Below are 55,909 nucleotides of genomic sequence, written 5' to 3'. Positions count from 1 at the left end.
GTATCGATTGTTTGACGGTGGTGGTTTACTTCTATGTGTCTATCCAACAGGTAAAAAAGTTTGGCGATTGGACTATAAAGACATCAATGGTAAGCGTAAGAGTTACACCATTGGTGATTTGAATGAAGTGTCATTAACTGAAGCTCGAAAGATTAGAGAAGAGTTAAAAGATAAATTAGACCACGGTAAAACAATTCAGCTCAGTGCGCAAAATACATTTGAAAGTGTGTTTAGAGATTGGTGGGTAAGATGGTCTCAAACAGTTTCAAAAAGGCATGCTGATCGTGCGCTTGTTTGTATGGAAAATGATGTTTTTCCCGTCATTGGTGCAATGCCAATCAATAAAATTGAGCCTCAGCATATTGTCCTTTCTCTTCAAGAAATTGAAAAGCGTAATGCATTAGAGCAATTGCACAAAACTAAATCCACAATCAAAATGGCATTTGATTTTGCAGTGGCTCGTGGATTATGTAAGTACAACCCTGCTGCTATGGTATCCGCAAAGGCCTTTAAACCACATGAAGCAAAAAACTATAGATCACTAGATAAGCAAAATATTTATCAGTTGTTTGAAATGTTTGAAAATGAGCGCTTCAATTTATCTGTCAGATTATGTACGGAATTTATTTTAAGGAATATGACCCGTGCATCTGAAAGTGCCAAAGCAGAATGGAAAGAATATGATGAAGAACGCCAGCTTTTAATTATTCCTGCTGAACGAATGAAGATGGGCAGGGAACATATTATTCCATTATCAACTCAATCCATTGAGATTCTCAACAAAATACGCGAATTGAGCGGTGGCACTCAATACATTTTCCCTAGCCAAAACTTTGCATCTCATTTAAGCCAGGACTATCCTTTAATGGCATTAAAGCGCCAGAAAATTGATACAACCATTCATGGTTTACGACATTTGTCATCAACCATTTTGAATGAAACAGGATTATTTAGACCTGATGTAATTGAATCATGTTTGGCTCATGTAGATAATAATAAGACACGAGCAACGTACAATAAAGCAAAATATATCAAAGAAAAACGAGCAGTTTTAACGTGGTGGAGTGATTTTTTAGATCAATGTTCTACTAAAAAAGGAAATATTGAGGCGTTAAAGCGATTACACTTACAAAGTTTGTCTTAATTAGTCATCTATCTGATAAACGATGTTTTCAGTCTTGAAAATAAGTCTCCATATCATCATATGGAGACATGATTAATGTATTTTATTTAATAACTTCTAAGTTAGGTGGATTAGAAGAAATATGATTGTTTTTGATATAACTAGAATTGTTATTAATAATTTTTAGTTTATTTTTTTCTAATAAAAAATCTATATCAAATAGAAATGCTAAGAGATCGTTTACATTTCCAGTGCCGTCAATTTCTTTAACTATCTCATTTAATGAGATGTTATCTTCTTTCAAAAGTGTACTAATTTTAGACAAAGCTAATGACTTATCCATTTCTACACTCATAGGTTCCATAGATCTATAACCTTTTTTTGAAATTTCAGGTGAAATAATCCTTCCATAAACCCATTCTGATACTAATTTGAGATCTTTTAACCTGTAAGCTAAAGCAGCAACAGATACTTTCCAATGTTTTTTCAGATCGATTAAGGTATCAACTGTTACAAAGTTAGGTGTCTTTTGTTTAACACTTTCTCTAGGCATCAAAAAAGCGGAAGCAAATCTATTCATCGCCATCTCATTTTCTCTATGATTATCCCCTTTTGGATATCCATGAATATCTAGCACTAGATGGCCTAGTTCATGTGCGGCATCAAATCTGATTCGTTCTGAGCTTTTTCCAGTATTTAAAAAAATATAAGGCGTTTCTTCATGCCAGGTACAGCAAGCATCCATATCTAATGTTTTAATTTTTAGAGAAAAAACACGTATACCATGCTTTTCTAATAATGCAAGCATATTGCCTATTGGGCGATCAGCTAACCCCCATTCTTGCCTTAAAGCTATAGCAGCTTCTTCAGGCTGATACATAGATAAGTCTGGTAGGTTATGCTGTGGCAAATCAAATTTGCTTTCTAACCATTCGTTGAATTTAATAGCCAGTTCTAAGTTTCTACTGACTTGGCTTTCAAATTTTGCACTCATTTTAGATAAAGCACGAAAACTGATCTTATCAGAGGAAATTTTTGTCAACGTTTCACCAAATAAAAATCTTTCATCGATCTCTAATATTTCAGAGATTTTTTTTATATCATCAGGGATATGTTCTCCTGCTTCATAATAGCGCACTGCTCTAGAGGAAATTCCCAATTGGTCAGCTAATTGTTTTTGAGAATAACCTCTCAGTTCTCTTGCAAAAACTAACCGATCTGGATTGAATTCCATAATACTTCCTTGTCATTCATACATATGAAAAAATATATTTTATAAATTTTCTATCATTAGAGTAGGAGTGTTTTGTTCTTACTCTAATAGAGAATCTGCTTACTTTCGCTTAATAATAAAATCTTCTTCAATAAAATCTTCTTGTTCTGAAATTACAGGATCATGTTTTTTAACACTAAAATTATCTAAATTAATAGAAAAACATTGTCTATCTGAGAGGGATAATATTTGCTGCCCATCTAACTCACTAATCCTTGAGAGTTCTACATGCATAGTTTTGCCATCTTTTGATTTTCTATGTAAGAGTATGAGCAATTCAGTAGAGCCATTAAGTTTTAATTTATCTTGGCCATTATGAATAGCTAGAGATGCTTTTGATATCTTTTGGTTATTAGTTTTAGGGAGATAATTTGGAACATCAGGATTACCTGTATAGTTATTTCCAGTTCTAATCATTAACGCAATGCTTTTGTCAGGACTAATTGAAAATGAACTACATTTTCTATTGTCACTTTTCCAATTATACTCTTCACACAGACGAGTTCTCATATTTGTTACTAAATTAATATATCTAAGAGTACCTTTTGCATTCGGAGGAGAATGTAGATTGCTTAGAGACTCAGTTTGAGTTTCTACGCTATGAATAGTATCTTCAAAGGTGCTACGAACAATTGCAATATTATTTTTAATAGATTGTTCGTGTAAAACCCTGCGTTGTTTCTCTTCCATAAAACCATGATCCTTTAAATGATTGCAATATTTTGACTTCCTATTCTATCACCTCATAATGAGGTGGTCAAAGAGGAAGTAATTAGTTTGGATTATATTTCTAAGTGAGTCTGGATAATGGAAAATTAAAAAAATCAAATAGAACAAGTAAAGCCCCAATTAAGGGGCTTTTATTATCTTCTACTATTATTGTATACGTGAACTCTTTCAATAATAGATTCTTTACTAGTATTGAGCGCCTTGGATAACTCTTCCACTGAGTAAATGTAAGTATTTCCGCTTTTCTTGCCTTTAGGGATAATGCCATCTGCCTCATATTGTTCTAGTGTAGATGGGCGTATTAAAGTACCATTTGTGGATAAGATGTGGCGGACTTGTGTTCTATTAATAACGATCATTTTTTTCTACACCTATTTACTTTGGTTGGTCACACACCATAGAAGTAGCTTGGTCATTGAATCTTCTGCCATGTTTTACAAAATGAATATATTCCGATGCTATATCTTTGGGGTTAATGTGCATTTGATTGATCAATGCTTCAGCTTCAGATGGTGATAAATATGCAGATTCATATTTATATGCTTTTTTATTGACCATCATTGTTGCAGACACTGAAATTTGCTCACCAATAATTGATTTTGAAATGCTGCCAAATTTGGCATTGATCACAGATTTAATTTTAATGAGTTCGCTACGTTGTTGATTACGAATTTTAGCTTTGCATGCCTGCTTAATCTTTAATGTATGCTCCAATAGTAAGCCATCAATTTTTGACAAGGACTTCGTAGTCGTTGCATTTACATGACGTTTTCTCTCTATAGTTTTAGGAGGATTCATTTGTTTTAGCTTTGTACGTTGTGGCACTTTCTTAGCTTTTGGCTGAGCAGTATCATTATTTTTCGATGCTTTTTTGTTGTAATGATACTTAGAGCGTCTTTTGTTATCACATACTTTGCAATGTGATTGAAGGCCGTCTGATTTTGCTTTGTTTTTGTAAAATTCACTACTATGTTTCATGGTGTTACATATTCTACATAGCTTCATCATGTGAGTATTCTCCATCATAAAGTACTAATTTAAAATTTGTATGTTGGTAGATCCTAAAATGGTATGTCATCATCAAACTGATCAAAGGCATCATTCATAACATTTTGCATGTCATATTCATTTAAGCCGTTGGCGGGTTGTGCATTGGAATATGTACGTGAATTGCTGTTATGTTGTTCGCTGCCGTTACCGTTATTTTTACGGTCTAACATTTGTAATGTTCCCGTAATGTTCACAACGACTTCTGTGGTATAGCGGTCTTGACCATTGCGGTCAGTCCATTTACGCGTTTGCAATTGTCCTTCGATGTATACCAAAGATCCTTTGCGTAAATACTGTTGCGCCACTTCTGCTAATCTGCCAAAAATGACAACTCTATGCCATTCAGTTCGTGTTTGCTGTTGATTGGTTTGTCGATCCTTCCAACTCTCAGAGGTTGCAATTGTCATGTTTGCAACGGGATTGCCATTTGGCATGTATTTGAGCTCTGGATCATTTCCTAAATGACCCAATAGAATGACTTTATTGATACCTCTAGCCATTTGTGACCTCTTTGCTTAATTCGTGTAACTCATGTTCAACTCTTTTAATATCTTTAATCAACGCTGCGTATGCTGGTGATCCGACCATGTGCATCATTTTGTTACGGCGTTGATAAAGTTTGTGTCGTAAGATCTCTAATTCTTTAATGGATTTCATTTTTAAGAGCCTCCTCTTCAATATTCACTTTGTTTCTGATCTGATTAAGCGCGTACATAACTTGATCCTTTGTGGATATGCCAATATGAATGGGTGTCATGTTTTTGATGTCATTTTCTAAAATGAATTCAATGGCTTTCTGTACGCTTAAGTGTGTATTCATTGCTCTAGTCATGTGGGTAAACTCGCCATTCTGTCTAGCTGTTTCTATCAGCTGCAATGCTGCAATTTCACAATGATTGCACTCAATGCTTGCGCTGGTATAGTTTCGTGCCGTAATGCCTTCTAGTGTAACTGTGTCAGTAATGTGAAAATGCTTAATGCTTTTGTACATGATTCGATAACCAACATTCTCAACATCGTGATAAGCAGTAACAGGGCTAACCATGTAATCGCCAACCTGATAAACCTTACCAGCCTCAATAGCCACAAAATTATCAATACCAATCGTTTGAAGTCTTTCGCACAAATAAGGCAGGGCATAGAACGTCACATCATGATTAGTTGAGAGCTTTCTAATAGTGCTATTGTTGAAATGATCGCCGTGACAGTGAGTCAATAGCACGTTTGGCTTTACATGATCTTTGATTTTTGAATATGGCAATCCGCAATCGATCATGAGCTTCCCAAAGAGGAAGCAGTTGCCGCTGCTTCCCGTTTCAATCACTTTAAATGTCATTGAAATTAACCTCTTTGGCTTCTGACTCAACTACATTTTCAAAGGCATCATTTTGCGCTTTGATTTGCGGCAGGGTTGATGGTGTACTACTGAAATCAACATCTGTATCAGTATCCCCATAAGCACGCGCAGCTTCACTGCTACCAAAGTCTAACGAGATATTTTTCATTGCTTTTCTGATTGCAGTTTTTCGCCACATTTCATCTTCCCATCGGTTCCATGGTGAATTTGGATATCCGGCAGACTTCGAAACGCTTTTGATCTTGTTGATTTCTTCAACGTTCACAAATTCGGTTTGTTGCACACCGCTTTTGTAAACGACTGTGCAATATGCCCCCTTTTTGGCACCACGATCCACATCAAATGGATCAAAGGTGTGTACAAAGTGACCCAACTCATTGAAGTGATATTGATCATTCTCATACACAACTCGCGCGAAAATCTCACGAATTGGATCAACGCTATATTTACGGGCTAATTTAATTTCACCTCTGTAATCCTTTAATATCGTTAGCTCAATCTGCTGATCAGCGCGTCCTCTGTTTTTAATGAAAGGAACGATGTAGCACTCGCGATTAAGCATATCCAAACCAAGCGCAATAAAGTTATAGACAATTTGAGCGATTCTGACAGGTTCAATTTTCGCAATCTCCAACAATGATGGATTGCGCTCTATGTGAACCAAGGCATTTATTTTTAATAACTCTGCGTTCACACCTTCAGGAAATACGGAAATACTTTTTTTAATCATTCCGCTTAAAACGCCTTTTAATCTCTCTTCACCTTGTACCTCTGGTGTGTTTTGCACTTGATTACTCATATCTAATACCTCTTTCTTCCATGAATTGTTTTAAATCTCTAATCTGTTGTTTTGTTGCAATGATTTTGAATGAAGTCTTATAAAGCTCAGTATCTGCAACGACTTCGGTAGCTTCTTTAGGTTCTTCAATTACTGGTGGTGCTTTTGGTGCTTCTTGCTGAATGACTTCCTTTTCTTTTTCAGCTGCCTCAATCTGATTTTCTCGCTCAATTGCAATGTTTACTGAAGAGATGGCAGCGTTTAAATCTAAGCTCATTTGATATTGAGCTAATACACGCTCTTTGTGCTGTAATGTCTTAATTGTCCCAATATCAGAGCTAATTTGATTGATGCGAGCGCCAATTTGCTCTTTGATTGATTTATCGCTTGCTGATCTGGTGATTTTCAATCCAAGTTGCTCAAACTTCACAAAATCAAATGGATTATTCTCAGAAAAGAACGCTTTTAAGCCATCGATTTTCTCGTTTAAAATGCCTGACTCAACTGTTGTGATCTTGCTCTTCAATTGGTCGTCAGCATTTTTGAAGTTAATAGTGATGAATGATTTATATTGCGCTTCAAAATCTTCATACGGCTTCAAAACAGTGTCTTTGATAAACTTGCGACGATCTTCAAAGTCTTTGAATTGATTATTTAATGCCGCCCTTATTGATTTCAAAACAGATAGATTAGCCTCTGTTGCTTCGATGCTATCAATGCCAATGCTAGCAATTTTTTCTTTAACTAATTCACCAATACATTCAAGCTTTGAGTACTCAATAATTGGCTTCTGCGCAATTGTGGGCAAGTTTTGACTTAATGCTTCATTCATAACTAATCCCCTAATAAAGCTTCTAAATCTTCGATAACATCGCCAAGGGTGTCAGCGATCGTTGTTAAATATGTTTTCGCACAGTTGTCAGTTGCTTGTTCTGCCATCTCTTTACGCTCTCTTTGTGTGGCTTTATACGTTTCAATCATGATTAGTACCCCAATGCCTTCAGAATTGAACGCTCAGTTCTAAAAACTTTGTAGAGCGTATCCGTTGATTGATAGACCTCTTTGCCATTAATAACTTTGTAGATATCAAATGTTGTTGTTTTACCGTCGTTGGTGATGTTTTTGATTTTGATCATGATATTTCCTTGATTACTCATAAAGTTTTTTACACTCTGAGCAAAGGCATCTTTCTATGTAGCCTTCCTCGTCAATCTCGGCTCTGTACTCTGGTACATCTGCGCCACACTCAACGCATTGTGGGATGTCATAGTACGGGTCACCATAATTCGGATGTATTTCAAAATTCATTGCTTCACCTCACAATTTTTTGCGTATCCATTGCGAAACCACCAAATTCCATCTGAGAAACCAGTTACCATTTCTGGGGCAACATGCTTGCCATTGCAGATCAGTAGTTTTTTGCCTGTTTGGATGTCCTTTAATAGGGCATCATCAAAGGCAAAGTGAAAAGCTATGGCAGTAAGGGCTGGAATTATTAGGTACTTCATAATTCACCTCGTTGTTTCTTATTACAAGATAAATTATTACTTATGTAACATTATGTGTCAATACTTATGTAACAATTTAATATAATTATTTTGAGTTTTAGTGCGTTTATGTAACAAAAATAATTACTTATGAGGTGGTTTTTTTATAGAGTAATTGTTATTTTATGTATTTCGGGTAATAAAAAACCACCCGAAGGTGGCCTGATTTAGCTCGCAGTCTTTATTTTTCATTGATTGCCGTGGAGATTTTGAAAGACTCTAGTGCTTTCTGATAAACATCTTTATCCAAGCCCTTTTTTACTTGCCCTGAAAGATACTTTGGAAGCTTGGATGTGATATATGTACTTTCAAACCAATTCCTAAACATTCCAAGCGCTTCGTTAGGGTAGCAATACGCCATTTGTGGATTGCTTTTAGATTGAGGGTAATACAATGGGTATTCATGAGAATATCTTTTTCTCACACCATACTGACTGTCCATATCATTATCCAACCAAAACCTACCCCATGCTTGACCTACAGATATATCTGGAACGACCTTATCGCTTATCATAATTCCATTTCTTATCATGGGAACAATCATCGAAGCGATTTCATTAAATATACTAAAATATCCGTGTTCAACTGCATTTAGAGTCAAATCAACCCTATCATGAAAGTGTTTCCAGCTATTAATTATGCTCTGCTCTGGGTTATATCCAGTTGCACTATAAACAAGCTGAGCCAGCCCGAGCTTTGCAAGATTTCTATAGGCTTTTAAAGCCTGGGGTTTTGGATCGCTTGATTCAAAAGCATAATATTCCAGTATGGCCATACATACAGGTTCGGTATATGCATTCACTTCATGCCCATGGTATTCTGCTTTAACAAATAAGGTGTCAACCTCCCGTCCGGACATCTTTAGCAGTTGATCAATAGCCTTACCCCTAGGCTTTAGTCTTTGCGCGCCCCAGTCAAAACTTATTTCTCGCAAAGTCTTTCTATCTATACCACACATTCTTGCTAGTCCATTTTCAGAAAGATACGGTATGCCGCTTTCCAGCACACCCATTTCAATATCATCATACTCTATTTGAGTTTCAACATGGAGAAGTTCAAGTTGGTAGGGTGTGGGTGAATCGCCATTTTTTGAGTCTAACATATTGTTATTTATTGATTCTTGGTTGTGGGTATGGTTATTCTTATTAGACAAAATTTCCTCCTAATTTATTTGAAATAATATATATAATTAGCGACTCAGTGGGCGCAGCGATGGCGTGGGATTACATATCCACCCACTTACCAATAACTACGCCACAAATGGTTGCATTACCATTTACTTTGATGATCTTATCAGGCCAGTTTGGATTTAGTGGTTGTAGATATTTTTCACCATTTTCAATAATTAATTGTTTGAAGGTCGCGGTAATATCATCATCTAAACGAACAACAACGCAAGATTTATTCTCTGCTGATTTTTCAGGATCAACAAAAATAATATCACCATCTTCAAAGCTAGGTTTGCCATTCGGATTATACATACTGATACCAGATACACGTAATGCGTATGTGTTTTTACTATGACCTACAGGACATGGCAACCAACGAATAGCATCATCTGGTAATAGTGATTCTATATTGCACCAACTTCCAGCAGCGACCCAAGATATAACAGGGATCATACCTTTTATATCTGGAGCCTCAGATAATGAGGAGTCTAGTTTCGGTGTAGCTGTCACATCTTTGACATTTTCACCTTTGAGCCATTCAGCTGAGACATCTAGTGCATTGGCGATCTCAACTAAAAACTTAGAGCTTTCATTACGACCGTTTTCTAAGAATGTAATAGTCGACGTGGAAACCCCTGCCTTTTCTGCTAGGGCTTCTCTAGAATATCTTTTTGCTTTTCTAGCTTGGTATAAACGATCTTTTAACATAATAAATCTCCTTGTATTAATATGTAATTTAGTTACTTTTGTAACACAAGGCAATATACAAAAGTAACGAATAATATTACATAAGTATTGACAAAATTAATTACATAAGTAACAATTTCACTGTTTTAAATATGTGTGAGATTGCATATGAGCGACATGATAGATTTGATTATTAAAAAGGCTGGTGGAGCCACAGAGTTGGCTAAAAAACTAGACATTACTCGACCAGCAGTACTTCATTGGAAAGCTAGGGGATATAAAGTTCCACCTATAAAACACGCTTTCAAAATTGAAAATATTACAGGCATTCCAAAAGAAGAAATTTGGACTGATTATTTCAATTCAAAACCACAGAACATTACCAATGATGGTTTAGAGGGGTGATTTCTAATGGCTACGAATTTAGATTACATCTGGTTGCATCTATTCAACGGTAACAGATTAAGTGATCGCCAAGCAATGGTTCAATTTGCTTATGGCGCATTTCGTTCTCGCGTATCTGAAAAACGTTATGAATATCACATTCAAGACGAGTTTGTAACGATTCATCCACAGGGTTCTGTTGTTCGATACAAGGAATACTGGATCTGTCCGAAATTCTTGCGTACTAAGCAAGCTCAACGTATCAGAGAAGAGTTAATGAAAAAAACTCATGGGAGAAGATCATGAGACTAATTTCTTATATCAATAATCAAAAATGGATTGAGGGGTAGTCCATATGAGCATGATGTTAATGGTCAAGGCAATGCAAATAAAAGTTGGTAATCCATTACGGAAGTTAGTTCTTTTAAAGCTTGCCGATAACGCGAGTGACACTGGTGAGTGTTGGCCAAGCCATCAAAATATTGCTGATCAATGTGAAATTAGCAAAAGATCTGTGATTAATCATATCGACGCATTGGTCGAAATGGGTCTTTTGCGTGTTGAAAATCGCATTAAAAACAATGAGAAGCAATCAAATATCTATTACTTAACTTTGGATGGTCATCCACTGGCTGAGGAACCAAAAAAGGGTAGTGCAGGAGATTCACTACCTAGTGCAACAGATGCACTACCTAGTGCAGGAGCTGCACTACCTAGTGCAGGAGCTGCACAAGGGGGTAGTGCAGGAGCTGCACATAGAACCAGTCACTCTTTTGAACCTATTAGTAGTGGTAGTAGTAATAACCTACCAGAAAATGCTCATCAGCAAATCATCGACAAATGGAACGCTTCTGGCTTTGTTCAAATCAAAGCTATTGTTTCAGGCAGTCAACGCGAAAAGTTATTAAAAGCTCGCATTAAAGAATTTTCACTTGAGCAAGTTCTCGAGGCGATTGATATCGCCAATCAATCAGAATTTTTAAAAGGCGGTGGATCTAAGGGCTGGGTAATGGATTTCACTTGGTTTTTACGTCCAAACAATTTCATCAAAGTTTATGAAAACAAATATGCCAATCGTCCAGTAGCAGAAGGAGTTAATCATGCAACCCATTCAAGCAATCCAAACCGTAAATTGTCAGCCGTTGAACGAGTACGAATTGCAAATGAGAGAGCAAGAGCGCAAAGAGCAGCGCAGAATTCAGGCGCTCGAGCAAATCTGGGAGTTTATGAGCCAAATGTACGGTGAGCTTTGGACTAACTCATTTGGTGAGATTGCTAGCGAAAATATGGCATGGAAAGCAGGATTATCAGGTTTAACGGCTAAACAGGTGATGATGGGATTAGAAAAAGTGGCACAAAGTGGCAAAACATTTCCGCCAACGTTACCCGAGTTTTTAGCGTACTGCAAAGATGAACGTTTTGATTTTGATGTGATGTATCAAACGTGTGTTTATTGGTCATCGGAATCCGCATTGAAGCAATTGGGGCTCAAACGAAGTAGAGAAGCATTATTCATCATGAGCATGATTGGTGGTGAGATCCAAAGCGCTACACAAGCTAAGGCTGAAATGCTTGTGCGAAAAGGCATTGCTGCACTAGAGAAGCATTTGAATGCTGGTGGTCAATTGCCAGAATTTGCTGTTGAGATTGAACACAAGCCGTTGCCAAAGCAGGGCTTTAGCTTAACTGAATTTATGCGCATTGCAGCAAATACCCCAATAACGAATTAATAATTGATTTTGAAAAACGTATGTAGAGGCAAAAATGATAGAGGTAACAAGCTTACAGCAATTATCAGACATCAAAGATGCAATCATCATATTCACAAACGATTCTGATAGTTCGGATGTATTGAAAGATAAATTGGACGGTATAGATGGGGTCTTTAATGTCGATATAACGCACGAAATAGGCTCAAAATTAAAAGAAATCTATGGCGTTGGACATATCCCAAGCGCCGTGTTTTATAAGGCTGGAAAAGCGTCAAATTTGTTTAACGGTGTCGCAGCAATTATGAGGAGAGTACATGGCTAGATTTTACGTGAAAAACAATGCGATTTTGCAACGTGTGATTGCTTATATTCGCGATATTCAGTCTAAGGATGGTGTTCCTATGGTTAATATTTCAAATCGCAAAGAAGATCGCAGTCATGCGCAAAATCGCTTAATGCATAAGTGGTTTAAGGATATTCATAATATGACACAAGCTGGCATTGAATATGAAGCAGGGCGTTGTAAATACGCATACTTCTTGCCCATTATGGCCACTAGCGATAATGAAGATGCCGTTGAAGCTTATGAATTGATCAAGGAAATAGAGAAGTTACGTGGGTATGAATACACGTGTAAAGCACTTGGTCAAAGTCTTTTGCCTTCTAGTCGACTTTTAAGTACTAAAGAATTTGCCCAAGCTTTAACTGAGATGCAACAAGGGGAATGGGAACATTGTTTAACTGATCCAAGCTTATACGGGTTGAATTTAAGAGATGGATTATAAGCGGTGAGGAAGATGGATGACTAAAGAAGAAAAAAGACATTTAGCAAAAGTCGCCGCTTTAGGTTGTATTGTCTGCCGTAATGAAGGTTTTGGAAGAACAGCAGCAGAAATTCATCATGTCAGAAACGGACAGGGAATGTCGCAAAGAGCCAGTAACTTTGAAGTGATTCCATTATGCCATGCTCACCATCGAACAGGTGGGCATGGCATTGCTTTTCATGCGGGCAAACAGGCTTTTGAAAGTAAATATGGTACTGAGCGTGAATTGTTAGCACAGGTCAACCAATTGCTTAATCAGGGATAACTCAAGATGAAAGTAATGATTGGAATTGATGTGGGTAAAAAAACAGGTTTTGCTTTATCACTGGGTGGCAAGTTGTCAGAGGTTAAGTCATATAGGTTTTGGGATGCGGTGATGGCTGTAAAGAGCTTGTTTGAACGTTATAAGCAAGATAATCAAATTGACTTCAAAGTTTATGTGGAAGATCCAAGATTGCGTACATGGTTTGGTTCAGATGAGAAGAAAGTGCAAGCCGCTCGTATGGGTGTCGGCAGTGTTAAACGAGATGCTGAATTGTGGGAAGAGTTTTTGCAGCGTGAGCAAATTCCCTATGAATTGATCGCACCTAAATATAACCGCACAAAATTATCACACGAACAATTTATTAGGTTTACAGGTTGGACTAATAGAACAAATGAACATGGCCGTGATGCCGCAATGCTAATTTATGGGAGACAATAAGTGATTGAGCATGGAGTGATTAAAAAAGGTGGAGAAGTTGTTGGGTATCGCACGCCAAAGAGTGAATTATTTATTGAACAGCAACGTCAAAAGGTTGAAGAAAGAAAATCTAATAGAGAAATGTTAAAGCTTGCTGATCATGCTTTGGAGGCATGGGCAAGGTGGCGATTAACGAGTATAGGCTATGGAAATTCTCCATTAGCTGGTCAGGATATGCCAAAAATGCCAACAGGATCTATGCCGCCGATTGGGTGTAGAGAAGCACCAGAAATAGTATTGAAGACAATTAAAGTTATGAGAGCTATGTTTGATGGGGCAGCAGCGGATAAAAGATATGCGAGATTCTTATACGAGGTATATATGGGCAGGCAGAACAATGAAACTATTCAGCAAGTAATTGAGAGATTACAACTCAATATCAGTACACGATCTTCAAAACGTGCAATTCTAAGATTTGCAACACTATTTTCTCGGTAAATAAAAACCCCCTGATATGGGGGCTTTTTACCTCTGTTTATATTAAACAGAAATCATATTGATTGCAGTAATTATAAATATAGCGAAAGGAAAAATAATTGCAAATATTGTTTACATTATATTTTTTTGATTGGTGTATATGGGCTCACTTGACACAGGCAGCAAAAATTTCCTAATATTTAAAGCTGATGCTATCTCTACTAAGCATAAATAAATCTTTGCAGTTTTATAAGAAGCCTCTTCAATAGATATTGGAGAGGCTTTTTTCATGACTAGGTTTTATAACTTTTTGCAAATTGGCACTTTTATGTTAATATAACACCATGGTCAAAAATTGTACCTATCAGATTTTGATCGAAATAAATTCTTAGAAAGATCGCCGCGGCGGTCTTTTTTTATGTCAGCTATATTTTATGACTATCTGCCATAGCAGGAAATGTGATTAAGGGATGGCGTTATTAATAGTATTGGTATCATAAAGAATGATACACCCAAGGCTTATTGGGCTAGAGTCTTTACTGTCATAAGATGAGATGATGGTATATTTTTCAATAGCGTCCTTATATAGACTTTCAATGTGGGCATAAGTCTCGTTTTTAAAATTTATAGAAGATTGTATTTTTTTAGATTCATTCATGATGTTCGTGTTTATATCCGAATATTTTATGCTGTTACTTAAACAGCCATGAAAGCCCCAAAGACTCATTTTATATTGGCTGTCATTTAGGTCTTTAGAAGATGCCTTAGTGTTTTTATGGGCAGGGGATATGAAAAAATTATTCATTTGTTCATAGTAAATGTAGCTATCAAAAGAGTTAATAAGTAATTGATAATCTTTACTATGATAGATGGACAGACAGATGTTGATTTTCTCGATATCATTAACTGTATTAGGATATTTAGCAACAGTTTTGTTTATATATGGATATATCTTGTCTCTGTATATATCGCGTATATCTTCACTGTTAGTATAGAGTCCTTGATTAAAAAAATATGATTTTGATTTGCTAAATAATAATTTAAGGTCTTTATCTTCTACCAATGAGGATATACAGCCTGAAAGCCCTTCTTTCTTTAAAAATGTTCTGGCATATTCTTTAAACTCTAATTCCTTATCATCATAAGATAGGTTGGTTTCAGAACAAGCAAAATTAATGGTAGAAAGAATCAAAATAATAGCTTTTGTATTCATGGCGTTAATCCTAATATTACACGTAGGTAATTTTTACATTTTCAGTGAGATTTTATTAAAATTTAAATGAATATTAGGCAAGTTTGATACTAGTGCCTATGTTAACTAATATTGATGTTTGATTTGGAATTATTAATTAGCCCCATAATCGGGGCTTTTTATTAGGTTATTTTCGCATATATTCGATTGCTGCTTTAGCGAGAAAATTTGAGCGGTTATCATGAGTTTTTGCAACATACACATCCACTTGCCTAAGTATATTTTTAGACCAGCTAACATTAAATCGTTCAGGCTTTAAGGTGTATTGCGATATATCAATATCTACAGATACAAGAAAGCCATCTTGATAATCAGGATTGGTTCTTAACTCATCTAAAGTTGGATTGAGTACAACAGGCTCTAAACCATCTTCAAGTAAACCTTCCAAATGAAACAAAATGGCTTCTTTAGAATTAGCTACAGCCTCTTCTAATGTATCGCCAGCAGAAAAACAACCTTCTAATGCTGGCACAGTTACACCGTACGCACTGTCGTTGTCTTTGTGTACTACTAAATGAAATAACATTTTACATTCTCCATTATGTGAGATTTGAATAGCCTGAAAAGGCGGGTTATAAGCCCGCTTGTTTCAGTATTGATTTGACTGTTCCTTTCGGTAGGTCTTTTTTAGGATGAGGAATTGTTACTCTTCCTGTTTTGGTTGGATGTTTGAATTGATTGTGTGAACCTTTTGTTGCTACTAAGTACCACCCATCTTCTTCAATCATCTTAATCAAGTCTTTGCTATTCATTTTCTCCTCTGCCTCTAAATCATGTGTGTATTATTACACACTAAGATATTATTTTCAACATTTACACACACAAAGTATTATGAATTTTAAATTAAGCAATAAATCAAAAAGCAAGCTCATTGGCGTTCATCCTGATTTGGTTGCAGTAGTAAATCGGGCGATTGAATTAACAACTCAAGACTTTACGGTATTTGAAGGTGTTCGCACGATTACACAACAAAAGTTGAACTATCAGAAAGGTACATCAACCACATTGCATGGTTCACGTCATTTAATAGGCAAAGATGGCTATGCTCATGCTGTTGATTTGGTGCCGTACATCAATGGCCAATTAAAATGGGATTGGGAGGCTTGTTACAAGATCGCTGAAGCAGTAAAGCAAGCATCGAGTGAATTGAATATCCCAATTCGTTGGGGTGGTGTATGGAATCAAAACCTAGCAAACATCACAGGCACAACGAAGCAAGCACAACAAAAATATGTTGATACACGCATGAAGAATGGCCAAAGAGCTTTTGCAGATGGTCCACATTTTGAGTTGCCAGTATCAGTCAAATATCCACAGTTTTAAATTGATATGTAATATTACTAATCAGGGTTACGCGGTAGCTATATCTTATATTTTTGTTATATTAGAAAATCGAATAACAAAATAAGGACATATCTATGACAATTCTTAATTTAACGGCTGCTGCCCAATATGACGATTGGAAAGGGGAAGTAGCACTTGATAATGCTGATACAAATAGTATTTATAATTTTGTAAAGAATAGTGAACAATGGAATGATGGTGATTTGTTGTTTGGCTATGAATTATTTATGCATCCTACAGGGTCATCTGCTGATGGGAACGTAGCTGTTGGTTTCTATGTAGGTCCAGATACAAGCAATATTAGAAAGATAACCATAGAGATAGATATTATGGATTTTTTACGGTTATTCAAGAGAATAAGTATTGTTGCTGAGAGCCGTTATAAAAAATAGGCTATATCAGCTTTATTTTTGAGGCGCATATTAATATGCGCTTTTTTATTATTTAAAAGTTATTGCAATCAATGAGTTAGATTGTTATGAAAGTAAATGAACTATTCACAAATGACAATGGGCGATTGAGTACGACAAATACTATTCAGATGATGAGTGCGATTACGTTATGTGGTGGATTCTTTGCTGCAATGTTTTTTGATTTGCATGTACCAAGTGAACTTGCATTTATTATTGCCAGCATGGCGACCTTAACAGCTACATCAAAAGGATTAGTGACGATGCGCAAGGATAAAGATCATGAAAAAGATTAAAAATATATTCATTGCTGCATTAGGGGTGATTATTGCTTTTCTTTATATTGTTTTGCAATCGAAGAACCGTAAGATTCAGCAACAGGATCTAGAGATTAAACAGCATAAAAGTAAGAATGAAGAGCTCACATTCATTAACAATAAAGAGCAAGAAAGTAAAAATGATCAAGACAAAATTAATATTACTTCTGAGCATGACATTGACAGCATGCTCGAGCAAAGTAAGGCATATCGAGATTGATTACGCGGCGATTAATTGTGCGGGGTGGGAACGCGGCTCTATCAGTCGCAAAGATCAATTAACATTGGAAACAAAAAGATGGATTCTATCGCACATTATTAAATACGATAGAGATTGTAAACGTCCTACGGCCTAGATAAGGAAGCCGCTAATGGATAATAAAGTCAATTTTGAAACATGGTTACATAACAAAACAACTGTTGTTGCTGGCTTTCTAGGCAGTGCATTGTTGAGCTTTGCCATTTGGGTATTTAGCCAAGTTTACGGGCAAAGTGTTAAACATCTTGAAAGCATTGATAATAAGTTTGACATGCTGACCAAAGATATTATTGCGATCAAGCTTCAAGACAGTGCGAACACAATCACAATTAATATGCTTAAAAATGATGTGCTCGATCTCAAGACCGTGAATAAAGAAGTGCTGGGGCGTCTTGGATCACTTGAGAAGTCTAGCGTACAGCACGAGCAACAACTAAGGCAGTTAAGTAAATAAGGATTAATTATGGCGGCTGAAAATAAAGTTGGTCGTCCAACTAAGTACAAGCATGAGTATTGTGAGCTCGCTTTTAATTATTGTTTGTTAGGTGCAACAGATGCAGATTTAGCACGCTTCTTTAATGTTGATGAATCAACCATCAACAGATGGAAACTTGAGCATGAAGAATTTTGCGAGTCCGTAAAAAAAGGGAAGCTAGATGCCGATGCGTTGGTTGCTAAATCTCTTTTTCAAAGAGCCATTGGATATCAGTATATAGAGACCAAGAATGAAATGTCTGAACAAGGCATGAAAAAGACTGTAACGACAAAAGAAGCAATGCCAGATACGACGGCGCAGATATTTTGGCTCAAGAATAGACAGCCAAACAAATGGCGAGATAAGCCTGTTGCGGTTAGTGAAGAGTTAGATGCCACACCCGTTAAAATTGTTGTAAATGTTCAAGATGCAAGAAAGCAAGACGATAAGCCCGAAACTTAATGTGCCACAAGCCAAGTTTATTGCGTTAGATAAAAAGTTTAAAGCATTTGTCGCTGGCTTTGGTAGTGGTAAAACGTGGGTAGGTTGCGCAGGCATTGCAAAGCATATGTGGGAATACCCGAAAATTAATGCGGGTTATTTCGCGCCAACATTCCCTCAAATTAGAGACATCTTTTATCAAACGATGGAGGAAGTCGCATTTCATTGGGGTTTATCTGTAGATATTAAAACATCGGACAAGGAGCTTCATTTTTATAATGGGGCTACCTATCGCGGTGTTTGTATATGTCGATCAATGGATAATCCATCTTCAATTGTTGGATTTAAAATTGGCCATGCGATGGTTGATGAAATCGACATTTTGAAACAAGATAAAGCCACTTTAGCGTGGCGTAAGATCATCGCACGTATGAGATATAAAGTGGAAGGTTTGCGCAATGGTATTGATGTCACAACGACACCTGAAGGCTTCAATTTTGTATATGAGCAATTTGTTAAGTCTGTGCGAGAGAATCCAAAGCTAGAGGCATTATATGGCTTGGTGCAAGCCAGTACATATGACAATGAAAAGAATCTACCTGATGGATATATAGAATCGCTTTATGAGTCATATCCAAGACAGCTAATCGAAGCTTATTTAAATGGCCGCTTTGTCAATCTAACGAGTGGCACGATTTATAGCAATTTTGACCGTAAATTAAATCATTCTGATGCAGAGTTAAAATCAGGTGAGCCATTGCATATTGGTATGGACTTTAACGTTTTACAAATGGCTGCGGTTGTATATGTGATACGTGATGGAAATCCAATAGCGATTGATGAATTAACAGAAGTCAGAGATACACCAACGATGGCGTATTTGCTTAAAGAGCGTTATCCCAATCGCGCCATTCGAATTTATCCTGATGCTAGTGGCCATAACACTAGTTCTAAAAATGCCAGTGACTCTGATCTAAGCATTTTAAAAGAAGCGGGTTTTACTTTAGTGGTTGATACGACGAACCCAAGGGTCAAAGACAGAATTATGGCGATGCAAGCAATGTTATTGAATGGTGAAGGTAAGCGCCGCCTGTTAGTGAATACACATCGATGCCCAAAATTTACAGAAGGATTAGAGCAGCAAGTCTATGACAAGCATGGAGAGCCTGATAAAAGCTCAGGTGTGGATCATGTGAATGATGCAGGTACATATCCGATCATCAAATTATTTCCTATTGTTAAACGTCAATTAAGACACTCTTCAATGCCATTCTAGGGGTAGTAATGAAAATAGATAGCATTTCCAATGAAATGAAAGAGTTTCATGAGAAAATTAAGCCGATTCAGGCTTTATTGGGCGGTACTGAAGCAATGAGAGCCGCTAAGCAAACATATTTGCCAAAGTTCAAGTCTGAAACGGCGCAAGATTATAATGCGAGATTGGCTGTCGCAACATTGACACCATATTTTGAAGATACGATTAAGTCTATGGCGGGGCGTGTTTTCCACAAGCAATTTGCATTAGATGATGTTCATGATGAGGTGCGCGAATTTGTAGAAGACTTTAATGGCTCTGGCAAAAGTATGAGTGGCATCTTTGAATCAGTCTTTTTTGAGTCATTGGGATATTCTAGATCGTATGTAGTCATTGATTACACATTGACAGAACAAGCGAAAACACGTGAAGAAGAGAAGAATTTAAATGCGCGTCCATATGCGTTTAAAGTTAGTCCTGATCAAGTGTTAGATATTCGCAAATCTAATGGCGGTATTGTGTTATTTAAGTACATTCATACTGTGATTGATGAAGAACAGACCAATGATTTTGAGATTAAGTATCAGGATGAAATTGTTCTCATGACACCAGCACGCACTAGATTTTATAGAAAGCTTTCTGGTAATGATTGGACATTGGTTAAAGATGTCGAGATTAGAGTGGGCAATAAAGCTTATGACCATGTATTTGTAGAAGAACTGAAACTTGCTAAGAAACCACCGCTTTCTAACTTAGCAGAGTTGAATATTAAACATTGGCAATCACAATCAGAGCAAGACAATATTCTCAGTAAAGCAAGAATGCCCATTTTGAAAATGATGGGTGTTGATCAGCCAGCTTCCGAGGATGAACTCATTATTGCAGGCGCACTATTTTTACCATTGGGTGGCGATGCTAGTTACATTGAGCATTCAGGTGCGGCGATTAAAGCGGGGCAAGAAGCATTGAATAAGCTAGAAGAGCAAATGGCTGTTGCAGGTTCAAAATTGCTCATGCGAACTAAGATGGCATTGACTGATAGCCAAACTAAGAATGAAAGTAAAAAAGAGGTCAGTGAGTTGATGTTATATAGCTTAAAGCTCAATGATTTTATGAATCATGTCTTAGATAAATTTGGATTGTGGCTAGGTTTAGACGATGCAGGTTCGATAGATATCACGGATAATTTACAGAAAACGATTGAATCAGAAATATCTATTAGCGAGCTCATTCAGTCTGTGAATCATGCAATTATCTCTAAGAAGTCAGTCTTTGAAGCAATGGTGGCGTGGAATGCCATTACAGATAATCGTACCTTTGAAGAAGAACAAGAACAGATTGCATTAGAACAAATTAGTGAAATCGCCGCTCCAATGGCTTAATGATTATGAAAGAGTTTAGTTATTCAGAGCTCACAATGATGTTGTGTGAGTTTAATATCAATATTTTTCGTTATGATGCTTATGTTCGTTCAGTCGTTTTTAAGCATTTAGATCAGGTTCAAAAAGATCTCATTGCTCGTATTATGATTGATGATCTAGAGTCTATCTCTAAACGAGATATTCAACGATTAGTCAGAGATATTAAAACGATCATTACGGATGAATATGAACGTATTCTTGTGTATTTATCCGAAACGAATCAGCAATTTTATATTGCGTCTCATCATATTGAAGCGCAAATATACAATACATGGTTAGGTGCGAAAGTCTTTAGTTATTTGCCTAACTATAAATTAGATGCCATTCGATATGCGCCTTTGTTTGAAGGTAGAGATATCAAAGATTGGTGGATCAAACAGTCTGAAGATCTAAAATTCAAGGTGGAATCAATCATTAGAAATGGCAATGTATTGGCTGAAACGCCGCAAGCCATATCTAAACAGATTCGTGATCAAATCAATATTGTAAAACGCCATGCTGATTCGATTGTGAGAACTGCGAATGCGGCGATTGCTAATGATGCTTTAGAACGTCTCATTGACCACAATACAGATTTAATCTCTGCTAAGCAGCATATCAGTACATTAGATGGTAATACGAGCGATGTGTGTAAGGCGCGAGATCTAAAAAAATGGACAGTAGACAATCGTCCAATTGGCCATAAGATGCCATTTAGAAAGCCGCCATTACATTTTAGATGTCGTTCTATTATTCGGCTTTTATTACAAGATCAAGTGGTATCGACAAGAGCTTCACAATTTGGGCAGGTGAATGAGCAAATAGATTATTCATCATGGCTAAAAACTCAAACTCAAGAGTATCAAATATCAGTACTGGGGGAACAAAAAGCAAAATGGTTTAGAGAAGGGAAATTGACGATTGGAATGATGCTTGATCAGAATGATCGACCTTTAACGATCAAGCAGTTAAAAAAGATATATAACTTATAGTTATACAAGCTCACGAAAGTGGGCTTTTTTATTAGATAAATTTTATTAACAGAGCGAGATGCTCCATTGATGCGAGAAGCAAATTATGTGGAAAACAGATGAAAACGGCAATTTAGTTGTAGTGGATGGTAATCCTGTGGTGATCACAGCAGATGGTAAAGAAGAGCCTTTCTCTTTGGAATCAAATAAACAATACATCGAAAGTTTAAAAGCTGAAGCAATCAGTCATCGCCAAAAGGGTAATGGTTATAAAGAGCAGTTAAAAGCCTTCGAGGGTATTGATCCTAACAAAGCGCGTGAAGCTCTTGAGAAAGTGAAGGCATTTAGTGAAAAAGATCTAATTGATGTAGGGAAGGTTGAAGAAATCAAAGCAGAGATGAAGCGAGTACATGATGCTCAGTTGAATGAAGCGATTTCTAAAGCTGAACAGTATAAGCAACAGATGCAGTCATATATCATTGGGCAAAAGTTTAGTGAGTCACAATTTATTGCTGACAAACTGAATATTCCATCAGATATGGCACGCGAATTCTTTGGTAAGCACTTTACCGTTGATGAACGCAATAATGTCATTGCATTACATGATCCTTCAAACCTTGACAGTATTGTGTATTCAGAAGCCAATGCAGGTGAACCAGCCTCTTTTGATGAGGCATTAGCAAAGTTTATTAATGCGTATCAATACAAAGATAAGATCCTAAAAAGTAACGGTAATCAGGGCTCTAATACATCAAATACGGGTAAAGCTCCAAATGGTATGAAACGTTCAGATATGACGCCTTTAGAGCGAGCAAAATACATTCAAGAACACGGATCTGAAAATTATTTAAAACTTCAAAAATAAGGGTAATTTATGGCAACAACAGTCAACAAAGATATGATTATCTATAATGAAACAGCACAGACCTCATTCTTAGAGCGACGTCAAGATAATATTGATGTCTTTAACAACTCTTCGAATGGTGCAATTATCTTAGAAAATGAGATCATTCAAGGTGATTTTTCACAGTCTGCTTTTTATACGGTGGGCGGTGAAATGAAGCATCGTGATGTGAACTCAACCGATAAAGTCACCGCCAATAAAATTGGAATGAGTGAGCAAGTGGGTGTGAAAGTGCCATATAAGTATGGTCCTTATGCCTCTACAGAAGAAGCATTTAAGCGCCGCGCTCGTAGTCCTGAAGAGTTCGCCTATCTCATTGGCCAAGATTTAGCGGATGCAACAAGTGCGGGGCATTTAGAATATGCTTTAGGTGCATTAACAGGGGCGATTCTCAGCAATTCTGATATGAATGTTAATGGCAATATTGCCGTTGATGGTCGTAAAGCATTAACGCGAGCCATGCGAACTTTTGGTGATAAATTTTCGCGTGTCGCTTTGTGGGTTATGAACTCAGATACCTACTTTGACATCATTGATGATGCTTTAACGAATCAAATTTATTCCGAAAGTGGGGTAGTGATTTACGGTGGTGTACCTGGAACACTTGGTAAACCAGTTTTAGTCACGGACACGATTGATCCCAAATTGTCATTTGGTTTACAACGTGGTGCAGTACGAATTCGTGAGTCACAATTACCAAGTTTTCGCCTATATGACATTAATGATGAAGAGAATATGGCAATGGGTGCGCGTGCTGAAGGTGCATTTAATATTGATATTCTTGGTTATTCATACAATAAAACAAAAGGCGAAAATCCAAACCTTGAAAAACTCAAAGCAGCGGCAAGTTGGAAGAAATATGTGGCCAGCAATAAATTAACAGCGGGTGTACTCATTAATCTCAGTAAGGATGAAAAAAGTAAACCTGATGGTATCGGTGGTTAAGCATATTAACTAAGGCGGCGATTGTGCCGCCTTTTTCTTGAGAAGTAAAAATGGAATATGTCACAACACAGTATGCGGATGCTTATCACTCAAAACGTATGACAGCTGAACGATGGAATATGTATTCAGAAGATGAAAAAGCTAAACGTTTAGTTTCATCCATTGATTTTATCGAGGCAAATTTTCGTTTTCAGCATGAAATATGGGAACAAGTAGAAATACCCGAGCAACTCAAAAAAGCAATTTGTGAAGTTGCAGTATCCGATGAATTGATCATTGCACGATCACGAACACAAAACAGCATTAAAATTGATGTGATTCAAGTAGAGTACAAAATTGACTCGTCCGCATATCAGATTGAATTTGATCGTATTAAAATTATGCTGAAAGGCTTATTGATGCCTGAACAACGTTTATTCATGAGAGTATCACGATGAATTATCAGGAAATTCAAAATATTGTTAATGAGTTATTACCCGAGTTTGGTATTGAATGTACAGCGACAATTAGAATTGCGGGTAAATATGATCCTAAGACAGGGCTGTCAGGCACTGAAAAGACCACGAATGGACAAGCAATCATCACAAATATTGATATGAGATATAGTGGGCAAAATAATTTGATAGAAGTTGGGGATCAGTGGTTATTAGCAACAGCATCGCTAGATCTACAAGTGGGATCAGTTGTTCATATTGATGGCAAAAAATATCAAGTGATTGCCCCTAATCCAATTAAGATGGCCAAACATACAATTTTATATAAAGCACATGTTAGAAAAGTTTAAGCCCTATTTTCATAGGGCTTTATATTGTTCTGCCTCTCGGCAGTACCTGGGTTCAGTGTATAAGTTTTATGCCTATAGGCAATGAGATTATGCGTATACCAACTTCAGTTGGTGAAATTATTCTACTAATCGTAAAAATAAAATCAAGATCACAATATTGATTCTAATCAATATGATACTTTTATTTCTTAGAGTGAAATCATGAGTATTAAAGATAAAATTGCTCAAAGAAAAAATGAGCTATTTTTGGAAATTAAGGGAAATATTAGAAACGCCGCATATACGGCATTTACAAAAATACAGACAAAAACGCCCGTTGATACAGGAGAAACTAGACGAGCATGGGCAATCGCAAAAGAATCAGATCAACATTATGTGATCACCAATCCTTTGCCGCATATTAATGTTCTTGAATACGGTTTATATCCTAATCCACCTAAAAAAGGCAGCGGTAAAACGATCAATGGCTATTCAACTCAAGCGCCTATGGGATTCGTGCGCATCTCATTAGAAGAGGTCAAAAATGAGTTTAGTTGATCTTAAACGTGAGCTTGAAACGTATGTGATGAATTTTGCTGAACGTCACACAATGAATTGCAGTTTTGAAAACTCACATATAGAAAATAAGGGCGATTATTTAGAGTGTTTCTTTTTGCCTATATCGCCGTTTATTTCGACGTTTGAACACGCATCTTATCAGTATATTTTTCAAGTTAATTTTTATGTTGATCAAGGAGTGGGTGCAGTTAATTTACATGTTCTTATAGAGGAGTTTCTTCAACCTTTTGAAGTTGGTTATTCAATCAATAATCACGCGATTGTATATAAACCAAACTCAATGTCACAAGGCATTAAAAGTGAGGGCAAATATATGATTGCTGTTTCAATCTATCTACAATTTTTTAAAGCTATTTAGGAGTATTTATGGCGACATTATCCGCTAAATCAAAAATTCAGATGAGTAAAACTAAGTGTGACAAATTGTCTGATAAAACTGAAGAAATTGAATTAATTAATATTGCATGTGATGCATCTTCTTTTTCTGTTGAAGTCGGTGAGTCTACGTCAATTGACTCAACAACATTAGATGATGATGCACCGCAATCTGAAGTCGCATTTCCTGGTGATTCTACAGCAAGTGCAACAATGTTTTATAGCTCTAAAGCTGATAGTGCATATACCGCGGTACGTGCGGCACATGAAAGTGCTGAGAAGCGATATTTTTGTTTAGTGTTTCCTGATGGTGGCAAAGAAGAATTTATTGCTAACGTCACGTCTCATAGCATTGCATTGCAGACTAAAGAAGCAATCAGCGCAAATGTATCATTTAAGATCAGTGGCAAAGTTAAGAAAACAAACGCAGGTTAATTATTGAGAGGATGACATATGAATTTGGCAGATTTTAGCAATCAAAAGTTAGACAAAGCAAAACCTTTTAACCTAGTATTTCCTGATGGCAGTGTTTCAGATGCGAAGATTTATATTAAGTCACTTAAATCAAAAGATGTAATCCGCGAAACAGATGCGATTGCCAAAAGAGCAAATCAAGCCGTGGCAAAAGGTTTAGATTATGCGATTAAGTCTGACATTGAGATGTGTTGTGCAATCATTGAAACAATAGAAGGTTTCACCATTCAAGAGGCAGATAATGTATTTGGCTTTGAAACGGATGGTGATCGCATTGTGTCTACTAAAGAGAATATTAGATTATTGATGGAAAACTTCCATTTTGCACGCCAACAAGTGGCCGCACAAGCTAATGATGATAGTTTTTTTTATCTGAATTAGAAGAAAGTGCGCGGGACTGTATTCGTTTTTATTTAAAGCCAGAGAAAAATTCTCGTAAAACACGTCACCAAATGTTGTTAGAAATGTCTGAAAACTTAGGAGAGTTAGAGGAGTTGAAGCAAGCGCCTTTAATCACTCAGTATTATCAGCACGTTTGGGATTGGTTTCTATCATTAAATCAAACACGGAATACGGTTATGGGATGGACACCCATCAGTTATACAGAAATCGCCGCTTTTTCATCATTAATGTCAATTGAAATGGATAGAGATGATATAGAGGCTTTAAGGCTCATTGATTCGATTTATCTAGATGAAATGCGCGATATTTAGAGTTAAAAAATAGCCCTGCTTTTTGACAGGGCTAAAATTAAATTATGCAACCTCATGGCAATTTTCAAGGAGACTATTGCAATGAATATTTATATTTTAGTACAAAAAATTAATTTGTGAAGATGGATTATGCTTTAAAAGCATATGGTTGTATTAGAAAGCCCTTATTAATTTAGGGCTTTTTTATGGATGAGGAAAAGGTTATGGCTGATTTAGGAATGCTCATTGATATCAGAGCAAATGGCGCGGATCAGGCATCTCGTGATATTGATCGTGTGTCTAGATCTGCTGAACAACTCGAAAATAAAGCAAAAAGCTTAGGTTACTTTTTTGATCAGCAGGGGCGATTGAGAGAAGCCAATGGTCGATTTGCAAGATCAAATGATAGTGTGGCTAATTCATTGCGTAGAATGTGCGAAGATGCTGATACAGCCTCAACAGGTATCCGTAATATTGGTACATCAGCATCACAATCCATTGTGCCAATGAATCTATTAAGCAAGGCATTGGCAGGTTTATTAACCGTACAAGCTGCAACACATGTACTGAGTTTGGCTGACACAATGACAAACCTAAATTCACAAATTAGATTTGTTACAGCCAGTCAACAAGAAGCAGAAGCTGTACAAAAACGCTTATTGGGCTTAGCAAATAGCACGCGTGCGAGCTTGGAGGCAACAGCAACGCTCTACACACGTACAGCAAGAGCAATGAAGGATTATGGTAAAACACAAACAGAAATTTTAAGATTTACAGAAGCTATCAATAATGCAATGCGTGTGGGTGGTGTTGGTGCGCAAGAGCAGGCAAGTGCCTTATTGCAGTTATCACAAGCTTTAGGATCAGGTGTTTTACAGGGGGATGAGTTTAGATCGATTGCTGAAGCTGCCCCAATTCTTTTAGACATTTTGGCAAAAAATACAGGTGTTGCGCGTGGTGAACTCAAAAAGCTAGGTTCTGAAGGTAAATTAACTGCTGAATTGCTATTTAATGCCATTTCTCAATCATATGATGAATTGAAAAAACAGGCAGCGGAAATGCCAGCCACAATTGAATCCTCAATGACAGTTGTGCGTAATAATATTATGCAATTTAGCCAAGACATATTGAATCAAACGGGTATCACACAGGGTATATCATCGACACTGTTATATGTTGCAAATAATTTGCATGTGGTTTTTGTCCCTGCTGTTTTGTTGGCTTCAGTCATGATTGGAAAAATGACAGGGGCGGTTATATCGTCAGGTGTTGCGTTTGGGCAATCGTCTTTTGCTGCTGCTAAATATCAATTTTCTTTAATTAAAGCTGCGGGTGCTTCTAATACATTGGCGGCAGCATCTACAGCGGGGACAATGGCTGTCAATGGTATGTCTCGAGCATTACAATTGGTTGGTGGTCCAGCAGGTTTAATTGGTATTGTGGCAGCAGGTTTATTATTGTTTGCGACTAATTCAGATAAAGCTAAGAAAAGTGCAGGTGATTTAGAACTTGAGCTTCAAGGTTTAGGAGCGCGTCTGAAATCCATGAATAAATCACAAAGAGAAGCTTTAGTCATTTCGTATACGGATAACCTAAAGAATTTGAAAAATGATCTTTGGCGTTTGAAAACCGATATTGCTCATGAAGAGCGTAAGCTCAAGACAATGCAAGGTGGCGGTTGGTTTGGCGGCAATGCTTCCAAATTTGATATTCAAGAGCAAGAGAAGAAGATCAAGAAAATGAAAGGGGAGGCTTCGAATTTAGCAGATGCGATTGTTAAGGTTTCAGAAAGTATTTTAAAAATTGAAAATTATTCTGAAGAATCAACTGATGGAATGAATGAGCTACAAAAGTCAGGTATAGGCGTAGCTGAAACACTCAAAGAGATCGAAGAGAAGTATCGTCAGCTTGGTATGACAGCATCGCAAGTGACATTAGCTAATTTAGTCGATATGGGCGCATCTTTAGCTGATTTTGCAAGAGCAAAGGCAATGTTAGATGAAATTGATCAAAGCAATGCATCGAAGCGTACTGCAAAACGTGGTGGAGGCACAGACCATTTTGGAGAAAAACTAAAAGCGTTATCTGATGAATTAGCAAAAGTTCAGGCTTTGAATGTAGAGATTGCTAATTTTGGACGTGAAAGTCTCTATACTTCAGCAAGAGAATTAACATTAGAATTTGCGAATCAATCGAATGCGTTATCAAAGGTATCTGAAGCACAAAAGCAAATATTGATGAATCAGGCAATGGCATTAGATAGCCAAAAGCAAATGAATGAAATTTTAAACTTTAGTCTTGATTATTCGAAACGCTTTGAGGATCTACAGTTTGAACTAGAGTTGATTGGTAAGACGAAGGAAGAAGTAGAGCGTTTAAAATTTGAACGAGAATTAGAGAATCGGGCTAAAGAAATTTCTATTGGCATGAGCCCACAAAATCTTGCATATCTTGAGGCCGAAATTCAAAAAATTAGAGAGTTACGCGATGCATATGCGAATCGACAGTCGCATCATGATCATGATATTACTGGTGGCATTAAAGATAGTTTTACAAAAACAACCAACTCTATGAAAACAGTTAGAGAGCAATTTACATCAGCCACAGATTCTATGTTTAATGGTTTGACAGATGCCATTGCTGGGTATGCCTCTGGTGCTGAACAAAGTTTCTCTGATATGACGCGTTCAGTTTTGCAAAACATTTCGAAGATGTTAATTCAGATGGCTTTATTAAATGCTGTACAAATGGCTTTTGGTGGATTCTCTGAGGGTGGTGTTGTTGGTGGGCGAGTAAAAGAATATGCTAATGGTGGTTATACGGGCGCTGGTGGAAAATATCAGCCCGCGGGCATTGTTCACAAAGGTGAAGTAGTCTTTTCACAACGAGATGTTGCTCGATTTGGTGGGGTAGCAGCAGTTGAAAGAATGAGGCTACGAGGTTATGCCAATGGCGGTATTGTGGGTGGTCGAACTATGATTGGACACGCAAACGTACACCAGCCTCAACAGATCACAATTATTGTCAATGTTGCTGAAGATGGCAGCACAGAAGTGATTGATAAAAGTGTCGGTAAAGCGATGGAAAAACACATTGAAGTGATTGTAAATAAAGTCATTGCTAGAGAGAAACGTATTGGTGGATCTTTGGCTTAGATCTGTCGCCTTATACGTTTGTATAAGGCGCATCTAAAAAGATCTAAATTCTTTACGCGCAGTACTTTCTTCTGTTTCATTATTGATGTAATCAACGGATTTATATTCTAATCCTAGCACTGTTTTAATCGCCTCTTTGTCTTCAAAAAATCCATATGATTTATATGAGATATCTATACTAGCTAAAATTGCATCAGGCTGCATTAATAAGGATGTATACTCTAGGCTTTTATATTGCCCACTAGTCATAATCGCTTCTAGGACACTATCACTGCCTTTAATAGTGCTAGGATGCCATTTCTTTGCCAATGCTGTAACTAACTCTATAAAGTCTTGGGCGATATTTAGTTTTTGTTCTGCTTGTTTAGATATATCGAGTGTATAACGTTTTTTAAATGTAATTGCTCCAACTCTATCATTGACTAAAGTCACATGAGCAGTATCAAAGAATGCGACTTCTTTTGTAATGAATCCTGTTTCTGATTTTGTAAAATTTATATCTTGAAACTCCATAGGGCAATTAACTTTAATCCCTCCTATAGATACATAGTCCATATCACAGGCATGGGAAAGAGAGAATACAAGAGGAATTGCTAGTAATGACTTTTTCATGAACACCCCATTTTCTAGTTTCAATATTCTTTTGAAGTGTCTATTTAATGAAACTTTAGGCACTAATTATCAGTATATATGATGTGATTACGGAGTGAAATTTTTAAGTGTTGAGTTGGTTACAAAGAGTAGCTTGTAAATATCTTTAATGATAAGATTCTGATCCCTACAATAAAAAAAATTTATGAGGAGAACTATGAAAAAGATCTTATATATGATTGCTATTGCGACCGTAGTCGTCGGTTGTGCTACCGCAGTTAAAAAACAATGGGGCGTTGTGAGTGGCAGTAAAGCAGATGGCACAGTTAAACTTGCTTATGAATATACTGAGATGGAAAAGCCCATCGTGGATATGACACAAGCAGAAACGATTGCTACGAAACGTTGTGCAGCATGGGGATATAAAAAAGCAGAACCTTTTGATGCAGCAATGACTAGTTGTGTATATGGACCAGGTGCTTGGGGTGGATGTGCTCAATATAGAGTATCTATGGATTATCAATGTACCAATCACTAAATACATAGTACTAAAGAGCTCCTTCAAATAGGAGCTTTTTTAATATCTAAATTCGCAATAAAACTATAAAAAAAGCGTTGAATCATAACAATCCAACGCTGAAACACCATTTTCTAATAAAGAAAGGTGTGCCCAACAAAATTATATTTAAAATTTAATTGTATGTCTATCATTAGAAATCTATATAAAATGCAAGAAAATATTTTTTTAAAATAGAATTGAAAGATAACATTTATTTGAAATTTCTCTTATTTAGGTTATTGATATGGGTTATAGAGTATTTAGATGGTGTCCACGTATTGATGCGGTACAAGAAGTTGAACCATTGCTTAATATTATTCAATTCGGAGATGGTATAGAGCAACGGCAGCTCAAGGGTTTGAGGTTACACCGAAATAAGTTTCCTGACTTAAAGTTTGTTGCTAAGAAAGAAGAAATTAATGAAATCACTGATTTTTTGCTGCTACATATTACAAAGCCATTTTGGTTTTCCTTTCAAGGAAAACAGTATCTAGTGAGAAAAGATGGACCCTATAAGCTGGTTCATAAAAGTAAGGATATTTGTGAATTAACCGTAAGCTTTGTTGAGGTCATGAAATGATTAGTGATTCAGTGAAAGCTCAACTAGATGAATTAGAACAACAAGCATGGATTGATTTATATGTACTAGATATTAGCCGTATTAATGACCATGGCGGCTCAAACCATTTCTATTTTTGTAACGAATTGAATGAAAAGAATGAGTCAGTCATTTGGCGAGGTCAGAAATATTTAGCGATACCAATACAAATTGATGGCGTTGAAAGAAAAGGTAATGGACCAAGTAATAGACCGACGCTAAACATTGCCAATTTAAATGGATATATGACAGGGGCGATTCATCAATATGATGGATTGATTGGGGCAAAAATAACACGTTACCGAGTGCCGTCACAATTCTTAGATGCTGTAAACTTTCATGATGGCAATGATAAAGCGAATCCTGATGAGTATTTAGCTCAATCCTATATTGTCAATTCTGCAAAATATAACAGTCAATATGCTGAATTCACATTAGCTTTGCCGTCTGAAACAGATGGGGCGACGCTTCCTAAGCGCACAATTTATGCTTCGGTATGTCCGTTTTTATATCGAGGTGAGTATTGTGGATATGATGGCCATGCTATTGCTGATGAAAACGATCATGCTTTAGAACCACATGAAATGAATAAGGATAAATGCAGCAAGAGACTTAGTGGATGTATTGCGCGATTTGGTGTGAATGGTCAGCTGCCTTTTGGCGGATTTCCTGTTGCTGATAAATTTTCAAGCTAGATAAAAAAAGGCTCTGAATATATGTATAAACAGAACCTACAATCAATAAATCTACAGGAAAATATATGTAGAACTAAATTCTAGCATAAACGTTTTAATTTTTGTCAATTCCATTGAGCCCTTTATTGGGCTTTTATTTTGTCTTTTAGAAAAGGATTATTATGGAAAACAGTATCTTGTCTTATTGTGCTGATGCCAATGAAGAACGAGGTGGAATTGTTATTGATAATGAATTTATAGCAGTCAAAAACATTGCCAAAGATAAGGTGAATCATTTCGAATTTAATCTTGATAAATATAACTATGATCGTATAGATGCCATTGTTCATAGTCATATAGGTGACCATCCATTTTTATCAAGTTTAGATCGCTTATCTCAAATACAAACGCAAAAATCATGGTGGATCGTGGCCAATAACCAAATCCATAAATACAAATGCGTTGATTTATTACGCGGACGAGAATTTAAATATGGTCAATTCGATTGTGCCACATTAATTGAAGATGCCTATGCAATTTGTGGCATTAATCTTCATCACTATCAACGTAAAACGATGGAAACTGATGAAGCGAATAACGTGATTATTAAGAGATTACCAAAGCTTGGTTTTTATCAAGTGTCAGACATTGTAACAGGTGATGTCATCGTGACTAGTATGGGCGGAAATCCTAATCATTTAGGCTTAATTTTAGATGGCGAAAGGGTATTGCATCATGTAGAGGGGCAATATTCAAGAGTCGTCGCATATGGATCGGTATTTAGAAAAAGAACTCATTCTATTTGGCGGCATAAGGATTGGAAGCCACGCATGCTTGAAGCAATTCATTATGATTTAAAGGCAAGTGCGTATGAAGAAAATTACATTTAAATTCTATGGTGCATTAAGAAAGTATGGAAAAGAAATTAGCTTATATGGCAATACAGTCAATGAGTGTATGCGTTCTTTATGTATTCAATTAGATGGCTTTAAAAAACACGTTAAATATAAACAGTACGCATTAAAAATAGGGCGGCGATATGTTGGTCAAGATGAATATTTAACGGGCATCAATGCCAGTAAGCCGTTAATTATTAGAGTGATCCCAATTGTAAAAGGGTCGGGTCCATTGGCTCTCGTTGCTGGAGCTGCATTCGCTGCAATGGGTGTTATGGGCGTTGGTGGTGCAATGGTTGCTACAGTTTTATTGCAAATGGGCGTCGGATTGATGCTAGCAGGTGCAGCAGCTTTATTAACTAAGCAGCCAAAATTCAATCAAGATTACCAAGGTGTAGAAGATTCAAAGTCTTCAGCGTTTAGCAATTTATCTAACATGGCGGGGCAAGGCAAACAGATCCTACGTGTCTATGGTGAAATGTTAGTGGGTGGTTATGTCATTTCACAAGGTTTAGCAAGTCGCCGTATTGAGTCTGGTATTGATATTAATAACGTGCAAACGGCTAAATATTCTCGTCAAACAGTTGAGTTGATTGCAGCTCAAGATCCAAATGGTAAAACGTACAATATAGATCGAAATTGTGATTCTGTACGTAATGCCGCCATTAATATTAAGGTTCAGTGGAGTTAAATATGGGTGGTAAATCAGGAGGTGGTGCAAGATCACCACGCATTGAAAAAAATACATTACATTCTGCGCAAAAACTCAAAGTCATAGATTTAATCAGTAGCGGGGAAATTTCAGGTTTTATTAATGGTAATGAGCATCCACTAAAGTCTGTTTATCTGAATGATACAGCTGTACAGAATAAGGATGGATCTATGAACCATGCCGATGTTCAATTCGAGTTTAATCGTGGGACGTTAGAACAAGATTATTTACCTAGTGCTATGTCTGTAGATACTTCTCACACTGTGGGGGCTCAGGTTGAAAAGAAAAATCCTATTACGCGTACTGTAACTAATAAACAAGTAACAAGTGTGCGCGTCACTGTGGGCGTAGATGCTTTGATGCGTTCTACAACAGAAGGTGATCAGCTGGCAACGTCTGTTGATATGAGTATTCAAATCATTAAAAATGGTCAGGTACATGCCGCACAACACATGCATTTAAACGAGAAGGGCAATCAACCGTTTAGAGTTGATTATGTGTTTTCAGACTTGCCAACGGCGCCTTTTGACATCAAATGTATTCGTTTAACTGCTGATTCTAAGGATGATATGTTGAGAAATAAGACGTATTTCTTTAGCTATGTGGAATCAATAGATGTCAAAGTAAGGATGCCAGGATCTGCTGTAGCATTTTTACAAATTGATTCTCAGCAATTTGGCAATAACAATCCGACGAGAACATATGGCATCAAAGGCTGTATTGTACAAGTTCCATCTAACTATGATCCTGTAACGCGTACTTATTCAGGATTGTGGGATCGATTGTTTAAACCAGCATATACGAACAATCCAGCATGGGTTTTGTACGATGTCCTAACAAATGATGAGTGTTTTGGTGAGAAGTTTACAGACTATCAAATAGATATTGATAAGTTATATGAGTTATCTAAGTATTGTGATGCGTTGGTAGATGACGGAAATGGTGGAAAAGAACCTCGTTTTGTCTGTAATGCCATTTTGTTTGGTGAGGATGCTAAAACAGTATTAGATAATTTATGTTCAGTTTTCCGTGGCACATATTCAGATGCTAATAACTATTTTACTGTGTATTTCGATAGTAAAAGTGATGTTATTGCAGTATATGAAAATTCTAGCGTAGTTGATGGAGAGTTTAACTATTCATTTGTGCCTGCAACAGAGATCTATAATCAAATTCAAGTACAGTACATTGATCAAGAGGACGGTTATCGTACAAAAATCGATGAAGTATCAGATGAGAAGAATATCGCTAGATATGGTCTTAGATCTACATCTATTACAGCTTTTGGATGTACGAAACGATCACAAGCACTACGTTGTGCAAAGTGGAATTTGATTACCTCTTTAACAGAAAATGAACATGTTCAATTTAAGTTAGGTGCCGCGGGTATTCGACATGAGCAACACGATATTGTAGGGATAGCAGATAGCAATTATGCTGGGCAACAAGTTGGTGGTCGTATTGTGGATATTGCTAGTGATGTGATTACTATTGATCGTGATATCAAAGGAGTGACATCTTTCTTGATTAATGTTGAAGGTAAGGTGAAAACCTTCAAGGTTAAACGAGCGATTAGTGCAACTCAATATAAACTTGATGCACCAGTGAATGCAGTTGAACATGTACAATTTGCGGCGATTGTTGGGAAATTACAGCCTAGATTATTTAGATGCATACACATTGAAGAAGATCGAGAGACGAATACATATACAGTAACAGCCATTAAACACAATCCGCAAAAAGAAGCGATTGTTGATCGTGGCGCCTCATACATACAAGGGCATCATTCATCACTAAATACTATTCCGCATTTGAGCAATGGCATTGTAGAAAATGAGGGTAAAAGCCTTATACTACGTTGGGATAGCATTGAAACATTAGGCGGGAAAGTTAAGTATATTATCCATCTGTATGATGGTAAAAAATTACTGCGTCGTCTTGAAACATTTGAGACGTTCACTAAACTCACAAATCTTCCTCAGGGCAACTATACAGCACGGATTCGAGCGCTTAATGAATATGGCCAATACAGTGCAGAATTATCTATTTCATTTAGCACCACTTATGAAATAACAGGTTTAAGATATTTGCCCATCGTTTTTGGCTTAAATCTATATTGGGAAGTACCATCGCTTTTAACAACAGAAGCATATACAGAAATATGGTGGTCACAAAGTGAAGATAGAAGTAAAGCAACTTTAGCGGCCAAAATGCCATATCCACAGAATACTTATACAGTTAGTAATCTAGGGATTAAAGATGGCCGTTATTTCTGGTTTCGCTTAGTCGATTTAGATGGTAATCAAGGTGAATTTACGCGTGCGTTCTATGCTGAATCATCTAATGACTCAACGAGCATTATTGAGATGATTCGCGGGAAAGTAACGCTTAAAGAGTTATCTGATGATGTTGCAACACATATCATTGAAGATGCTTTAAAAGAAGCACGTCAAGACATGCAAACATTGATTGATCAATCAACAGTAATTAAAGCAGTTCAGAAAAAGGCTGATCAAGCATTGGCTGAAGCTAAGTTATTAGAGGCTTCAACGGCAAAAGATATCAAAGCAGTTTTTGCAGAAACAGCCATTAATCGTTCGATGGTTGAAGCTAATCAGGCAGAAATTAATACTTTTAAAAAGACCACAACTGATCAATTATCCGCACAATCACGTGTGATTGAGGACTTAAAGTCAGAGGTGAACAATAGTATTAAATCTTCAATTAATGAGGTTAAACAGACAACATCTGATAATTTGAAAGCTCAATCCCAAGCTTTAGCTAATTTAAAATCAGAAGTTGATCAGAATATCAAAGCATCTTTAGATGACCTTAAAAAAACCACCACGACTAAACTTGATGCACAAGCAAAATCAATCCGCACGTTAAAAACCGAGGTTAATAAGAATCTCAATGCATCCATCAATACTGTTAAACAAACAATAGCGGGCGTTGATGGAAAGGTTAAGTCGCAATACACATTGACGACAACTGCTATGAGTGGTGGCAAGAAAGTTATTTCTGGCTTTACGAGTTTAAATGATGGAAAAACTTCGGAATTCATTATACAAGCCAACAAATTTGCGATTGTAAATCAAAAAGATGGATCGACCAAAATGCCATTTGTTTTATGGCAAAACAAGTTGGTTTTAGATGGTGATTTGATTGCAAGCGGAACAATTAAAGGTGAGTCACTAGTTGCAGGTGCAAAATTGAAAGCACCTGTAATAGAAGGAGGAACATTAAACATTAACCAAAAATTTATAGTTTCTAGCAATGGGGATGTAACAATCAGAAGTGACCCTACTAAAAATGTTGGGTTACAGATAACTAATGAAGCAATTAGCATATTTGATGCCCAAGGAAGATTACGTGTAAAAATGGGGAAATTAAGATGAGTCAATTTGGTATTGAAGTCCATAATCCGGAAGATGGTAGTGTCTTTGATTTAGCGCGTGCCATTACATTCAGTAAACGTGATATGTCCCAAGTAGGTAAAGGGACACGTGTCAATCCGAGAGAGGGGGGGGTTGCCTTCTTAACTTTATATGATGCAATGAATGCCCCTGTAATATATAGTCAGAATAGTGATGGTAGCTTCTATTTAAGTGCGCCATATAGTCCTAATGGGGTACAATTACCGGCTGTATTTATTTTAGGGAGATGCGCATGTACGGTATTCTAAATAAGACGGTGGAAGGGCACGAGATTAATATTTTTCCTGAAAATAATGTCATTCTAAAGGTATATAAAAGTGGTTATAGCAGACATGATCCGGGATACCATATCCAACCGGATAATATCTCTCAACCCTCTCCCATATATAAAACGAGTATTTTTTTACCTATGGAGGAATATAAAAGTCTTCCCATTGTCGTAGGTATTAGTGAAGGAGCGTTAGGTAGATTGGAGTTTAATCCGAGACATGGGCAATTTATTACCTTAAATGCTTATTCCTTTAAGAAAGAGCCTGTTATCTTTTATCTTTTAACACCTGCTACTGAAACAGAGTTAGGCACCTTACCTGAGTATGGTGCTGTAGTTTACAACGAGAATGGCGGTGTTGGATGGCACTCAGGAATTAAACACGGTGTCCAAGTAATGGGGGCATTCACCAAAAAGAGACCTCAAAATAGATTATTAGAGGGTGTTAGTTTACAGGGCAGAAAGACTGCTATTCTACATACGGGAAGTGATTTATTTTTTGGTGGGATGTCTCCCAATAACTACTATGACGTTGCGGCAACAATGACCGTACGTGAAGGTGATCGCTATACGACTCGTTGGGCTGCTCTTGATAATATAGGTCTCCCCCCTTATTGGAGGCCTTATCCCATAGACCCTAAGAGTTTGGATGTGTTGTTTACTATCATTGATGTTACCAATGTACCGACTAATGATTACAAACCCATCAATATGGATCATGTCAAACCGTGATTGATTTTAAGGCTCGTAAAATGATGCCTAGAGAGGAAATACGTGGCATGGTAGCGCGTATTACTCTCTATATGTATGATCGTTATGGTATGAGATTGTCAAAGCAAGATCAGCAGCTATTTAATGCGTGGAATAAGATGTATCCAGTAACAGAGTGGGAAAAAGAGCGTAATCAAAGAACAGCATGTGTTATGGGATGGGGAAATAACTATATTTCCAATGTTGATTTTAATAAATGTAAGTGATTCTAATTCTTTGTCATTACATATTAGTTAGTATCTTGGAATTTTTGATACAAAATAAGGTCAATTATAAGATTTTCCTATATGCATATTGTGTTTATATGTATTTGAATTATATTATAAATATTTATTGTTCTAATGAATTATGCATTGATTGTATAAAATGAATTGCTTTGTATCAGTATAGATCAGATAATGCAAGCAATATATTTACATGAAGTTAAAGATTTTAAAAGGGTGTTTTATGTCATATTCTATAGATCAACTTAGAGATCTATCTTCTTTATTTTTAAGGGGAGAAGTAAGCTTGTGGCGTAAAAATAACTTTAAAAATATAGATTTGAAGTTGCAGCGCTACGATTTATATGAAAAATATAGAGGATTGTCGTATTTATCTTGTTTGAAGAAAATTTATAAAACTCTAGTTGTTCAATATCCCAATGAGTATGTAATAAAGAACGAACTCTTAAGTACGTGGCTCAGAGATGAGTTAGGTAATAACGACTCAATTATTTTTAATGAGTTTAGATTGGGTGATACTATAGCTGACTTTGCTATGTTTAATGGGAAATCCAAAGTATTTGAAATTAAAACAATTTTAGATAATGAATATAGATTATCTGGACAACTTCGTGATTATAAAAAAATTTTTAATGAAATTTATTTAGTGGTACCTAAAGAACATATTGCAAAATACTCTGAATTTGATAATAGTGTAGGGATAATTAGTTATGATGTGAAAAATGGATTTGAATTATGTCGAGATTCAGAGTTCAATACTTGTATTGAAATAAATATTTTAATGAAGGTACTTCATACACATGAATATTTAATGATTGTGCAAAAATATTTTGGATTTTTACCAAATATGACAGCCTTCAATCAATTTAATATTTGTCAAAAATTAATAGCTGAGATACCTCAAAAAGAATTAAATAGGCTATTTATAGCCACTATGAAGAAAAGAAATATTAATTCTTCATTTTTGAATCAGTATCATAAAGAGTTTGCACAAGTTTGTTTGTCTCAAAATTTAAAACAAGATGAGAGAGTCAAGCTATTGCAAGTTTTAAAAGAGAATATTATTAATTAATGAGAGAGTTATGTATTATCCATATTTAAGAGCTAGACAATTTGAGCTTATTGCTCTGAGGGAGTTGGTACAAGCTAATGCTATACAATCTAATATTATGCCTGTATTAGAGCCTGTAAAAAACACTTTTAATAGTCTGAATTTGGCACATAGTATATTTGTAGAAAATGGAATGAAAGTCTTTTTAGTCACCAATCCAATTTGTGGAGAAATAAAAGACGATGCAGATAGTATATTAGAATATATTTATAATGGTGATGCAGCTAAAAATAATTATATTCCAGCATTTCACTATCAGGATAATTTTGAATATATTCAAGAAAAAATTAATCAATTTAACATTAAGTCATGTTTAATTATTGGTTTGGGGAATTTCACTGATGAGAATGGTTTAAAAAAAATCTTAGAGGCTAATGAGGCGGTTACTCATATTATGTTGGCAGATCCACATAAATATAGAGTATTAGACAGATATATTAAGAGGACATCCAAAAAGTATATCAAATTGGATGATTTATTTGAAAAACAAGAAAGAAATGCAGATTTTTTAGATATACTTGAACATAAATATACGGAAGAACACCTTTATTACAAAGATGAGGGCTATCATGGTATAGCTGATTTTACATTAATGCCGAGTGAATTTATTGATGGTGGGAGCACACCTAGAGCAGTTGTAATACATCTCACTTATATTAAGAAGGGTGCTAATAATGAAGTTTGGATTAGACATTTTACATCTGATACAAATGATTCTATTGCTAACGTACAAGGTAAATTTGGTGAAGCTGCGAAGAAAGCTATAACATTTATTAAGAGTGAAGGCCTCAAAAATTTAGCATTAGATGAATTAGATAGCTATTATACTGAAGGACGGTATCCTGGTCTTGGTATTGTAAAGAAAATATCAATTAAGAATCATTTATTAGTTATGAATGATGCTGTTGCTGAGTAATAATCTCCATGAAATACATATGTGCAGATTGTATTAAAGATTTTGAATTAAATCATTACATTTTATCATTAGGGCATATAGATAATTGTGAGTGTTGTCGGTCAAAATCATCAGTTATTGAGTTGAAAGAATTGTATGATTTTTTTACAGAGTTGTTTAGTTGTTAGTAAAAATAGCTCTGGAAATATTATTGATTTATTGCAAAAAGACTGGTCCTTTTTTAGTAATAGGGCGGCAGCAGAAAAAATTTTGAGCTTTGTACTTGAGGCTTGTCCAAATCACATTAACTCTATTTCTCAGAACATTGATTATTCTGAAGAGATATATGACAACATAAATTATTGGGATATTTTAAAAGGAAAGTTAAAGTCAGAGAGTCGTTATATTACAGATATAAATTATTTAATAAATGATTTGGGGTGGGATGGATTTTTTGAAAGCCAGACATCTCTTCGAGATGATGAACGGCTTTATAGAGCTAGGGTACATCATTGCTCTCAAAATGTATATGATAAATCTGACATGAAAGCACCTCCAGCGAAAAATTCTGTTGCTGGCAGAGCTAATCCTATGGGCATACCATATTTATATTTAAGTGATAATGAAGATACAGTTTTGCATGAAATTAGAGCATCATTACACGATGAAATCAGTTTGGCTACTTTTATAAAAGGGAAGACATGCAAAGAAAAGATTTTGCTAGCAGATTTTACTGAGTCCCCTTATTTGTATGTACAATATAACGTGGGTATTAAAATCAAATCTGTGCTGTTGAAGCAAAGAATTAGCAAGGATTTATCTAAACCTATTAGAAGATATGATTCAGAGTTAGACTATATACCGACACAATTTATTTGTGAATTTATTAAATTATTTACAAATGTAAAAGGGATAAAATTTCTTAGTTCATTACACAGTGGTGGAATTAATTTTGTGCTGTTTGAACAAGATCTTGTGGATTGCGTTAGTGTAAATAGGATAAAAATTACTGAAAAAATCATTAAATCACAGAGCTTTTGAACCACTGTGCAAAGGCATTAAAGAAATATAATAGACATAATAGTAAAGCTGTATAAGTGCGCTTTAATTAGCGCACTTTTGTTATCAAACAATTGGCAATATTAAAAACTATTCGCAATCCCTTTAAACTTCTCAATAAATGCTGAAATCTTTTGAAAAACGTTTTGTTTCTTCGTTAAATATTGTGGATTTAATGGGCTCATCTTAGGCAATGCTTCATTTAACTCTGTACCATTCTCACTTGCATATTCACGCTTTAATGATGTTGCAATATAGCGTTTGGCTGCTTCTTTATTTAAACCCTCAGAATCAATTAATTCTTCTGCCTCTCGTTTCAATTCAGATTTAGCATATTTGAAGAAAGTATCAATAATACTTGCCTTATCAGGGATTTTATTCATGTCTGTTTCATTGATAAAATCAACAATTAAGCTTTCTTTGGCTCGATTACCAAGGCTTGCACGGATTAAACGTCGCACCTCTTCAACCAGTTCAGCTTTAGTCTTAGTTTTCTTATTGTGTTCAAAAATCAGCTCTAAAATATAATCCAAATTAATTTCTTGAGACTTTAAGAGATCCACTTCAAAGACAACCTCATCCCAATCTTCTTTGACTTCACCTTGTTCAGCACCTGCTTTTTCACGACGAATCCAGTCACGAATATCGTTATATGTTGAGCGATAATCCTGAACTTCTCGTTCTGATGGGGTAGGAGTGGAACGCATTCTTTCAATATCTTCATCAGATAAATAATGCTGTTCTTTAAACTCAGCCACAGCTGCTTCATCCGTGAGATCTAGATCCTGCAATGCTTGTAGGCTTGCGTATTCATCATAGTTTTGAAGAATATTATCCACGCGTAAATATTCACCGAATAACTTTGCAAAGTCCTTTTTATCCTTCTCGGTCACAATATCATCAGGATTTGGGAAGCGTGATTGAAGATCTTCAACCACTTCCAAATAACCTCGGCAAGCTTTACCTGTCACTGTATCGGTATAGCCTTCCATGTATTCCTTATAGCTTTTTTCTAAGACAACATTTTTGGTGTTTTTATCACCAAACAATGTAATTGCATCTACTGTGGCTTGTTCTAAATCTCTAAATGTTACAATGTTCCCAAAGGTTTTAGTGGCATCATAAATGCGATTTGTCCGCGAATAGGCTTGAATTAAGCCGTGATAACGCAAGTTTTTATCTACAAATAATGTATTTAAGCGTGGTGCATCAAAGCCTGTTAAAAACATACCAACAACGATTAACAGATCAACTTCTTGGCTCTTAACTTTTAATGCAAGGTCTCGGTAATAGTTCTGAAATTCTTTGCTCTCAACACTATAATTCGTTTTAAATGTGCGGTTGTAATCATCAATGGCCATCGTTAAGAATTCTTTACTGCTGGCATCCATTGCTGTTGGTTCAAAAGTTTCATCAGGAATATCACCTTGTGCATCCTGTTCTTCATTGGCTGCAAAAGAGAAGATTGTTGCGATCTTTAAAGGTCTTTCAGCATCCTTTTGAAGCGCTTTTAATGATTCATAATACAGTTTAGCGGCTTCCACACTACTGACAGCAAACATTGCATTAAAACCCTTGCCATTGGCTTTTAAACGATGTGTTTTCTGCTTAAAGTTATTCAGAATGTATTGTGATATCTCTTTAATGCGTTCAGGATGAAGTAATGCTCGCTTATTCTCAGCAGCGCTCAACTTCTTCTCATCTTGCTCTTGTTCCAATAATTTAAACTGTGGGCGCACATCGTTATAATCCACTTTAAACTTCAATACTTTTTCATCACGAATGGCATCCGTAATCACATAAGAATGAAGCTCACGGCCAAATACGCTCGCCGTTGTTTCCGCACCCAATGCATTTTGTGGAAAGATCGGTGTACCCGTAAAGCCAAATTGATAATACTTTTTGAATTTTTTCTTTAAATTTTTCTGAGCTTCACCAAATTGAGAACGATGTGCTTCATCAAAAATGAATACCACTTGCTTATCATAAATAGCTAACTCTTCATCACCTTTCATCAAGTTATTGAGCTTTTGAATAGTAGTGACAATAATTTTATTATCATCTTTCTCAATATTACGTCTTAGCCCCGCGGTATTGCTTGAACCATTCACGCTATCAGGTGAAAAACGCTGATATTCTTTCATGGTTTGATAATCGAGATCTTTACGATCCACCACAAAGAACACTTTATCAATAAAATCTAGCTCTGTTGCTAATCGTGCAGCTTTGAAGCTTGTGAGTGTTTTACCTGAGCCTGTGGTATGCCAGATATAACCACCGCTTTCTGTTTTACTCCAGTTTTTAGCATTATGTGCGCCATTAATCTTCCATAAAATACGTTCTGTGGCTGCAATTTGGTAAGGGCGCATGATGAGTAACGTATCACTCACATCAAACACAGAATAGTTAATAATGAGATTAAGTAACGTCTTAGATTGAAAGAATGTCGCTGTAAAATCTTTAAGATCTTTAATTAAACTGTTATCAGCCTTTGCCCAGTTCATCGTAAAGTCAAAGCTGTGTTTATCTCGCTTAGTTGTATTAGAAAAATAACGAGTATCGGTGCCATTAGAGATCACAAAAATCTGCAAATATTTAAAGAGTGAATTATCAGCATTAAAGCTCTCTTTAGTATAGCGATGTACTTGGTTAAAAGCTTCACGAATGGCAACACCACGCTTTTTCAACTCCACTTGCACCAAAGGTAAGCCATTCACCAAGATCGTCACATCATAACGGTTAGCATGTGTACCTTTTTGCTCAAACTGCTTCACCACTTGTACGCTATTACGCGTGATATTTTTCTTATCCAATAAATAGATATTTTGAATATGGCCATCATCAAAAACAAAGTCGTGAATATGATTATTATGAATTTTTCTTGCTTTATCTGTGCTGTTTTCACTTGGCTTGTCTAAGTATTCAACCAAAAATCGTTGCCATTCAGCCTCTGAAAATTCCACTTTATTCAGGCGTTGAAGTTGCTTCCTCAAGTTCACCATTAACTTATCATGGCTGGTTAAATCAGATAAATATTCATAACCTTGATTCTGTAAATCCTGAATCAATTCACGCTCTAAATCCGCTTCCGTTTGATAGTTACTGCCTGATTGATCAATCTTGGTATATTTTTCCAAGATAATAAAGTTATTCGATTCTGCAATGGTTTTCGTTTCAGCCATTTTTCTTATCCTTATAATACTGCTTCAATAATCTTGAGCTTCAATGCTTCACTAAATTCATCTTCATAAATGATCGATTCGATGATTTCTAACAATAAATCATCTTTGATTTTTCCTTCCGCAAGCCATACAACGATCTCTTCCATTTCATGGATAAACTTGCTCACACAATAGTCATAGCCATTTAACTCTAAAAAATATGCACCTAAAACCAAGCTAGAGCGCTTATTGCCATCATTAAAAGGATGGAATTTATTCACTGCATACACTAAGTGTTTAAGCTTTTCTTCAAATGTTGGGTAATACAGATCATTTTGAATGTGCATTAAAGCACTTTCTAATAAACCAATCTCACGGCAACCGCTCATGCCACCACTGACTTTAATGATCCAATCATGTTCATGAATGGCATGTTCTATATCAAAGTAAAAGATTAAATTGTCCATTTAGCGATCTTTTAAGCGTTTTAAAACGGCCAAAGTTTCTGGATCTGACAGCCGATCTTCAAGGGATTTGCTCGTTTCCCCTAAAAATTTATCAAAATCACCTTGTGGTACAGATTGAATATAGCTTTCTAGCTTCTGGTGTAGGGCATCCCTAAAACATAAATCACGGCTGGCCATTTTGACTCTGGCATCATGAATATGTGGTAGTAAATATGGACTATTTGCAGCTTTGTCGATCATTACATCAAGTTCCGCCGTTGTTAATTTCCGCCCAAGTGCTTGGGAGGTTTCTTTCATTTCAACCGCTAAACCATGTTCAAAGCTTGCAATTGCATTGAGCACTTCGGCATACATCGTCTCTCTGACTTTATCATTCTCTTTGAGCTCTAAAATCCTCTTGTATTCTGCTGCCTTTTCTAAAAAAACGACCTCATAAATCTTATTGGTATATCGGCTATATTTCCACTGATTAGAATCCAAATAATGATTCAGCGCATTTGTAAATTCCTTGCGGTAGTTATACTCTTTATAAGCCGCAGGTAAGTATGTGTCATCTCTTTGGTTGATATATTTAGTATGCCCACCTGACTTTTGAGCAATGACATCTAAAACAATATCCAATATCTTGCTTCTGATCTGTTTTGCTTTATCGCTTTCTGTCACAAGCATGGCAAGATTCAAAACAGTTTTAAAGGAAAACACACCTAATGACGGGGCTTTGGATATGTCGACGACATAAATGTCGTCGACATAAGTTTTAAATTCTTTAAGGCTTTTACCTTTTAAAATTTTATAGCCATTCTCAATCAACTCATCTTTATGATTCTCTATATATCGGTCAATGGTTCGTTCATCAACCTCTAAAATTTCTGCAACTTGTGCCTTAGTAAAGATCGCTTCATTCTGCCAATAAACCCCACCTAAATCTAAATGTGTTTCCACTTGTTCAAGTGCCACATGATTATTCAGAATATTTTGTCGGCTGACATTGGATGTTGTTAAATCTTTCGCCATCATTTCACTCCATCAGGCTTTGGAAAGCTCAACAATAAATCACGATAATATTCATATTGCTGTTGTCTTAACTCAATTTCTCTTGGCAAACCTTCGGTAATTGAATTCGTCAAAGCATCAAATTTATCTAAAATCTCAACAATCCGAGCTTGTTCCTCTAATGATGGCATTGGAATAGAGTATTTTAATATTTCAGCTTTATTTCCTCGAGGCATTTTTGCACCTCGAGCATGCTGCATGTTGTAATCAAAAAATTTATCATCTGCTAAAACCTGATACAAATATTGGGGATCAATTTTTATATCAGTGATATGAATAACTAAAACGTCTCCATTTGTTCCACCTGTACAATCAGCGAACCAAATTTTTTTCAAATAAGGACGAATATTTCCAATTAAAATATCTTTTTTATAAAATTTTGTTGAATTTCCTGCTGTAGGAACATGGCTAGAATTTCTTTTTCCCATTTTATCTTGTAAAAGATTATCAACACCCACGTAGTTTTCTTCATTAAGTTCATTAAAACTTATACGTTCCGTTGAATATTCAGCTATCTCACCCAACTCCTTCCACTCAACATCATCCCCAAACGTCAGCAACGCATCACGATAATATTCATATTGTTGCTTTCTTGCTGTAAGCTCCGCTGTAAGCTCCGCTGTAAGCTCGGTGAACTTATCAAGTATGTCAACGATTTTTTGTTGGATTGGGAGTGGTGGGATTGGGATTTCAAACTGCTCAAGCATAGGCTTTCTTATTGATATCGATGTTGCTCCTACACTTTTTGATAAAATATACTGTTTAAAAAAGCTTCTCATAAAGTAATATAAGAATTTCGTACTTATAATATCTTCCTCAATAACATGAATTCTATAAGCTCTTTGATGTAATGCATATTTACCATTAATATAATGAAATATATCTCCTATGCCACCTTCTCCAGGGATAATTATCGCTGTTTCATCGAACTGAAAAGACTCAGACCTTAAGATATTCTCTGATCTAACATAAAAAGGATATTTACCTTCAAGATTCTCATCTTGTCTATTTGAACGTCCTGTACCTATTTCTGCGATATTACCCAAAGCCTTCCAATCAACATCAGAGCAGTTTAGAATTTCATCAAGAAACTTACTTTTAATATCCATCATGCTTCAATCTCCGCAATAATGGCATCAATATCATTACGCAATTGATCAATCTTCTGTACTGTAGTTTTAAGCTCCGCATTTAACTCAGTGATATTCACTTTAATGCGTGTATCTTTAGCTTCCACATAAGAGGTTACTGCAAGGTTATAATCATTCGCCACAACCGCATCATAATCAACGAGCTTCGCCACATGCTCTACATTTTCTTTATTGGCAAAAATATCCAAAATCTTTCGAATATGGTCTTTGGTCAATTCATTATTATTGGTCACTTTTTTAAAGAACTCTTCACCACTTGCATCAATGAAATGAATATCAGTATTTTTCTTATTTTTAGCCAATACCAAAATATTCACAGAAATGGATGTGCCAAAGAATAAATTAGGTGGTAATGAAATCACGGTTTCAATGTAGTTGTTATCAACGAGGTATTTACGGATTGTGCGCTCTTTACCACCACGATAAAAAATACCAGGGAAGGTGACGATTGCCGCACGGCCTTTAGCGGATAAATAACTGAGCGTATGCATGATGAATGCAAAGTCAGCTTTTGAGTTAGGCGATAAAACACCTGCGGGTGCGTATCTTTCATCATTGATTAAGGTTGGATCATTATCACCAATCCATTTAATAGAATAGGGCGGATTCGATACAATGGCATCAAACGGCTTATCATCACCAAATTGAGGATCAATTAGAGTGTCCCCAAGCTTAATATTAAATTTATCGTAGTTGATGTTGTGTAAAAACATATTCATACGCGCAAGGTTGTATGTTGTATGATTGATCTCTTGGCCATAAAAACCATCTTCAATGATGTGATCATCAAACTGCTTTTTAGCTTGCAATAGCAATGAACCTGAGCCACAGGCAGGATCATAAATTTTATTGATTTTATCTTGGCCATGAATGGCAATTTTAGCGATCAAATTAGACACTGTTTGCGGTGTGAAAAATTCACCACCTGACTTTCCAGCATTCGCTGCATAGTTAGAGATTAAAAACTCATAAGCATCACCAAAGAGATCAATTTCATGTTCATCAAATTGATGGCCAAAATTTAACTCTTCGACACCTTTTAATACTGCGGCTAAGCGTTTATTTTTATCCGCAACAGTATTGCCTAAACGATTGTTTGTGGTATCAAAGTCAGCAAACAATCCTTTAATATCATCTTCTGATGGGAAGCCAATGGCTGAGTTTTCAATGCTTGCAAAGATTGCAGCTAAATCAGTGTTGAGGTTCTTATTGGTGTTGGCATTCGCTGCAACATTGACAAACAGCTGACTTGGATAAATGAAGTAGCCTTTGGTTCTAATGGCATCTTCTTTGATTGCATCTGTAATGACGGTATCAGGTAACTCAGCATATTTGATGCTTTCATCACCTGCTTCTATATATATGGAAAAGTTTTCACTGATAAATCGATAAAATAAAGCGCCTAAAACAAATTGTTTAAAATCCCATCCATCGACAGAACCTCTAACATCATTGGCAATTTGCCAAATACGGCGTTGTAATTCTTGACGTTGTTGAGCGCTAGTCATTATATGCTTCCTTATACAATCTGATTCAGTAAAATAATTCACGATCATACCAAAAACACTATTCTTTGAGTAGCGATCAGCATAGTTTAGTGCGCTATTTTGCCGTTATTTATACAATAGAGATGATGATAAATATTCGCAACTTTATATTTTCATCCTTACAACACTTTGTCATTAAGTTTTGCGGTTAGAGGATTGCCACAGCCTATACAAATAGATATCATATTTGATGTGTAAATTGATATATTTTGATATTATACATTAATAATGATGTTTTATATTGGTATGTTATGCGCTTTGACTTTGCAACAGAATCAGAAATTTCTCAAGAATTGGGTAAAAGAATAGCTCAACAGAGAATACAAAAAAATATCACTCAAGTGGACTTGGCTAAAAGGGCAGGCGTTGGTGTTGCTACACTTCAGCGCTTAGAAAAAGGTGAAGGATCAAGCCTGAGTGTATTCATTCGTGTATTAACGGCTTTGGGATTTGTGAATGATTTATCAAATATTTTGGTGAAGAAAAATATCTCCATTCAAGAATTTGAGGCGCTGAACAATCCTGAACCACGTCAAAGGGCATCGAAACCAAGGAAATAACACATGAAGAATCTATATAAAATCAGTGTTTATTACAATGGTTGGGGCTTATTAAGGTGAGGCTTTTAATATCAAACTAATCTCCTAATTAACTAGGCTGAAAATTCAGGTTTGGATGTGAAGAAGAGCGAAGCAGTGATTGATGCTATGATTGACGTTATTAAAAGTCGATTGGTTGAGCTCACAGGTGGAAAATATACGGTTTCAAAGGCGACTACAGCAATGATTAAGGATAAGATTGGTGGGAATTTAGAACTATTAGATTCCAAAGAATAAATTATAATAGAGAGGATATTTATGGATAAGTTATTAGAAATTATCAAAGAAAATGATGCAGTTATTCGCCCAGCTAGTGCATATGAGATAGAAAAGCTTAAAAAAGACTTAGGCATGGATTTTTCAGCTGAGTATGAACAGTATTTATCAATATTAGGAAGCGTTCAATTTGAGTCTTGTGAAACTTATGGTTTTGATGTGAATGATGGATCATATTCGAAATTAGTTGATATCTATAATGACTTATCGACTGATGAGGAATATCCAAATAGCGCTGTTCCTTTGATGAAAGTGGATGAGGATAGCTATTATCTATATGACAATAGCACAGAGATGATGTTGGAATGGCTAGGTGATTACGGTGGTGTGTCTAGCACTCTACATGAAGATATTGAAGAATTTATCATTAAGTATTTGTTTAATAATTAATTAGCTAGTTTATTCTATGACGTGTTACGGCACGCTACTTGCGTCCGAAAACTATTGTGTTCAGTTGTTAAGTATTACTTTACAACTGAAAATAATATTAGATATTTCAATAAATTAAAAATTACTACTTCGTAAGGTGGGAAAATATTGTGGGCTCGCTAATGAAAAAACGATTACACAATTGAAAATCGTAAACCTAGATCTAATGGTATAACTCCGGTTTTGCCAATTGCTTTTGAAGATAATGATGCCACTAGGAGAATCGTTAAGCACGTAATTAGGCATGTTATTCGCCAACATAAAGAAGAAATTCAAGCATTGGCATATAAACTATTTGTTTATATATTGCAGCCAAATTAGATTCAATATCTTGAAATCTCTTATGGTTATCAGTTATAAGTCTAAGATTTATGGGTATGTATTTAGATGGTTGTAAACTCTAAGCGAATTGATTCAATGAATGGTTCTAAATACTTCACAAATTCATATTTGAATATTTGGGATATTTTAGTATTAACGGTTATTTTCTTTGGCCAAGCGATCATCCAATCCACTATCAGCTTTTTAGATCTATCTAATGTGGGTGATCAAGCGGGGCTTGATTTATCTTTAATTCAATCTAATCATTATTGGGATATAGCACTTGAATTGATGAGCTTATCAATTGCAGGTATATATTTGCTAGTGCGGCGATTCGACTTTAAACAGCTAAATTTTCGTGTCAATTATTACACTGTGCCACTAGCAATTTTATTTGCCTGTGCCTCAGATATGGTGACATACTTTTATGATTGGGCCGTATATTTATTGAATGCTCCTGATCTATTGGCACAATCAGTAGAAAATGCCGCTAGTAGTGATGTATTACACAATCATATTACGCCTAATTTAATAGTTTTTTCTTTGCTTAATGGCTTTTATGAAGAGATCTTCTTTTTAGGCTTATTATTTTGTATTCCTCGTCAATATTTTGGCTGGATGTATCTTTATAGTTTGGTGATTCGTTTTAGTTTTCATACATATCAAGGCATAAATAGTGCAATCGCCATCACCCTTTTAGGTGTTGTATTTCTTCTCATACGTCGTAAAACAAATTTATTAGTGCCATTTATGTTGGCGCATGCATTTTTTGATGTCTTTGGTTTGGGAGCTATTTATACTCAAGTTGTATTACTTTTTCAGTAGATGATGAAGAATTTTTTGAATCAAGTGGATAAAAAATGAACACCGTGCTTTAAGTATAATTTTTGATATAAATCAATTTTTTATTGTATGAAAAGTTTGCATGTTTTGTGTTTATCTTAAATTTACAGAACATTTCTTAAATAGATGAAAGCTAGTAAAAAAATATTTTTGTATTAAAATACGCCCCAGCTACAAAATGGCTATCTTTTATACAGAATGTAATTATATTTATTTAAGAAGTGGATAGAATTATGATCGCTACAGGAATAAAAAATAATATAGAAAGCCTACAGATTTTTTCGGATCTGTTAGAGCCAGACATTAAAAAGATTTGTTTAATACATCAGTGTATACAGGGGGTTACGAAAGATTTAGTAGAGAAGTATTACAAGGAATATTGGAGTGAACGATTAACCAATAAAGCTGAAGATATTGAGCCCAATGATGTGAAATATATTTTTGAATCTTGGTTTAATGTTATTTTTGCTTGTTCTCAAAATGTTGAAGAAAAGCATAACGCAATTTTTTGGGCTATTGGGAATTTAGAAGGTGAACATAAATTAGCTCCAGTTGTTATACAGCGGGGGATAAATTTCTTACGGCATGAGGCTCAAGTGTTGGTAGTCTGTGATGATGAAAATTTACCATTAACATTAAAGCTAGAACTGGTTGTTTCAATATTTAAGGTTTTAGATTTAAGCGAACTAATTTTAAATGAGTGTTTATGATACATACAATAGGTAACTGGAACCCGTCATAGTGAAAACTATGGCGGGTTTATTCATTTATAGGAGCCTATCATGGCATTGAGTGTATTGGTCTTCAATGTATAAAATGTTCTTAATGAAATGTGGTATCATATATTTTGTGTAATCAGTTGATTTTTAAAGATATTTTTTATTGGAAAATAGAAGTAAAGTAGGAAGTAAAATATAATTTTTTCGTTTTATTTTTGCTTATAAATCATATTGTTATTGTATTAGTATTGACTCCGCCGCCTCCACCAAATATGTCGTAAAAAGATTAGCCATTTCAATAACTTGAAGTGGCTTTTTTATTTTCTGTCCCATATTAATGCATACAATAAATGGATCACATTATGTCAGAGCAAAATTCGAAAACTTTATACAGCGCATTGTGGGCTTCGGCAGATATTCTGCGCTCAAAGATGGATGCGAACGAATATAAAAACTATCTTTTAGGGATGATTTTCTATAAATATTTATCCGATAAGATGCTTCATTATGCCGTAGACCAGTTAGAAGAAAAGGCTGAAACATTGAAGGAAGCACAGGTGATTTATGCCAATGCTTATCATGATCCCGAACTCCATGAAGATTTAAAAGATGCATTGAAGGAAGAGTTTTCCTATGTGATCGAGCCAGAATATACATTCACTCATTTGATCAATGCAGTGTTCAGTCAATCATTCCAGTTAGAAAGCTTACAGCAAGGCTTTCGCAACATAGAGCAATCATCCGATGCTTTTGCCAATTTGTTCCAAGACATTGATCTGTATTCTCGTAAGCTTGGCTCAACGCCACAAAAGCAAAATGAAACCATTTCAGGCATTATGAAAGAATTGGCGGAGATCGATTTTGCAGGGCATTCGGGCGATATTTTAGGCGATGCTTATGAATATATGATTGGGCAGTTTGCTTCTGATTCTGGTAAAAAGGCAGGGGAGTTTTATACACCGCAACCTGTGGCTGAATTGATGACTAAAATTGTGATTCATGGCAAAACGCATCAAAAAGGATTCAGCGTGTATGATCCGACCATGGGTTCAGGCTCATTGATGCTGAACATTAAAAAAGAGACCCAAGAGCCGAATACTGTTCAATATTTTGGGCAAGAGATCAATACATCTACTTACAACTTAGCCCGCATGAATTTGATGTTGCATGGCGTGCCAATTGCGAACCAATATCTCAATAATGGCGATACTTTAGATGAAGATTGGCCAACGGATGAGCCCACCAACTTTGATGGTGTGTTGATGAATCCGCCCTATTCAGCGGATTGGAGTGCGGCGAAAGGCTTTTTGGATGATGCGCGATTTGCGCCTTATGGCGTATTAGCACCAAAGTCTAAAGCGGACTTTGCATTTTTGTTGCATGGTTTTTATCATTTAAAATCCAATGGCACCATGGCGATTGTTTTACCGCATGGCGTGCTGTTTCGTGGTGGTACGGAAGAGAAAATTCGTAAAACCCTCTTAGAAAATGGGCATATTCATGCCGTGATTGGTTTGCCTGCGAATATTTTCTTTAATACATCCATTCCGACAACGATCATTGTGTTGAAAAAAGATTATGATAAGCGTGATGTGTTGTTCATTGATGCCTCTAGTGAGTTTGAAAAAGTTAAAACGCAAAATATTTTGACTGAGGAGAATATTCAAAAGATTTTGGATACCTATATTCATCGCAAAACGATGGATAAATATAGCTATGTCGCGAGTTTTGATGAGATTGAAGAGAATGAGTTTAACTTAAATATTCCGCGTTATGTGGATACCTTTGAACCTGAACCTGAAATTCCTTTGGCAGATATTTCTGCGAGTCTCTTGGCGGTTAATTCTGAATTGGCAACGGCAGAAAAAGAGCTGTTTGAGATGTTAGGGCAGTTAGTCGGCACGACAGAGGAAGCGAATGCCGAACTCGAAACCTTCAAGAAAATGCTTAAAGGTGATAACAATGGTTAAAGGTGAATCACATATCCCAAAGCTTCGTTTTAAGGGCTTTTCTGATGTTTGGCAAAAGCAACCATTAGGTAATCAGTTTAAGTTGAAAAATGGTTTTGCCTTTAAAAGTGAATATTTTCAAGAGCAAGTATCCCATATTGAAGTTTTAACTCCTGGAAGTGTTCTACCAGGTGGAGGGTATCAAGATGGAAAAAGCCGTTATTATTCTCAAAATGGAGAAATATCTCAGGAGTTTATTTTTAAGTCACAGGATATTTTTATTACATTGACTGATTTGACTCCAAGCGCACAGGCTCTTGGTTATCCTGCTTTCGTGCCCAAAAATGATAAAATTTATTTGCATAATCAACGTCTTGGGAAAGTGTGTGACAATAAGGCAAATGATAGATTTTTACTGAATTTATTATGTACTGATTTTTATCATAAGTATGTTGTCGAAACAGCTACAGGAACAACAGTTAAACATTCCTCTGCACAAAATATTTTAAAATATGAAGCAAGTTTTCCAAACTTAGAAGAACAAACCCAAATCGGTAATTTCTTCCAGAAAATCGACCAAGTGATCGAATTGCAACAAAAAGCATTAGATACGGCTCGAGATTATAAAAAATCAATGCTCCAAAAAATGTTTCCACAAAAAGGCGAGAAAGTGCCACAAATTCGCTTTGATGGGTTTAGTGGGGATTGGGAGGAAAAATTATTAAATAAAGTTGCACAAATTATTGGAGGTGGAACACCTGATACCAATATTGAAGAGTACTGGAATGGGAATATTGATTGGTATGCCCCAGCTGAAATTGGAAAGTCGATTTATGTTGGTAATAGTAAAAGAAAAATCACGGAATTAGGATTACAAAAAAGTTCAGCCAAAGTTTTACCAGCATATCGTACAATTTTATTTACATCTCGTGCAGGTATCGGTGATATGGCAATTCTCAGTAAAGATTCAGCCACAAATCAAGGTTTTCAATCTTTTGTTATTTATCCAGAAAATGATATCTATTTTTTTTATTCAATGGGATTTTTGATTAAACGAGATGCATTAAAAATTTCTAGTGGATCAACATTTCTAGAAATATCAGGAAAAGCATTAGGCTCAATTACACAATATTTTCCTGAATTAGAAGAACAACAGAAGATAGGCGAGTTTTTTCAGAAGTTAGATCAGCAAATTGAACAGCATGAGAAGAAACTAGAAAGCTATCAAAACTTGAAAAAGGCGATGTTGCAGCGCTTATTTGTTTAAATTGCATCACAAGGCATTAATTCTGGAGGAGGATCAATGCCTTGTTATTAGAATATATAAAACTATAAAGAAAGGAGAGAACGTGACTGTTTTAATCGTTGTGGGTGTGCTGGTGGGATTGTTCATTTTGGCAGTTGTGGTGATGGCATTTAATGAGCATTGTCATGATAAGTTTGATCACGCATTTTTCACCAAGCCCATGTTGATATTGCTTGGCGTAGCTGCAGGATTATTCATCTGGGGATTGAGTTGGTATGAAACAGATGTAGCAACCGCAAAAGGCTATACATGGAATGGCATTATCTTCACAAAAGAGACATTAAATGGTTTGGCATTAATGGGGATTTCTATATTAATTTATTTAAGCATTGCGATTTATAATTTCGTGGTCACCAATTGGATTTATGGCTTTTTCGGCACAATCATGCAATTTAGTATTTTGACAGTGGCGGCATATTTTGGCTTCGTATTAATCGTGGGGTATTTTGGCATTATGATCATGCTATCAATGATGCCTAGAAGATATTAG

Annotated in this window: 69 protein-coding genes and 1 pseudogene (1 of these 70 cut by a window edge); 49 read left to right on the top strand and 21 right to left on the bottom strand. The window is 35.9% G+C overall.

All coding sequences use genetic code 11. The annotated features are described in order from the left end of the window. Positions 1–1,144, top strand: partial view of a tyrosine-type recombinase/integrase gene (locus B9T10_RS03820; protein ID WP_094492380.1) — the 3' portion only. 65 nt of this gene lie to the left of the window's left edge; the window shows 1,144 of its 1,209 coding nt (coding positions 66–1,209); its start codon lies beyond the left edge, outside the window; the stop codon is at positions 1,142–1,144. Between the two features lie 82 nt (positions 1,145–1,226). On the opposite strand, the gene B9T10_RS03815 is transcribed toward B9T10_RS03820, so the two are convergent. The 12 genes from B9T10_RS03815 to B9T10_RS03765 all read right to left on the bottom strand — a co-directional run bounded on the left by B9T10_RS03815 (position 1,227) and on the right by B9T10_RS03765 (position 9,734). Then, a complete protein-coding gene (locus B9T10_RS03815; RefSeq protein WP_094492381.1) occupies positions 1,227–2,357 on the bottom strand; it encodes an XRE family transcriptional regulator in 1,131 nt (376 codons plus the stop codon). Positions 2,358–2,456: 99 nt separating this feature from the next. After that, complete coding sequence (locus B9T10_RS03810) at positions 2,457–3,086, bottom strand: hypothetical protein (RefSeq protein WP_094492382.1); 630 nt, start codon at positions 3,084–3,086, stop codon at positions 2,457–2,459. A 414-nt stretch (positions 3,087–3,500) separates the two neighbouring features. Further along, positions 3,501–4,103, bottom strand: a complete 603-nt coding sequence (locus B9T10_RS03800; RefSeq protein ID WP_148138867.1) for a hypothetical protein — start codon at positions 4,101–4,103, stop codon at positions 3,501–3,503. 83 nt (positions 4,104–4,186) lie between these two features. After that, entirely contained in the window at positions 4,187–4,675 is a 489-nt protein-coding gene (gene ssb / locus B9T10_RS03795; protein ID WP_094537886.1) for a single-stranded DNA-binding protein, read from the bottom strand. Between the two features lie 143 nt (positions 4,676–4,818). Further along, positions 4,819–5,511 carry an MBL fold metallo-hydrolase gene (locus tag B9T10_RS03790; RefSeq protein ID WP_094537884.1) on the bottom strand — a complete coding sequence of 231 codons (693 nt, stop codon included), beginning with the start codon at positions 5,509–5,511 and terminating at the stop codon, positions 4,819–4,821. After that, positions 5,501–6,331: a RecT family recombinase gene (locus B9T10_RS03785; RefSeq protein WP_094537882.1), complete on the bottom strand. Its 831-nt coding sequence runs from the start codon at positions 6,329–6,331 to the stop codon at positions 5,501–5,503. Before B9T10_RS03785 ends, B9T10_RS03790 begins: the two co-directional genes overlap by 11 nt. After that, on the bottom strand, positions 6,324–7,142 hold the full coding sequence (locus B9T10_RS03780; RefSeq protein WP_094537880.1) for a DUF1351 domain-containing protein: 819 nt from the start codon (positions 7,140–7,142) through the stop codon (positions 6,324–6,326). Before B9T10_RS03780 ends, B9T10_RS03785 begins: the two co-directional genes overlap by 8 nt. A 2-nt stretch (positions 7,143–7,144) precedes the next feature. Beyond that, complete coding sequence (locus B9T10_RS10180) at positions 7,145–7,291, bottom strand: hypothetical protein (RefSeq protein ID WP_179220628.1); 147 nt, start codon at positions 7,289–7,291, stop codon at positions 7,145–7,147. Positions 7,292–7,293: 2 nt separating this feature from the next. Beyond that, positions 7,294–7,446, bottom strand: coding sequence for a hypothetical protein (locus B9T10_RS10175; RefSeq protein WP_158520518.1), 153 nt, complete (start codon positions 7,444–7,446; stop codon positions 7,294–7,296). A 168-nt stretch (positions 7,447–7,614) separates the two neighbouring features. Further along, positions 7,615–7,818, bottom strand: a complete 204-nt coding sequence (locus B9T10_RS03775) for a hypothetical protein (RefSeq protein ID WP_063454798.1) — start codon at positions 7,816–7,818, stop codon at positions 7,615–7,617. 220 nt (positions 7,819–8,038) lie between these two features. Beyond that, complete coding sequence (locus tag B9T10_RS03770) at positions 8,039–9,010, bottom strand: BstA C-terminal domain-containing protein (RefSeq protein ID WP_094537878.1); 972 nt, start codon at positions 9,008–9,010, stop codon at positions 8,039–8,041. Between the two features lie 70 nt (positions 9,011–9,080). Then, positions 9,081–9,734 carry a LexA family protein gene (locus B9T10_RS03765; protein ID WP_094489604.1) on the bottom strand — a complete coding sequence of 218 codons (654 nt, stop codon included), beginning with the start codon at positions 9,732–9,734 and terminating at the stop codon, positions 9,081–9,083. A gap of 147 nt (positions 9,735–9,881) precedes the next feature. Here B9T10_RS03765 and B9T10_RS03760 point away from each other — a divergent pair, with 147 nt between their 5' ends. The 9 genes from B9T10_RS03760 to B9T10_RS03720 are packed head-to-tail and all read left to right on the top strand — an operon-like array spanning position 9,882 to position 13,813. Then, positions 9,882–10,118 carry a transcriptional regulator gene (locus B9T10_RS03760; RefSeq protein ID WP_094489603.1) on the top strand — a complete coding sequence of 79 codons (237 nt, stop codon included), beginning with the start codon at positions 9,882–9,884 and terminating at the stop codon, positions 10,116–10,118. Between the two features lie 6 nt (positions 10,119–10,124). Beyond that, positions 10,125–10,403 (top strand): hypothetical protein, encoded by a 279-nt coding sequence (locus tag B9T10_RS03755; RefSeq protein WP_094489602.1) that lies wholly within the window; start codon positions 10,125–10,127, stop codon positions 10,401–10,403. Between the two features lie 49 nt (positions 10,404–10,452). Beyond that, positions 10,453–11,343 carry a helix-turn-helix domain-containing protein gene (locus B9T10_RS03750; RefSeq protein ID WP_094537876.1) on the top strand — a complete coding sequence of 297 codons (891 nt, stop codon included), beginning with the start codon at positions 10,453–10,455 and terminating at the stop codon, positions 11,341–11,343. Further along, positions 11,324–11,827 (top strand): hypothetical protein, encoded by a 504-nt coding sequence (locus B9T10_RS03745; RefSeq protein ID WP_179220627.1) that lies wholly within the window; start codon positions 11,324–11,326, stop codon positions 11,825–11,827. The genes B9T10_RS03750 and B9T10_RS03745 overlap by 20 nt, the downstream gene beginning before the upstream one ends. 34 nt (positions 11,828–11,861) lie before the next feature. Beyond that, positions 11,862–12,131 carry a hypothetical protein gene (locus tag B9T10_RS03740; protein ID WP_094494166.1) on the top strand — a complete coding sequence of 90 codons (270 nt, stop codon included), beginning with the start codon at positions 11,862–11,864 and terminating at the stop codon, positions 12,129–12,131. Further along, positions 12,124–12,594: a NinB/YbcN family protein gene (locus tag B9T10_RS03735; RefSeq protein ID WP_094491033.1), complete on the top strand. Its 471-nt coding sequence runs from the start codon at positions 12,124–12,126 to the stop codon at positions 12,592–12,594. Before B9T10_RS03740 ends, B9T10_RS03735 begins: the two co-directional genes overlap by 8 nt. A 16-nt stretch (positions 12,595–12,610) precedes the next feature. Further along, positions 12,611–12,898 (top strand): Ref family recombination enhancement nuclease, encoded by a 288-nt coding sequence (locus B9T10_RS03730; RefSeq protein WP_094537873.1) that lies wholly within the window; start codon positions 12,611–12,613, stop codon positions 12,896–12,898. 6 nt (positions 12,899–12,904) lie between these two features. Continuing rightward, on the top strand, positions 12,905–13,336 hold the full coding sequence (locus B9T10_RS03725; RefSeq protein WP_094537871.1) for a hypothetical protein: 432 nt from the start codon (positions 12,905–12,907) through the stop codon (positions 13,334–13,336). Beyond that, positions 13,337–13,813: a hypothetical protein gene (locus B9T10_RS03720; RefSeq protein ID WP_063454838.1), complete on the top strand. Its 477-nt coding sequence runs from the start codon at positions 13,337–13,339 to the stop codon at positions 13,811–13,813. A 442-nt stretch (positions 13,814–14,255) separates the two neighbouring features. Here the strand turns inward: B9T10_RS03720 and B9T10_RS03715 are convergent, their stop codons facing one another. The 3 genes from B9T10_RS03715 to B9T10_RS03705 form a co-directional block, all read right to left on the bottom strand. Continuing rightward, entirely contained in the window at positions 14,256–15,005 is a 750-nt protein-coding gene (locus B9T10_RS03715; protein ID WP_094537869.1) for a hypothetical protein, read from the bottom strand. A gap of 166 nt (positions 15,006–15,171) precedes the next feature. Further along, on the bottom strand, positions 15,172–15,570 hold the full coding sequence (locus B9T10_RS03710; protein WP_094537867.1) for a type II toxin-antitoxin system HicB family antitoxin: 399 nt from the start codon (positions 15,568–15,570) through the stop codon (positions 15,172–15,174). A 46-nt stretch (positions 15,571–15,616) separates the two neighbouring features. Continuing rightward, on the bottom strand, positions 15,617–15,796 hold the full coding sequence (locus B9T10_RS03705; protein WP_063454832.1) for a type II toxin-antitoxin system HicA family toxin: 180 nt from the start codon (positions 15,794–15,796) through the stop codon (positions 15,617–15,619). A 79-nt stretch (positions 15,797–15,875) separates the two neighbouring features. Between B9T10_RS03705 and B9T10_RS03700 the strand changes: the two genes are divergently transcribed. From B9T10_RS03700 to B9T10_RS03610, 19 genes are all read left to right on the top strand, one after another. Further along, positions 15,876–16,367, top strand: coding sequence for a M15 family metallopeptidase (locus B9T10_RS03700; RefSeq protein WP_094537865.1), 492 nt, complete (start codon positions 15,876–15,878; stop codon positions 16,365–16,367). Between the two features lie 95 nt (positions 16,368–16,462). Further along, on the top strand, positions 16,463–16,780 hold the full coding sequence (locus B9T10_RS03695) for a hypothetical protein (protein WP_094492992.1): 318 nt from the start codon (positions 16,463–16,465) through the stop codon (positions 16,778–16,780). 86 nt (positions 16,781–16,866) lie between these two features. Next, positions 16,867–17,094 (top strand): DUF2644 domain-containing protein, encoded by a 228-nt coding sequence (locus B9T10_RS03690; protein WP_094537862.1) that lies wholly within the window; start codon positions 16,867–16,869, stop codon positions 17,092–17,094. Further along, positions 17,081–17,335, top strand: a complete 255-nt coding sequence (locus B9T10_RS03685) for a hypothetical protein (protein ID WP_094537860.1) — start codon at positions 17,081–17,083, stop codon at positions 17,333–17,335. The genes B9T10_RS03690 and B9T10_RS03685 overlap by 14 nt, the downstream gene beginning before the upstream one ends. Before the next feature lie 151 nt (positions 17,336–17,486). Continuing rightward, positions 17,487–17,828, top strand: coding sequence for a hypothetical protein (locus B9T10_RS03680; RefSeq protein WP_094537858.1), 342 nt, complete (start codon positions 17,487–17,489; stop codon positions 17,826–17,828). 9 nt (positions 17,829–17,837) lie between these two features. Next, complete coding sequence (locus B9T10_RS03675) at positions 17,838–18,311, top strand: hypothetical protein (protein ID WP_094537855.1); 474 nt, start codon at positions 17,838–17,840, stop codon at positions 18,309–18,311. Further along, positions 18,277–19,566 (top strand): terminase large subunit domain-containing protein, encoded by a 1,290-nt coding sequence (locus B9T10_RS03670; RefSeq protein ID WP_094537854.1) that lies wholly within the window; start codon positions 18,277–18,279, stop codon positions 19,564–19,566. Before B9T10_RS03675 ends, B9T10_RS03670 begins: the two co-directional genes overlap by 35 nt. A gap of 8 nt (positions 19,567–19,574) precedes the next feature. Continuing rightward, a complete protein-coding gene (locus B9T10_RS03665) occupies positions 19,575–20,927 on the top strand; it encodes a DUF4055 domain-containing protein (RefSeq protein WP_094537851.1) in 1,353 nt (450 codons plus the stop codon). 5 nt (positions 20,928–20,932) lie between these two features. After that, positions 20,933–21,937, top strand: a complete 1,005-nt coding sequence (locus B9T10_RS03660; protein WP_179220626.1) for a phage minor head protein — start codon at positions 20,933–20,935, stop codon at positions 21,935–21,937. A gap of 85 nt (positions 21,938–22,022) precedes the next feature. After that, on the top strand, positions 22,023–22,781 hold the full coding sequence (locus tag B9T10_RS03655) for a DUF6651 domain-containing protein (RefSeq protein WP_094537846.1): 759 nt from the start codon (positions 22,023–22,025) through the stop codon (positions 22,779–22,781). A 9-nt stretch (positions 22,782–22,790) separates the two neighbouring features. Next, entirely contained in the window at positions 22,791–23,765 is a 975-nt protein-coding gene (locus tag B9T10_RS03650) for a major capsid protein (protein ID WP_094491050.1), read from the top strand. A 50-nt stretch (positions 23,766–23,815) separates the two neighbouring features. Further along, entirely contained in the window at positions 23,816–24,202 is a 387-nt protein-coding gene (locus B9T10_RS03645) for a DnaT-like ssDNA-binding protein (protein ID WP_094537078.1), read from the top strand. After that, entirely contained in the window at positions 24,199–24,549 is a 351-nt protein-coding gene (locus B9T10_RS03640) for a hypothetical protein (protein ID WP_094537845.1), read from the top strand. The genes B9T10_RS03645 and B9T10_RS03640 overlap by 4 nt, the downstream gene beginning before the upstream one ends. A 201-nt stretch (positions 24,550–24,750) precedes the next feature. Further along, positions 24,751–25,086, top strand: a complete 336-nt coding sequence (locus B9T10_RS10170; RefSeq protein WP_094537843.1) for an HK97 gp10 family phage protein — start codon at positions 24,751–24,753, stop codon at positions 25,084–25,086. Then, positions 25,073–25,465 (top strand): phage tail terminator-like protein, encoded by a 393-nt coding sequence (locus B9T10_RS03630; RefSeq protein ID WP_094537841.1) that lies wholly within the window; start codon positions 25,073–25,075, stop codon positions 25,463–25,465. Before B9T10_RS10170 ends, B9T10_RS03630 begins: the two co-directional genes overlap by 14 nt. A gap of 8 nt (positions 25,466–25,473) precedes the next feature. Next, on the top strand, positions 25,474–25,917 hold the full coding sequence (locus tag B9T10_RS03625; protein ID WP_094489576.1) for a phage tail tube protein: 444 nt from the start codon (positions 25,474–25,476) through the stop codon (positions 25,915–25,917). Positions 25,918–25,935: 18 nt separating this feature from the next. After that, positions 25,936–26,337: a hypothetical protein gene (locus B9T10_RS03620; protein ID WP_094489575.1), complete on the top strand. Its 402-nt coding sequence runs from the start codon at positions 25,936–25,938 to the stop codon at positions 26,335–26,337. An 83-nt stretch (positions 26,338–26,420) separates the two neighbouring features. Continuing rightward, positions 26,421–26,669, top strand: coding sequence for a phage tail assembly chaperone (locus B9T10_RS03615; RefSeq protein WP_094492411.1), 249 nt, complete (start codon positions 26,421–26,423; stop codon positions 26,667–26,669). A 203-nt stretch (positions 26,670–26,872) separates the two neighbouring features. Next, positions 26,873–29,803, top strand: coding sequence for a tape measure protein (locus tag B9T10_RS03610; RefSeq protein ID WP_179220625.1), 2,931 nt, complete (start codon positions 26,873–26,875; stop codon positions 29,801–29,803). A gap of 33 nt (positions 29,804–29,836) precedes the next feature. Here the strand turns inward: B9T10_RS03610 and B9T10_RS03605 are convergent, their stop codons facing one another. After that, entirely contained in the window at positions 29,837–30,415 is a 579-nt protein-coding gene (locus B9T10_RS03605; RefSeq protein WP_094537836.1) for a hypothetical protein, read from the bottom strand. Positions 30,416–30,611: 196 nt separating this feature from the next. Here B9T10_RS03605 and yecR point away from each other — a divergent pair, with 196 nt between their 5' ends. The 12 genes and pseudogenes from yecR (at position 30,612) to B9T10_RS03545 (ending at position 41,580) form a co-directional block, all read left to right on the top strand. Further along, a complete protein-coding gene (yecR, locus tag B9T10_RS03600) occupies positions 30,612–30,932 on the top strand; it encodes a YecR family lipoprotein (protein WP_179220624.1) in 321 nt (106 codons plus the stop codon). Positions 30,933–31,197: 265 nt separating this feature from the next. Beyond that, positions 31,198–31,533: a phage tail protein gene (locus B9T10_RS03595; RefSeq protein WP_094492417.1), complete on the top strand. Its 336-nt coding sequence runs from the start codon at positions 31,198–31,200 to the stop codon at positions 31,531–31,533. Beyond that, positions 31,530–32,246 (top strand): phage minor tail protein L, encoded by a 717-nt coding sequence (locus B9T10_RS03590; RefSeq protein WP_094491058.1) that lies wholly within the window; start codon positions 31,530–31,532, stop codon positions 32,244–32,246. The genes B9T10_RS03595 and B9T10_RS03590 overlap by 4 nt, the downstream gene beginning before the upstream one ends. 161 nt (positions 32,247–32,407) lie before the next feature. After that, the gene (locus B9T10_RS03585; RefSeq protein WP_094537834.1) at positions 32,408–33,115 is read left to right on the top strand and encodes an NlpC/P60 family protein; all 708 of its coding nucleotides are present in this window, start codon (positions 32,408–32,410) and stop codon (positions 33,113–33,115) included. Beyond that, complete coding sequence (locus tag B9T10_RS03580) at positions 33,096–33,812, top strand: tail assembly protein (RefSeq protein WP_094492420.1); 717 nt, start codon at positions 33,096–33,098, stop codon at positions 33,810–33,812. The genes B9T10_RS03585 and B9T10_RS03580 overlap by 20 nt, the downstream gene beginning before the upstream one ends. Before the next feature lie 2 nt (positions 33,813–33,814). Continuing rightward, positions 33,815–37,231, top strand: coding sequence for a TipJ family phage tail tip protein (locus B9T10_RS03575; protein WP_094537831.1), 3,417 nt, complete (start codon positions 33,815–33,817; stop codon positions 37,229–37,231). Next, complete coding sequence (locus B9T10_RS03570; protein ID WP_094537829.1) at positions 37,228–37,518, top strand: hypothetical protein; 291 nt, start codon at positions 37,228–37,230, stop codon at positions 37,516–37,518. Before B9T10_RS03575 ends, B9T10_RS03570 begins: the two co-directional genes overlap by 4 nt. Further along, positions 37,503–38,270 carry a hypothetical protein gene (locus B9T10_RS03565; protein WP_094537827.1) on the top strand — a complete coding sequence of 256 codons (768 nt, stop codon included), beginning with the start codon at positions 37,503–37,505 and terminating at the stop codon, positions 38,268–38,270. Before B9T10_RS03570 ends, B9T10_RS03565 begins: the two co-directional genes overlap by 16 nt. Beyond that, a pseudogene (locus B9T10_RS03560) lies at positions 38,243–38,515 on the top strand (endonuclease); the annotation flags it as partial. The gene B9T10_RS03565 and the pseudogene B9T10_RS03560, both read left to right, overlap by 28 nt. A 241-nt stretch (positions 38,516–38,756) precedes the next feature. After that, on the top strand, positions 38,757–39,605 hold the full coding sequence (locus B9T10_RS03555; RefSeq protein WP_094537070.1) for a sce7726 family protein: 849 nt from the start codon (positions 38,757–38,759) through the stop codon (positions 39,603–39,605). 10 nt (positions 39,606–39,615) lie between these two features. Further along, positions 39,616–40,560 carry a sce7725 family protein gene (locus B9T10_RS03550; protein WP_094537069.1) on the top strand — a complete coding sequence of 315 codons (945 nt, stop codon included), beginning with the start codon at positions 39,616–39,618 and terminating at the stop codon, positions 40,558–40,560. A 135-nt stretch (positions 40,561–40,695) separates the two neighbouring features. Next, positions 40,696–41,580 (top strand): RES family NAD+ phosphorylase, encoded by an 885-nt coding sequence (locus tag B9T10_RS03545; protein WP_094537823.1) that lies wholly within the window; start codon positions 40,696–40,698, stop codon positions 41,578–41,580. 101 nt (positions 41,581–41,681) lie between these two features. On the opposite strand, the gene B9T10_RS03540 is transcribed toward B9T10_RS03545, so the two are convergent. From B9T10_RS03540 to B9T10_RS03520, 5 genes are read right to left on the bottom strand one after another with little or no spacing between them, the layout of a single operon-like run. Next, positions 41,682–44,780, bottom strand: a complete 3,099-nt coding sequence (locus B9T10_RS03540) for a type I restriction endonuclease subunit R (protein WP_094537821.1) — start codon at positions 44,778–44,780, stop codon at positions 41,682–41,684. 11 nt (positions 44,781–44,791) lie between these two features. Then, entirely contained in the window at positions 44,792–45,226 is a 435-nt protein-coding gene (locus tag B9T10_RS03535) for a type II toxin-antitoxin system death-on-curing family toxin (RefSeq protein ID WP_094537063.1), read from the bottom strand. Beyond that, complete coding sequence (locus B9T10_RS03530; RefSeq protein ID WP_094537819.1) at positions 45,227–46,240, bottom strand: DNA-binding protein; 1,014 nt, start codon at positions 46,238–46,240, stop codon at positions 45,227–45,229. Further along, positions 46,240–47,391 carry a restriction endonuclease subunit S gene (locus B9T10_RS03525; RefSeq protein WP_281463634.1) on the bottom strand — a complete coding sequence of 384 codons (1,152 nt, stop codon included), beginning with the start codon at positions 47,389–47,391 and terminating at the stop codon, positions 46,240–46,242. The genes B9T10_RS03530 and B9T10_RS03525 overlap by 1 nt, the downstream gene beginning before the upstream one ends. Beyond that, on the bottom strand, positions 47,388–48,938 hold the full coding sequence (locus B9T10_RS03520) for a type I restriction-modification system subunit M (protein ID WP_094537817.1): 1,551 nt from the start codon (positions 48,936–48,938) through the stop codon (positions 47,388–47,390). The genes B9T10_RS03525 and B9T10_RS03520 overlap by 4 nt, the downstream gene beginning before the upstream one ends. 290 nt (positions 48,939–49,228) lie before the next feature. Between B9T10_RS03520 and B9T10_RS03515 the strand changes: the two genes are divergently transcribed. The 8 genes from B9T10_RS03515 (at position 49,229) to B9T10_RS03480 (ending at position 55,909) form a co-directional block, all read left to right on the top strand. Then, on the top strand, positions 49,229–49,537 hold the full coding sequence (locus tag B9T10_RS03515; protein ID WP_082818372.1) for a helix-turn-helix domain-containing protein: 309 nt from the start codon (positions 49,229–49,231) through the stop codon (positions 49,535–49,537). 117 nt (positions 49,538–49,654) lie between these two features. Next, entirely contained in the window at positions 49,655–49,813 is a 159-nt protein-coding gene (locus tag B9T10_RS10165; RefSeq protein WP_179220593.1) for a hypothetical protein, read from the top strand. A gap of 21 nt (positions 49,814–49,834) precedes the next feature. Then, on the top strand, positions 49,835–50,242 hold the full coding sequence (locus B9T10_RS03510; RefSeq protein WP_094536667.1) for an SMI1/KNR4 family protein: 408 nt from the start codon (positions 49,835–49,837) through the stop codon (positions 50,240–50,242). Between the two features lie 456 nt (positions 50,243–50,698). Further along, positions 50,699–51,427, top strand: a complete 729-nt coding sequence (locus B9T10_RS03500; protein ID WP_094537814.1) for a CPBP family intramembrane glutamic endopeptidase — start codon at positions 50,699–50,701, stop codon at positions 51,425–51,427. A gap of 251 nt (positions 51,428–51,678) precedes the next feature. Then, the gene (locus B9T10_RS03495; RefSeq protein ID WP_063454805.1) at positions 51,679–52,155 is read left to right on the top strand and encodes a hypothetical protein; all 477 of its coding nucleotides are present in this window, start codon (positions 51,679–51,681) and stop codon (positions 52,153–52,155) included. A 371-nt stretch (positions 52,156–52,526) separates the two neighbouring features. After that, the gene (locus B9T10_RS03490; protein ID WP_094537811.1) at positions 52,527–54,134 is read left to right on the top strand and encodes a type I restriction-modification system subunit M; all 1,608 of its coding nucleotides are present in this window, start codon (positions 52,527–52,529) and stop codon (positions 54,132–54,134) included. Continuing rightward, the gene (locus tag B9T10_RS03485; RefSeq protein ID WP_179220623.1) at positions 54,127–55,380 is read left to right on the top strand and encodes a restriction endonuclease subunit S; all 1,254 of its coding nucleotides are present in this window, start codon (positions 54,127–54,129) and stop codon (positions 55,378–55,380) included. The genes B9T10_RS03490 and B9T10_RS03485 overlap by 8 nt, the downstream gene beginning before the upstream one ends. 82 nt (positions 55,381–55,462) lie before the next feature. Next, positions 55,463–55,909, top strand: a complete 447-nt coding sequence (locus tag B9T10_RS03480) for a hypothetical protein (RefSeq protein WP_094537808.1) — start codon at positions 55,463–55,465, stop codon at positions 55,907–55,909.

The sequence above is a fragment of the Wohlfahrtiimonas chitiniclastica genome (genome assembly GCF_002252325.1).
Lineage (GTDB): Bacteria > Pseudomonadota > Gammaproteobacteria > Cardiobacteriales > Wohlfahrtiimonadaceae > Wohlfahrtiimonas > Wohlfahrtiimonas chitiniclastica.
This window is presented reverse-complemented; position numbering and strand designations above follow the sequence as displayed.

What these genes read in the sequence shown, in the direction of transcription:
- B9T10_RS03815 (WP_094492381.1), bottom strand. Translation starts at nt 2,357, where the DNA reads ATGGAATTCAATCCAGATCGGTTAGTTTTTGCAAGAGAACTGAGAGGT.
- B9T10_RS03810 (WP_094492382.1), bottom strand. Translation starts at nt 3,086, where the DNA reads ATGGAAGAGAAACAACGCAGGGTTTTACACGAACAATCTATTAAAAAT.
- B9T10_RS03800 (WP_148138867.1), bottom strand. Translation starts at nt 4,103, where the DNA reads ATGAAACATAGTAGTGAATTTTACAAAAACAAAGCAAAATCAGACGGC.
- ssb (WP_094537886.1), bottom strand. Translation starts at nt 4,675, where the DNA reads ATGGCTAGAGGTATCAATAAAGTCATTCTATTGGGTCATTTAGGAAAT.
- B9T10_RS03790 (WP_094537884.1), bottom strand. Translation starts at nt 5,511, where the DNA reads ATGACATTTAAAGTGATTGAAACGGGAAGCAGCGGCAACTGCTTCCTC.
- B9T10_RS03785 (WP_094537882.1), bottom strand. Translation starts at nt 6,331, where the DNA reads ATGAGTAATCAAGTGCAAAACACACCAGAGGTACAAGGTGAAGAGAGA.
- B9T10_RS03780 (WP_094537880.1), bottom strand. Translation starts at nt 7,142, where the DNA reads ATGAATGAAGCATTAAGTCAAAACTTGCCCACAATTGCGCAGAAGCCA.
- B9T10_RS10180 (WP_179220628.1), bottom strand. Translation starts at nt 7,291, where the DNA reads ATGATTGAAACGTATAAAGCCACACAAAGAGAGCGTAAAGAGATGGCA.
- B9T10_RS10175 (WP_158520518.1), bottom strand. Translation starts at nt 7,446, where the DNA reads ATGATCAAAATCAAAAACATCACCAACGACGGTAAAACAACAACATTT.
- B9T10_RS03775 (WP_063454798.1), bottom strand. Translation starts at nt 7,818, where the DNA reads ATGAAGTACCTAATAATTCCAGCCCTTACTGCCATAGCTTTTCACTTT.
- B9T10_RS03765 (WP_094489604.1), bottom strand. Translation starts at nt 9,734, where the DNA reads ATGTTAAAAGATCGTTTATACCAAGCTAGAAAAGCAAAAAGATATTCT.
- B9T10_RS03760 (WP_094489603.1), top strand. Translation starts at nt 9,882, where the DNA reads ATGAGCGACATGATAGATTTGATTATTAAAAAGGCTGGTGGAGCCACA.
- B9T10_RS03755 (WP_094489602.1), top strand. Translation starts at nt 10,125, where the DNA reads ATGGCTACGAATTTAGATTACATCTGGTTGCATCTATTCAACGGTAAC.
- B9T10_RS03750 (WP_094537876.1), top strand. Translation starts at nt 10,453, where the DNA reads ATGAGCATGATGTTAATGGTCAAGGCAATGCAAATAAAAGTTGGTAAT.
- B9T10_RS03745 (WP_179220627.1), top strand. Translation starts at nt 11,324, where the DNA reads ATGAGCCAAATGTACGGTGAGCTTTGGACTAACTCATTTGGTGAGATT.
- B9T10_RS03740 (WP_094494166.1), top strand. Translation starts at nt 11,862, where the DNA reads ATGATAGAGGTAACAAGCTTACAGCAATTATCAGACATCAAAGATGCA.
- B9T10_RS03735 (WP_094491033.1), top strand. Translation starts at nt 12,124, where the DNA reads ATGGCTAGATTTTACGTGAAAAACAATGCGATTTTGCAACGTGTGATT.
- B9T10_RS03730 (WP_094537873.1), top strand. Translation starts at nt 12,611, where the DNA reads ATGACTAAAGAAGAAAAAAGACATTTAGCAAAAGTCGCCGCTTTAGGT.
- B9T10_RS03725 (WP_094537871.1), top strand. Translation starts at nt 12,905, where the DNA reads ATGAAAGTAATGATTGGAATTGATGTGGGTAAAAAAACAGGTTTTGCT.
- B9T10_RS03715 (WP_094537869.1), bottom strand. Translation starts at nt 15,005, where the DNA reads ATGAATACAAAAGCTATTATTTTGATTCTTTCTACCATTAATTTTGCT.
- B9T10_RS03710 (WP_094537867.1), bottom strand. Translation starts at nt 15,570, where the DNA reads ATGTTATTTCATTTAGTAGTACACAAAGACAACGACAGTGCGTACGGT.
- B9T10_RS03705 (WP_063454832.1), bottom strand. Translation starts at nt 15,796, where the DNA reads ATGAATAGCAAAGACTTGATTAAGATGATTGAAGAAGATGGGTGGTAC.
- B9T10_RS03700 (WP_094537865.1), top strand. Translation starts at nt 15,876, where the DNA reads ATGAATTTTAAATTAAGCAATAAATCAAAAAGCAAGCTCATTGGCGTT.
- B9T10_RS03695 (WP_094492992.1), top strand. Translation starts at nt 16,463, where the DNA reads ATGACAATTCTTAATTTAACGGCTGCTGCCCAATATGACGATTGGAAA.
- B9T10_RS03690 (WP_094537862.1), top strand. Translation starts at nt 16,867, where the DNA reads ATGAAAGTAAATGAACTATTCACAAATGACAATGGGCGATTGAGTACG.
- B9T10_RS03685 (WP_094537860.1), top strand. Translation starts at nt 17,081, where the DNA reads ATGAAAAAGATTAAAAATATATTCATTGCTGCATTAGGGGTGATTATT.
- B9T10_RS03680 (WP_094537858.1), top strand. Translation starts at nt 17,487, where the DNA reads ATGGATAATAAAGTCAATTTTGAAACATGGTTACATAACAAAACAACT.
- B9T10_RS03675 (WP_094537855.1), top strand. Translation starts at nt 17,838, where the DNA reads ATGGCGGCTGAAAATAAAGTTGGTCGTCCAACTAAGTACAAGCATGAG.
- B9T10_RS03670 (WP_094537854.1), top strand. Translation starts at nt 18,277, where the DNA reads ATGCAAGAAAGCAAGACGATAAGCCCGAAACTTAATGTGCCACAAGCC.
- B9T10_RS03665 (WP_094537851.1), top strand. Translation starts at nt 19,575, where the DNA reads ATGAAAATAGATAGCATTTCCAATGAAATGAAAGAGTTTCATGAGAAA.
- B9T10_RS03660 (WP_179220626.1), top strand. Translation starts at nt 20,933, where the DNA reads ATGAAAGAGTTTAGTTATTCAGAGCTCACAATGATGTTGTGTGAGTTT.
- B9T10_RS03655 (WP_094537846.1), top strand. Translation starts at nt 22,023, where the DNA reads ATGTGGAAAACAGATGAAAACGGCAATTTAGTTGTAGTGGATGGTAAT.
- B9T10_RS03650 (WP_094491050.1), top strand. Translation starts at nt 22,791, where the DNA reads ATGGCAACAACAGTCAACAAAGATATGATTATCTATAATGAAACAGCA.
- B9T10_RS03645 (WP_094537078.1), top strand. Translation starts at nt 23,816, where the DNA reads ATGGAATATGTCACAACACAGTATGCGGATGCTTATCACTCAAAACGT.
- B9T10_RS03640 (WP_094537845.1), top strand. Translation starts at nt 24,199, where the DNA reads ATGAATTATCAGGAAATTCAAAATATTGTTAATGAGTTATTACCCGAG.
- B9T10_RS10170 (WP_094537843.1), top strand. Translation starts at nt 24,751, where the DNA reads ATGAGTATTAAAGATAAAATTGCTCAAAGAAAAAATGAGCTATTTTTG.
- B9T10_RS03630 (WP_094537841.1), top strand. Translation starts at nt 25,073, where the DNA reads ATGAGTTTAGTTGATCTTAAACGTGAGCTTGAAACGTATGTGATGAAT.
- B9T10_RS03625 (WP_094489576.1), top strand. Translation starts at nt 25,474, where the DNA reads ATGGCGACATTATCCGCTAAATCAAAAATTCAGATGAGTAAAACTAAG.
- B9T10_RS03620 (WP_094489575.1), top strand. Translation starts at nt 25,936, where the DNA reads ATGAATTTGGCAGATTTTAGCAATCAAAAGTTAGACAAAGCAAAACCT.
- B9T10_RS03615 (WP_094492411.1), top strand. Translation starts at nt 26,421, where the DNA reads ATGTCTGAAAACTTAGGAGAGTTAGAGGAGTTGAAGCAAGCGCCTTTA.
- B9T10_RS03610 (WP_179220625.1), top strand. Translation starts at nt 26,873, where the DNA reads ATGGCTGATTTAGGAATGCTCATTGATATCAGAGCAAATGGCGCGGAT.
- B9T10_RS03605 (WP_094537836.1), bottom strand. Translation starts at nt 30,415, where the DNA reads ATGAAAAAGTCATTACTAGCAATTCCTCTTGTATTCTCTCTTTCCCAT.
- yecR (WP_179220624.1), top strand. Translation starts at nt 30,612, where the DNA reads ATGAAAAAGATCTTATATATGATTGCTATTGCGACCGTAGTCGTCGGT.
- B9T10_RS03595 (WP_094492417.1), top strand. Translation starts at nt 31,198, where the DNA reads ATGGGTTATAGAGTATTTAGATGGTGTCCACGTATTGATGCGGTACAA.
- B9T10_RS03590 (WP_094491058.1), top strand. Translation starts at nt 31,530, where the DNA reads ATGATTAGTGATTCAGTGAAAGCTCAACTAGATGAATTAGAACAACAA.
- B9T10_RS03585 (WP_094537834.1), top strand. Translation starts at nt 32,408, where the DNA reads ATGGAAAACAGTATCTTGTCTTATTGTGCTGATGCCAATGAAGAACGA.
- B9T10_RS03580 (WP_094492420.1), top strand. Translation starts at nt 33,096, where the DNA reads ATGAAGAAAATTACATTTAAATTCTATGGTGCATTAAGAAAGTATGGA.
- B9T10_RS03575 (WP_094537831.1), top strand. Translation starts at nt 33,815, where the DNA reads ATGGGTGGTAAATCAGGAGGTGGTGCAAGATCACCACGCATTGAAAAA.
- B9T10_RS03570 (WP_094537829.1), top strand. Translation starts at nt 37,228, where the DNA reads ATGAGTCAATTTGGTATTGAAGTCCATAATCCGGAAGATGGTAGTGTC.
- B9T10_RS03565 (WP_094537827.1), top strand. Translation starts at nt 37,503, where the DNA reads ATGTACGGTATTCTAAATAAGACGGTGGAAGGGCACGAGATTAATATT.
- B9T10_RS03555 (WP_094537070.1), top strand. Translation starts at nt 38,757, where the DNA reads ATGTCATATTCTATAGATCAACTTAGAGATCTATCTTCTTTATTTTTA.
- B9T10_RS03550 (WP_094537069.1), top strand. Translation starts at nt 39,616, where the DNA reads ATGTATTATCCATATTTAAGAGCTAGACAATTTGAGCTTATTGCTCTG.
- B9T10_RS03545 (WP_094537823.1), top strand. Translation starts at nt 40,696, where the DNA reads ATGATTTTTTTACAGAGTTGTTTAGTTGTTAGTAAAAATAGCTCTGGA.
- B9T10_RS03540 (WP_094537821.1), bottom strand. Translation starts at nt 44,780, where the DNA reads ATGGCTGAAACGAAAACCATTGCAGAATCGAATAACTTTATTATCTTG.
- B9T10_RS03535 (WP_094537063.1), bottom strand. Translation starts at nt 45,226, where the DNA reads ATGGACAATTTAATCTTTTACTTTGATATAGAACATGCCATTCATGAA.
- B9T10_RS03530 (WP_094537819.1), bottom strand. Translation starts at nt 46,240, where the DNA reads ATGGCGAAAGATTTAACAACATCCAATGTCAGCCGACAAAATATTCTG.
- B9T10_RS03525 (WP_281463634.1), bottom strand. Translation starts at nt 47,391, where the DNA reads ATGATGGATATTAAAAGTAAGTTTCTTGATGAAATTCTAAACTGCTCT.
- B9T10_RS03520 (WP_094537817.1), bottom strand. Translation starts at nt 48,938, where the DNA reads ATGACTAGCGCTCAACAACGTCAAGAATTACAACGCCGTATTTGGCAA.
- B9T10_RS03515 (WP_082818372.1), top strand. Translation starts at nt 49,229, where the DNA reads ATGCGCTTTGACTTTGCAACAGAATCAGAAATTTCTCAAGAATTGGGT.
- B9T10_RS03510 (WP_094536667.1), top strand. Translation starts at nt 49,835, where the DNA reads ATGGATAAGTTATTAGAAATTATCAAAGAAAATGATGCAGTTATTCGC.
- B9T10_RS03500 (WP_094537814.1), top strand. Translation starts at nt 50,699, where the DNA reads ATGAATGGTTCTAAATACTTCACAAATTCATATTTGAATATTTGGGAT.
- B9T10_RS03495 (WP_063454805.1), top strand. Translation starts at nt 51,679, where the DNA reads ATGATCGCTACAGGAATAAAAAATAATATAGAAAGCCTACAGATTTTT.
- B9T10_RS03490 (WP_094537811.1), top strand. Translation starts at nt 52,527, where the DNA reads ATGTCAGAGCAAAATTCGAAAACTTTATACAGCGCATTGTGGGCTTCG.
- B9T10_RS03485 (WP_179220623.1), top strand. Translation starts at nt 54,127, where the DNA reads ATGGTTAAAGGTGAATCACATATCCCAAAGCTTCGTTTTAAGGGCTTT.